This is a genomic window from Cyanobium sp. Copco_Reservoir_LC18 (genome assembly GCF_009834675.1).
In the GTDB taxonomy this organism is placed as follows: Bacteria; Cyanobacteriota; Cyanobacteriia; order PCC-6307; family Cyanobiaceae; genus Cyanobium; species Cyanobium minutissimum.
Genome location: NZ_ASAC01000010.1, coordinates 54,310 through 106,938, shown reverse-complemented (window position 1 = coordinate 106,938; position 52,629 = coordinate 54,310). Strand labels below are relative to the sequence as shown.

Here is a 52,629-nt window from a genome sequence, read left to right as displayed (position 1 = left end):
GCCCGATCGTGACCATGCTGATCACGGCGCCGATGCCGATGATCACGCCCAGCATCGTCAGGGCGGAGCGCATCCGGTTGGCCAGCAGCGACGACCAGGCAAGCGCGATCGTTTCGACCAGCTCGCCACCCCCCCGCTCACCGCGGCGACGCCCCGTCAACGTGGCATCCTCCCCGGTCCCCGCTGCTGCTGGAACGGCGAGGCGCCCGACACCGGCCGGGCGTTGGGCTGACGCCGGCCCGGCACGGACAGATAGACCCGATCGCCGGCTTTCAGGCCGCGCAGCACTTCGGTGCGGTTGCCGATCGTGACGCCCACCTGCACCAGCTGGAAGCTGGGCTCCCCGTTGTCACCGGGCCGCATCACTCCGGTGCCGTCCCGCTCGCTCACGATCGCCGGGGTGGGGATCAGCAGGGCATCGGAGCGCCGGCCCACCCGGACGTTGGCGGTGAGGTTCATGCCGGAGCGGAGCTGGCTGCGCGCGTCGGCTGCCAGGGCGATTCTCACCTGGAAGCTGGTCACGTTCTGCTCCACCACCGCTTCCGGCGCCACCAGCCGCACGGTTCCGCGGAACACCTGGCGAGGGAAGGCATCCACCTGCAGATCCACCGGCTGGCCGGGCCGGATGGCGCCCACGTCCACTTCCGCCACGTTGGCCACCGCTTCCAGTTCGCTGGCCAGGGCCAGGATCGATGAGGAGGTGGCGGAACTGGTGGCGCTGGCGGAGGTGGTGGGTGTGACGAACGCCCCGACGTCGGCATACTTCTGACTGATCACCCCGGCAAAGGGGGCCCGGATCACGGTGTCATTGACCTGGGCCTGGATGGTGGCGAGATCCCCCCTGGCCTGAAGCACCTGGGCGGCGGCCGTGGTGATGTCCTCCGCGCGGCTGCCGGCCCTGGCGAGATCCATCTGGGCCCTCAGGGACCTCACCCGGGCTTCGCTGGCCAGGAAGGCCGAACGACTGGCATCGAAGCTCACCCGAGCGATCGCGCCGGATCGGTACAGCTGCTGGTTGCTGAGGTAGGCGGAACGAACGGCGATCTGATCGGCCTCCGCCGCCTGCAGATTGCGCCGCGCCGCCTCGATCTCCTGGGGGCGGTTACCGGCCCGCAGCTTCTGCAGGTTGGCCTCCGCCGCCGCCAGGGTTCCCAGGGCTGATTGCAGCGTTCCCCTCAGGTTGCTGTCATCCATCCGCGCCAGCATCTGGCCGGCCTTGACCCGATCCCCCTGATCCACGAACAGGGCCGTGACGCGACCCGGTTGCTTGGGGCTGATGTTCACGGGCGTCGTGGGGCGGATCGAACCGGACGCCGTCACCTGAAGAACCACGTTGCTGCGCTCCACCACCGCCGTCTGGGCGAGCAGGGCGGCCTGGCGGGCACGGACCTGTCCCTGATGCCAGGACAGCCAACCGCCCCCCGCCAGACAGAGCGTCAGCGAACCGGCGGCGATCACCTTCCAGCGTGACCATGGCGTGCCCGCGGGAGACAGCGCTGAAGCGGCTCCTGGCCTGGCCGAGGCTGGAGGGGTGGGACTCTGGCGCAGGGGGGTCTGCAGCATGCGGGAGGCTTTGGGGCGGGCATGGGCGGCTGTACCCACACCATGGCTTCCGCCTGTGTCTGGGGCGCGACGTGGCGTCGCCCAGGTGTGAGCAGATGTGACCACGGCTCCACCCAGCCTGTCCCGTCAGACCTGCCCCGCCTGGTCTCTGCAGCTCAGGAGGCTGGCGGCAAGGTGATGGGAGGGGAGGACGTGCGCACCAAGGCAAGGCCATCCGGTGTTTCCAGCCTCAACCACCCCGGGCGGTGGCGAAGGAAGGAAGGTCGCTGCCCTCCCACATCCGGCGAAACTCGGCGCTGGTGGAGGCGGCTTCACGCTGGCGTCCCTGGCTGCGGAGGCTGCCGGCCAGCCCGTGCAGGGACCATCCGTTCGCCGGAAAGCGCTTCAGATCCTCACGGAAGACGCGCTCAGCGGCGGCGGGCTCACCCACCCGGAGGAGGAAGGCCCCGAAGTCCTGACGGACGGGAATCGACCATTCCGGTGGTTCTCCGTAGACCATCGCGTCCTCGAGCGACACCGCCGTCTGGAATTGGCTCCTGGCCGATTCGATATCCCCCCCAGCCGCCGCGAGATGGGCCGCCAGCACGTCTCTGGCGATCGCCAGCACCGTGCCCGACGTATTGAACTCAAGCCGTTGGGCCGAGAGCCCGGGGTCTGCAGCCAGGGCCCGCAGCTCTTCCAGGAGGCGGCGTGCTTCCACAAGGTTTCCCTGGGCGATGAGGGCACGACCGCGGGCGTAGGCCCAGATGCCGCGGGCATGGCCGAGGTCCGCCGGTGAAGCCGGTTCGGCCAGGATCGATTCCCAGAGAGCGAAGCGCACCTTCATCTGCAGATGCCGGGTGCGGTGATGCTGCAGGAAGGTCATCCCCGGTGCGCGCACCATCGCATCCGGGGACAGCGTGCGCAGCGTCTCGGTGGCGGCAAGAACCTGCTCTTGCCGGCCGATCATGCTGGCGGCGAAGCCTAAGAAGTCGTAATTGTGGGGGTAATAGCCGGCCAGGTAGACGCCGAAGGCAGGACGCCGTGTCCGAATGTAGGTTTCATCGGCGTGGATGGCATGTTCGTTGGCGGTGATGGCATCGCGGTAGCGTCCAACCCTCACATAGATGTGTCCAGGCATGTGCACGATGTGCCCGGCTCCGGGCATCAGAGCGGCCAGCCGCTCGGCGGCCTGCAGTGCACGCTCGGGCTGCACTTCCTCGATGGCGTGGATATAGAAGTGATTGGCACCCGGATGGTTGGGTGCGATCCGCAGAACGGTCTCCAGTTGACGCAGGATCTCGGCCGTGTGTTCACGGGGTGAGCCGTCCTTGTTCCAATACTGCCAAGGGGTCAGATCCATCAGCGCCTCCGCATGCAACGTGCGCAGATCCATGTCGTCCGGATACAGACGAACAAGCTTCCCCAGCGCGTCGGCCCAGGCCGCATCCAGGGGGCCCCTCTCCACCGGCGGATCGGCCGCGTAGCGACGGGTGAGTGCCTCGATCAGGTTCCGCTCCTTCGGAGAGGCTGTGGCCATGGTGGCCCGCGCCTTCTGCAGAGCGGCCCACGCCTGCAGCCCCGCCTCGCGGTCCATCGCCAGGTTGATGTTGGGTCCCAACGCCAGCGCTTCTCCCCAGTGGCAGAGGGCGCAGCGGGGATCGAGGCTGGCGGCGTGGCGGAAGGCCCGGATCGCCTCAGCGTGGTTGAACCCGTAGTAGAGACGGAGCCCCTGGTCGAAGTAGGCCTGAGCCAGGTGATTCCTGATCGACAGGGGGTAGTGGTGCGAGCCGAGGTTGTCATAGAGGGGAGGCCCCTGAACCTGGGCCAGGCTGACGGGAGCCTGCAGGACCAGTCCCACCATCAGGGGCAGCACCGCCCGGAGGGGATGGGGACGATGGGTCATGGGTCCAACCCTCCAGTTCCATGGAGATGGGCAAACCATGGGAAATCGAATGGAGATCAGATGGGCAGGTGCACCTGAGCGGCATCACGGCCCGGGACTGGGCGTTACTCAGATCACCACCTGCGTTGCGGTGCTGAATGCGGCGTGGGATGGATGGAAGTCGTCATGGGGGGCAACTCCTGGGGCTGAAGAAAACACGTCACGGATGACACGGGAAGAGAGCCTGGGAATCCCCCGACTCCCCTTCTTCGTCCATGCTCCGAGCTCACATCTGTACGTGGATCGATTGTGAGAGTCCCGAATCGGTCGACGACCATTGCGGAAAAGATTCTTCACGAGCGAAGCGTCTGCTCCAGGCGCGTTTGATGGATGGGGTACTGACTAGAACCCATCAGTCATTGTCTGGGTTTCCTCCTCCGATCGGCGCAGCATCTCCGCCGCGTCCATGCAGCTTCATGGAGGCACGTCGGCCGGCGGCAAGCCTCCATCCCGATGGAGGGGCCAAGCCCTCGCAGGCCATCCCCTCAGCGCCCTCCGTCAGGAACGTCGCGCCTCTCCATGACGAGCATCTCCAGCACCGGGGAGCTCCAGCGAATCGATCGATGCTGACGCGTGCGAGGCCGTCACGTGCGGCGTGCCATCAGGTTGTGGTGCCCATCAGCCACGGTCCTCGATTAGCAAGGTGCTGTGGCCAGCAGCAGAAGGTTCCCACAGGAAACCCTGTCGCACCCTCGGCACGACCGACGCCAGTGATCGCCACTCCCCAGAGCCCTCAGAGGCCCTGCTCCCGGAAGAAGCGCTGCATGGCATCCTCCGCCTGGCTCACCTGGGCCGGGGTGCAGGCGGAGGTTTTGCTGAAATACTTGCCGGCCTTGTTGAAGTTGACCCGGCAGGCGCCCTCGAACTTCACCTGGCGGATGCCCAGCAGCAGCTGGACGATTTCCGGTGGCTTCGCTGCGGGCGGGGTGGGCGTGGTGCTGCCGGCCTACTTGCCGTAGGGGGCGGGATCCCAGAAGACGAAGATCGACTGCTTCTCCAGCCGGTACACCTGGCCGCGGTTGGCGTCCAGGATCTCCCGCCTGGCCGGTTCCCCTTGCCCATCGACGTAGGCGTCGGGGGTGCTCTCGTTGGGCTTGAGCTCGATCCTCTGGCCGCCCTTGAGCTCGATGCTGACGAATCCCTGCCGCTGCGAGAAGCTGCACAGCCCGGAGGAGGTGGCCTTGTCCTCCCCGGCGGGGAAGACATCGCAGCGCGCCTGCACGGTGTCGGCCTGCGCCGGCACCGGCACCGCCACGGACGCCAGACCCAGCAGGGAAGCGGCAAGGATCGGGAGTCGTCGCATCGGCGGGGTGGCAACTGCTCTGAACGTACTCATCGCGGCGGTGGGCGTCCGTGTGCAGGACGGATCGGGGTGACAGGGCCCGTTGGTGTGGCTAGCAGAGCCCTGGGAGGTGACGCGCAGTGATGGAGACCACTGCTTCAGAGGGCGCCTCGGTGGCCAGCCGGGGCCCGCGCGTCCGTCCGACGATCCGTCTGGGGATCGCGCTCTGGCTCGCCTACAGCGTCCTGGCCGGAGTCCTGCAATTCCGCACCGGCATTTCCTACACGGACTGGTTCAGGACGGCCGGCAATGCTTTCGCCACGGCGGTTGTCCCCCTCACCCTCGGAGGCCTGGCGCTGCTGGCCTTCACCAACTGGTGCCGTTGGGACCACGTCTGGCGCGATCCCGTGCGGCTGCGCTGCACGGGCTTGATGCGGCTGTCGATGCTGGCCTGGATGGCCGTGATCGCCTTCCGTCTGGTGGGCATCCGGTGGAGCACGGTGCCGCCGGACCTGCTCCTGGCCATCCTCGCCGCCGGTGTCGGTGTGGGCTTCGCCGAGGAACTGCTGTTCCGCGGCCTCTTCCTGCGCTGCCTGCGCCAGGGGGGGCGCTCGGAAGCCACCGCTGCGATCACCACCGGCGTCTGCTTCGGGCTCTTCCATCTCCCCAACATGGTCATGGGCATGGGGTGGGTCGGGGCGATCCAGGTGGTCCTGGCGGCCCTGAGCGGCATCCTGCTGTACGTGTTTCGCCGCGCCACGGGCCTGCTCTGGCCGGCGATGGTGGCCCATGGCCTGTGGGACATCTCGACGTTCCTGGCCGGTGGCTATGCCCAGCCGTGGCTATCGGCGGCCTCCCTGGCCGCCCAGGGGGTGTTCGTGGTGCTGGGCCTGCTCGTCTACGTGGGCCTCTACCGCACCGACCGGGGCACGGTTGTGATCCCTGGCCCTTGATGTGGCTACAATGTGACCACGAGATGGGCTGAGGCGTGTGAAGGCCAGGCTGGTCAGGATCGGTAATTCACGCGGTCTTCGTCTGGCCAAGCCGCTGCTTGAGGAAGCTGGCCTCACCGATGAGGTGGAGATCCATGTCGCGCCTGGTGTGCTGACCATCACGCCTGTGGCAGCGCCGAGGGCCGGTTGGGCGGAGGCAGCAGACGCCGTTACGCCTGAGGGTCTCCTGGATGCAGCCACGCCCACCCGCTTCGACGACGGGGAATGGGAGTGGTGACGGACGTCGCCGTCTGCCGCGGTGACATCTTTCTGGTCGCGTTGAATCCCACCCGCGGCCAGGAGATCCGCAAGACCAGGCCCTGTGTGGTCGTTTCCCCTGATGAACTCAACGCCCACATGGGAACGTTCATCGTGGCGCCGCTGACGTCCGGTGGTCACCCCTACCCGTTCCGCGTCCCTTGTTCGTTTCAGGGCAAGGATGGCCACGTCGTGCCTGACCAGCTGCGCACGGTGGATCGCGAACGGCTGGTGAAGCGGCTGGGCACCTTGCCGCAGGCCACGCTGCTCCAGCTCCTGGCCATCCTGCAGGAGATGTTTGCGGCCTGATGCTCCCCTCTCAAACAATCGCCAGCGCCGTGAGTGAGCCGCTGTAGCCGGTGATCTCGACGATGGCATCACTGGCGGCCTGGAAGCCGGCCATCCCGTCGTTGAGGGCCAGGAAGGTGCGGCTGCCGCTGCCGCTGCCGCCCGCGGCGGCCAGGGTGAAGGTGGCCCCGCCGTTGGCGGCGAAGGCGCCGGGGGTGAGCACGGCGGCCAGGGCATTGGGGGTGAGGCTGGCCACGGCCCCCAGTTCGCGCAGGGCGGCGGCCGACACGGCCCGGGGGCCATCGATGCGGTCGCTGCCGATCACCAGATCGGTGATCTGGTCGGGGGCGGCCAGCAGCGAGTCGCCCAGGTTGGACAGCCGGAAGGTGTCGGCGCCCTCCAGGCCGGTGAGCACGTCGGCGCCGGGGCCGCCGGCGAGGGTGTTGGCAGCGGCGTTGCCCGTCAGGAAGCGGGGGTTGGCGGCACTGAAGGCCAGCCGGCCGGCGCCGCCGAACAGGGCCGCCGCCGTGAGGGCGCCGCTGTGGCCCAGGGCCCTGCCCTGGCTGGCATTGAAGCCCACGGTGACGCTGCGGCCGGGCTGGATCGCGCTGGCCCAGGCGTCGCCGCTGACGACGTGGCGGAACAGGCCACCCGCCAGCGCCGTGCTGCTGATCCGCACCCCCCAGGGCGTGCCGCTGGGACGGTGCGGGCTTTCGAAGCTGAAGCTCCAGCCGTTCAGCGCCGCCGTGCCGGCGTTGCTGACGGTGAGCTGCACCGTCATGCCGCCGGTCCAGATCGAGCCGCCCACCACCACCGCCAGATCCGGACTGGAGGTGAGCGGGATGCCGTTGAGGCTGGCCGGCAGCGGGGCGCCGGGGGTGGGAATGGGCGTGGGAATCGGTGGCGGCGGTGTGGGAGTGGGGGTTGGCGTCGGTGTGGGAGTCGGCGTGGGCGTGGGTGTCGGTGTGGGGGTCACCGGAGTGCCGCCGCCGCCCGGCCGCACCGTGATCCCGGGCAGGGCGTCGAGCTGGGCGTCGGTGAGCGGCACGCCGCCGCGGCGTTCGACACTGCGGGCGAAGGCGCCGGTGAGGGCGGCGTTGTAGTCGAGGGCCACCTCGTTGGCGATGAAGTCGTCGCGGCGGTCCTGGTAGGCGAAGTCGTTGGCGCTGGTGGGGCCGCCCACCAGGGCGCCGTAGAGGATGTGGGTGTTGGGTAGGCCGTTGCGGAACCCGTCCCAGCCCACGCCCGAGGCCGCCCGGTGGTGGGGCTGCCGGGGCGCGTTGACCCCGAAGCCCACCAGGTAGCTCGACTGGCGCGGATTGGCGCCGAGGATGTAGTCCACCGTTCCCTGCGAAAGACGGCCGTAGGCGCCGCCGGGGTCGCGCACGTTGTCGGCATAGACATCGGCCAGGAAGGCCGTGTTGGCGGCGTAGCGCAGCGAGCCCCACTGGCTGATGTGGCGCAGGCCGCCGGCGCTGATCGTCACCCCGTTGCCGCCGTTCACCCAGTTGTTCAGCCAGCCCTCCACGTCCTGCTGGATGCGGGCCGAGCCGGTGTCCTCCGCCAGGATCACGGCGGTGGCATAGGAGGCGTCGTCCCAGTTGCCCGTCCAGCCCCGCGAGAGGCCGCCGATGCTGCCGGTGTAGATGGACAGGGCCTTGTCGCGGTAGGCCGTGCCGTTGCCCCCCGCCGCGCTCACCGCCCGCGACAGCCAGGCTGCGCCGTAGGCCAGCTCGTCGTTGTAGCCGCTCCAGGAGTTGTAGAAGGAGCGCACTTCCGGGATCGCATCGGCATAACTGCCCCGGTAGCGATCGGCGAAGTCGTAGAGGGAGCGGGCCCGGTTGAGCAGCACGTCGGCGTAGGCGGCGTCGCCGTTCTGGCGAAACAGCACCGACGCCGAGGCCAGCGCCGCCGCCGAGCCCGCCGCCACATCGGAGCCGGGCTTGGTCGGCGTCACCGCCATCGCCGGCCGGGCGATGGTCTGGCTTTCGGGCGCGCTCCAGAGGGCGTGGTCGGCCCCCCCATCGCCCACCTGGGCCACGAAGTACAGGGTGGTGCCGGCCGCATCGACGCCGTGGGCCTTGAGCAGGTAGTCGGTGCCCCAGCGCACCGCATCCAGCAGCTCATCGGTCTGGCCTGTGACGGCATAGCCATCGGAGAACTCGATCCCACCCCAGGCGAGGGTGGCAAGGGTGGAGGCCAGCGGCAGCCCGAATTTCACGTGGTCGCCGGCATCGTGGTAGCCGCCGCTGAGATCCAGGCTCAGCCCGCTCTGAAGGTTGGCCGCCGAGCGGCCGCCGAAGTACACCCCGTCAGCCCCGTCCCGCAGGCCGGAATCGCCGCGCCAGTCGATCCGCTTGCGGGCCTCGTCGAGGTCGCCGGAGCGCTGGGCCTCATAGAAGAGGAAGCTTTTCTGCAGGGCCTCCGCATAGTTGAACCCCACCCCGGTCAGCGGATCGACGGACGCCATCGCTCAGAACAGATCACCCCCAACGGTTTACGGCGCCCCCACGGGCCGGGGCGACCCCCTTCGGAGGGTGGTTGGCGGCGCAGCGGAGGGTGATCGGCCGCAGGGGTGCGGGGGCGCGCGGCTCAGCGCAGCCGGATCAGGCCCTGCCGCAGCGCCATCACCAGCGCCTGCAGCCGGTTGCGGGCGCCCATGTTCTGCAGCAGCCGCTTGGTGTACGACTTGGCCGTGCTCGGGCTGATCATCAGCCGCTCGGCGATCTCCCGATCAGTGAGGCCGTCGGCCAGGCCCTCGAGGATTTCGTAGTCCCGCGGGCTGAGTTCGCTGATCGGCGCCGGCACCGGCAGGTCCCGCATCGAGGCGCTGCGGAAGTGGTGCCCGCCCAGCGCCGCCAGCACCGCCGCCTGCAGGGCGCCGCTGCGGAAGGTCATGTCGCGCTCCGCCACCAGCCCGTCCACCCAGCCCGCCCGCACCAGCGCCGGGTCCTGCACCGGGGCGGTGCCGATCACGATCACCTTCAGCTGGGGATGGCGTTCCTTCACCGTGGCGGTGAGGCTGAGCACGTCGCCCCCCTCGAGGCTGTCGGAGCACACCAGCAGCCCGTGGGGCTGCTCCGCCAGGCGCCGCAGGCAGCTCTCCGCATCGGTGACGGCGCAGCCGATCAGGCCGTAGCCGAACAGCCCCACCGTGTAGCGCAGCAGCAGCGGCTCGTTGCCCATCGCCAGCGCCACCCGCGGCGGCACATCCGTGGCGATCAGGGCCCGGCGCATCACCGCCCGCCGGATCTGGACGACGGGCAGATCGGCGGTGAAATCCACGGGGACCGGCGGGGGCTCCGGGGCAGGTTATGGGGATCGATGGATTCGGGACGACACGTCGGAGACGGTGGCGAGCTGGATGGGTTGTCGTCCTGATCCGCGGCTGTGAACCCCTCGCCGCCCTCCGGAGCCGGTCGCATCAGGCTCCGGGGTGGTGTTGGATGGCACCAGATCAGCGCAGGGAGCTGGGCCGATTGACCAGGCATCTCCGTCCCCTCCTGGCAGGCCTGCTCGGCGCCTACGTGCTGGGTTACGGCGTGGCCCGGCTCACCCTGTTCCACGCCGTGGAGCGCTACGGCGGCGCCGAAGGGAAGGGGGCCCCACGCCAGGACTTCATCACCCTGCGCGACCGTTCCCCTGGCGATGGCTGGGAGTACGCGCTGTTCCTGCCGGCCATCAGGCTGGAAGAAGCCGTCCTGGCTTCCATCCGCAACCGTTAGCCGGCGTCCCAGCAGGCCGGGGTCGATCGCACGGCGCCGCTGCGGCTGGCCCATAGGAGTGTATGTGGCCCGCAGGAGCGAACGTCCGCGGCTCCTAGGATCCTGAGCCCCTGGATCGGAGCGGGAGCATGGTTCCCAGAAACACGATCTGTCTCTGGTACGACGGCACCGCCCTGGAGGCGGCCACGTTCTATGCCGAAACCTTCCCGGACAGTGCGGTGGGAGAGATCTTCCGGGCGCCGGCCGATTACCCGTCGGGCCAGCAGGGTGATGTCCTGACGGTCCTGTTCACCGTGGCCGGCCTCCCCTGCCTGGGCCTCAATGGCGGCCCGGCGTTCCAGCACAGCGAGGCCTTTTCGTTCCAGATCGCCACCGACGACCAGGCCGAAACCGATCGGCTCTGGGACGCGATCGTGGCCAACGGCGGCCAGGAGAGCGCCTGCGGCTGGTGCAAGGACCGATGGGGTCTGTCGTGGCAGATCACCCCGCGCGCCCTCACCGCCGCCATCGCCGATCCCGACCGGGCCGCCGCCCGGCGTGCCTTCGAGGCGATGATGCAGATGACCAGGATCGACATCGCGGCGATCGAGGCGGCCCGCCGCGGGTAGGGTCCCACGGCTGCGCCGCCCGTCCGCGCCCATGACCCGCCAGCCGATCGTGATCCTCGGGGGTTTCCTGATCAGCCCCGAGGCCTATGCGCCGATGGTGGCGCGGCTGGAGCAGCTCAGCGGCCAGCCGGTGCGGCTGGTGCCCGTTGGCAAACCCGAGTGGCTGCTCACCGTCTTCGCCTTCGCCTGGGCCCGGATCCTCGACCGGGTGCAGGCCACGGTGGCCGAGCTGGCCCGCCGCTCCCCCACCGGCAAGGTGACGCTGATCGGCCACAGCTCCGGCGGCATCATGCTGCGGCTGTTCCTGGATGACGCCCCGTTCCAGGGGCGTCGCTACGACGGCAAGGCCCTGGCCGACACCCTGGTGATGCTGGGCAGCCCCCATACCGCCCTCAAGGCCACGGTGCTGCGCCAGATGGTGGCGGAGCGCCTGCCGGGCTGCCCCTTCGCCGATCGGGTGCGCTACGTCTCGGTGGCCGGGGATCTGGATCGGCAGGAGGCCTCCCCCATGGCGCGGCGCCTGGCCCCCACCGCCTACCGCAACAGCAGCGGCGATCCTCTCGATCGGGGCGACGGACTGGTGCCGGTGGCCTCGGCCCTGCTGGCGGGCTCCACGCCCCTGGTGCTGCCGGGGGTGGCCCACGGCGGCGCCTTCGGTCCCCGCTGGTACGGCAGCCCCGACGTGGTGGAGCGCTGGTGGGGCGCCGGGTTCAGCGCGCCTGGGGATTCCCCCGGGTCGTCGCCTGCTGGCGCAGCTCGCTGACCACACCGCTGCGCTTGAGGGCGCTGATCGCCTGGTCGATGCGGTTGGCGGTGGCCTCCGGCAGCGCCGGCGCGTAGGCGAAGGCCTGGGATTCGGGCCGGATTCCCTCCAGCGCCAGGCTGGGCAGGAAGCCCTTGGCCTCCTCCTGGAGCAGCAGGTAGCTGAGCTGCAGGTTGTCCCCCAGCAGCGCGTCGATCCGGCGTTCGGCCAGCAGAGCTCCCCCCTCGCCGATGCTGGCCAGCGGCACGATCGTCGCCTTCGGCCCGGTGCTGGTGGCGTTGAGTTCCTTCAGCAGCGACTCGCTGACGGTGCCGGCGCGCACGCCCACCCGCCGGCCGCGCAGATCCGCCGGCGAGCGGATGTCGCCGCTGGCCCTGTCCTGGATTTCCCCGGCCACGTTCACGGTGAGGTAGCCCACCAGCAGCGACGCCGAGACGATCCGCACCAGGTAGGCCAGGATCACGACCCCGTTGCCCCGGGTGGTGGTCACGATCGTGTTGCTCCCCGGACCGGTGGCCAGCACCTGGAACACCTTGCTGACGTGGCGCAGGGAGTTGCGCCGGCCGTCCGTCGCGGGATGGTGGCGGACCTCCAGGCGCAGGGTGATCCCGGTGAGCAAGGCGATCGCCAGCAGGTAGCTGCCCAGCAGCTGCAGCAGCGTCGGCGTCAGCAGGGCGCTCAGGAAGGAGCGCCCCAGATCCAGCCGGCTCTTGACCACCATCACCGCCAGGCCGTCCTCCTGGAAGGGGAGGCTGAAGCGGTAGCGCCGCACCCGGTCGGGGGAGACGTTGATGCAGCCCACCGCCACATCCAGCCGGCCCTCGCGGCTGGCCTCCAGCATCTGCCGCACCGAGGGCCACTGGGAGACGACGTAGGGGATCTCTTCGAGCGTGGCCACCCGGTTCCACAGGTCGATGGCCAGCCCCCGCCACACCCCCGCCTCCCGGTAGCTGCAGGGCGGCGAGCCGTCCACCAGGCCCACCCGCAGCACCGGTGCCGCGGTCGCCGCACCCGGCGCGCCCAGGCCCAGGGCGAGGGCGGCGGCGAGGGCCCAGGGGAGGCGTTTCACCACCGCCCTCAGGGCGCCAGCCGTGCCCTGTGCAGCCGGCTCTTCTCGTACCAGTCGGCGAATTCCGGCACCCACTGCTGCAGGTGGGGCCACATCAGGTCGCAGAGTTCGCGGATCTCCTGCTGGGCATCGAGCTTGGCCCGCAGGTCGAGGAAGTGCAGGAAGGCCCGCAGGGTGAAGCTGACCACGAAGTGCTGGCGGTAGTCGAAGGGCAGGATGCCGCGGGCGTGCTCCTCGGCGTAGCCGGCATCCAGGAGATCCCTGTAGCGCGCCGCCGCCGCCCGGCAGAGCTCCAGATCGATAGCCCGCTGGCCTTCGTCGTACAGATACTTCTTGCCCTGGCGGTCGCTGTAGGGCCCCACCGGCCGCAGGTAGAACACCTCCTCCAGCTCCAGTTCGCCGTTGGCGGCCCGGCGGATGCGGTCGCCCGTGTAGCGCATCGACTGCACGTCGAAACTCACCCCCACCCGATGGGTGCGGGCCTGCTGCATCACCGAATGGGGGAACCAGCCCACGTTGAGCACGATCTGGGCGTGCTCCAGCGGGCCGTAGTGGCCGCGCTCGCCGGCCAGCAGCCGCTTGACGCAGATCTTGCCGGCCTTGCGCTCATCGGGCCAATCGGCGCGGTCGGCGGCCACGAACCCCTCGCTGTAGTCCTGGTGCATCCCGGCGTAGACGCACTGCTGCGGGTTCGGCGTGGCGGCGATCAGCTCGACCCGGAAGCGGGGATCCATGGGCGGGGGTGCGGAGGAGAGGAGCGTGGTGGCGGCCGATCAGCCGTGGCTGCGGGGGCCGGCCTGGGTGGGCAGGGCGGCCGCAGGAGCGGCGCCCTCGGCCCCGGCCGTTTCCGGCAGGCTGCTCACGGCCCCCACCCCCGCCAGCCGGGGCAGGGGCGTGCCGTCCACCAGGGCGGCGGTGAGGGCCTCCAGCTCGGCGCCGCTGCGGGCGCCGATCGAGCGGCCCACGGAGCCGCCGGCGGCGTCGAAGAACTCCAGCTGGGGGATGCCGTTGACGTCGTAGCGCTCCAGCTCCGGCTGCCAGCGGGGGTTGTCGACGTTGAGCAGCACCACATCCATCCGGCCCCGCTGCTGGCGCTCGATCCGCTCCATCGCCGGCGCCATCGAACGGCAGGCCTCGCACCAGTCGGCGTAAAACTCCACCAGGGTGGGCCGCCCATCGGCCAGGGCCACGCTGAACTCGGGCGACTGGCGGGCGAGGCGCTCCAGGGGCGCTTCCGGATGCAGGCCGCCCCGCAGCCACACCATCAGCACCACCAGCACGGCCGCCACGGCGGCCAGCACCATGCGCTCGGTGCGGCCGAGGGTGGAGGGGGGTGAACTGCCCGAGGGGGCCATGGGCGACGGCGATACGGAACGGCGCCCACTCTGGCAGCGCCGACCCTCCCGGCGGGCACCGCCCATCCCGCGGGCCCGGGGGCTGGCTCCCGACATCGTTGCTAGCGTCAGTTTTCCCGGCCCGGAGCGGTGAAACGGCGCCTCACTCTCCATTTCCCCTCCGAGGCGGTGCACCAGCCGATCACCTACCGCCTCGCGGTCGACTTCGACATCGCCGCCAAGATCCTGCGGGCCCAGATCGCGCCCAACCAGAGCGGCACGATGGTGGTGGAGCTCTCCGGCGACATCGACGAGCTCGATGCCGCCGAAGACTGGCTGGAGAGCCAGGGGCTGGGCCTCAACCGCGCCCCGGGTGAGATCCGCATCGATCCGGAGCGCTGCGTCGACTGCGGCATCTGCTCCAGCGTCTGCCCCAGCGGCGCCCTTCACTACACCCCGGCCAGCCAGCGGCTCCACTTCGAGGCCTCCCGCTGCCTGGTGTGCGAGCAGTGCATCCCCAGCTGCCCGCTGGAGGCCATCACCCTGGTGCTGGAGCCATGAAGGAGGTCGTCCGGCTGATGCTGCTGCCGATCCAGGCGCCGATGCTGCTGGTGCTGATGGGGGTGAGCACCTACCAGGGGATGCACTGGAGCCATGCCCTCGAGACCGGCGGCACCCGGATGCAGGAGCTCACCACCCTGGTCTGGTCGGCCGAGTGCCTGCAGGCGATGTTGATCGTGTTCGTCTGCACCATGCCCGACCTGGTGATCCGGCAGCTGTCGATCGTGATGGCCGCCAGCCGGGTGGTGAGCCTGGTGGTCACCCTGCTGCTGGTCACGGTCGGGGGTCTCTATCTGCTGCACCTCAACGTGCTGGCCAACGTGCTGATCATGGGCTCGGCGGTGCTGCTGGCCCGCCTCGACCTGCTGCGGGTCCGGGTGGTGCCGCCGCCGCTGGTGCTGGCCGGGGTGCTCACCCTGCTGGTGCTCGGCGGGGCCAACTTCGGGCGCATGCTGGTGCGCTGAAACGGACCCGGCAGGCCCCCAGCAGCCCGGCTCGCTGCCCTGCTGGTAGCTCCAGACGTTGCCCAGCACCTTCTTCACGTACAGGCGGGTTTCGGGATAGGGGATCGCCTCCACCCACAGCTCCGGGTCGCTGCGCAGCTGGGGGTTCACCCAGCCGGCCACGGCGCCGGGCCCGGCGTTGTAGCTGGCCACCGCCAGCAGGGGGTCGCCGCCCCACTGGCGCAGCATCTTCGCCAGGTAGCGGCTGCCGAGGCTGGCGTTGCCGGCCGGGTCCTCCAGCACCGACTCCGGCACCGGCCCGCCGGCCAGCTCGGCGGCGGTGTCCGGCATCAGCTGCATCAGGCCCGTGGCCCCCACCGGCGAGCGCACCGCCGGGGTGAAGCGCGACTCCTGCTTGGCCACCCCCAGCAGCAGTTCCATCGGCAGCCCGCCCTGGCTGGCGGCCGCCCGGAAGGCCGCCTCAAACCGCAGCGGATGCAGGCTGCGCTCCAGTTCCCGCTCCAGGGCGCACTGGTTGCCGTCCAGCTTCAGGCTGGCCTGCTCCAGCAGGCCGAAGCCGGTCCAGTCGTCGCCGACCCCCTGGCGCAGCCGCCCCTCCAGCAGCAGCTCCCGGCTGCCCTCCGGCGCCCGGCGGCCGCGGCGGTGGCGCCAGGTCTCCCAGGCCTCGGTGCGCTGGTCCAGCCGCCAGAGCCGATCGAGGGTCGGATCGCCGCTGGCCAGGGGCCGCCAGCCACTGCGGCCGCCGCCGTCGGCAGCGGCCGGCAGGTGGGGCCCGGCGTCCAGCTGCAGATCCCCCTGGCCCAGGCGCACGGCGGCGCGCCAGCCGTAGTAGCCGCCGGGATGGCGCCGCAGCAGCCCCTCCCAGGTGGACCGGGCGGCGGTACCTTCCCCGAGCTGTTGCTGAATGAAGCCGATCCAGAAGCCCTGGCGGGCGGCCAGGGGCGGCGGCAGCTCCTCAGTCGGGATCGCCTCCAGCAGGGCCGGGGCGGCCCGCCAGCGGCCGGCCAGCAGCCGCTCCCGCACGAGATCCCACTGCAGGGTGCGGCTGGCGGGGTCGAGGGGCCAGCGGCGCAGCAGCTTCAGGGCAGCGGCGTCGGTGGCGGGATGGGGGCCGCCCCCGGTGGGTTCGGCCTCCTGGATCCGCCGGGCCAGCACCGGGGCACTGTCCCGCCAGCGGGGCGGCAGCCGGGCCAGGGACGCGGCGGCGGCGGGGCTGCCCTGCTGGGCCAGCAGGCGCACGGCCGCCTCGGCCTCGGGCGTGGTGGGGGCGCTGCGGACCAGATCCAGCAGCAGCCGTTCCGCCTGGCCCTGCTGCTGTTCGTTGCCCGCCAGCAGGGCCCGGCCCAGGCTCAGCCGGCCGCTGGCCCCCAGGCCGTTGAGGCTGGAGCCCAGGCAGCGCAGGGCCCCTTCGCCATCCCCCAGTTCGGCCAGGCCCTCCGCCAGCTGCCCCCGCTGCCGGGCGTTCAGGTCCGGGCGGTCCTCCTGGCAGACCTGCCGCAGGCGGGCCTCGGCGCCGGGCCAGCGGGCTCCCCAGCGGGCCAGGTGCAGGGCGCCGCGGCGCCGTTCGGCCGCCTCCGGGCCGGCGGCCAGGGCGGCGGCCAGGGCGGCGGGGTGGGCGGGGAAGCGCTGCAGCAGCTGCCGTCGCTTGTCTGGATCGTCGCCGCCGAGGGCGTAGAGGGCATCGGCGCTGGCCGGATCACCCGGGAAGCGCCGCTGCAGCTGGCGCCACAGGGCCTGGGCGGTTTCGGGGCGGTCGAGGGCCGAGGCGGCGAGGGCGTCCTGCTTCAGCACCAGGGCGGCCAGGGGGTCGGGACCCCAGCCCTGACCCCGCAGCCACTGGCGCTGCGCCTGGGGATCCTTGCTGCGGGCCGCCAGCAGCAGGCTGGCCTCCCGGCGCCGCCAGGGATCGGCATCCCAGTGCTGCAGCCACTCCAGCCGGTCGGTGGCGGTGGCGGGGGTGAGCGCCGGCTGACGCGCCAGCAGGGCCCGGCCCCCCACCAGTGCCAGGCCGGTGCCCAGACAGGAGAGGGACAGCAGCAGCGGGAGTCGGGCCAATGGCCGGGGGACGGCGTCCGGGGCATTCTGGGCATCCGACTGCGCCGCCCCCGGTGCGACTGCCCTCCCTCCCCGCCCTGCCGCCGCTGTTCGACCGCCTGCCCGGGGCCGGCCAGCGCCGCCGCGCCGTGGTGGTGAGCGCAGTGGCCCTGCTGACCCTGCTGCTGCGGCCGCTCTGGCCCCTGCGGCTGCTGCCGGGCTGGTGCGTGGGCCTGCTGCTGCTCTGGGCCACCCTGGAGCTGCTGCGCTGGCGCTGGTGGCCGCCCCGCTGGCGCTGAGCCCCGCCGGCTGCGGCGGCCGCGGCGTCTCCGGGCACGGCGCGTAGCCTGCTTCCCAGTGATGGCAGCGGCATGGGTGAAGCGGCTTCGCATGCGGCGGGGTTCCCCCTCGGGGCCCCCCTGACCGACGGCGTGGCCCGCTTCGGCACCGACGGGATCCGCGGCCGCGTCGGCACCAGCGTCACCCCGGCCCTGGCCCTGCAGGTGGGCTACTGGACCGGGGTGGTGCTCCAGGCCGACGGGCCGGTGGTGATCGGCACCGACTCGCGCCGCAGCGGGCCGATGCTGGTGGCGGCCCTCAGCGCCGGCCTGATGGCCGCCGGCCGCGAGGTGTGGCAGCTGGGGCTGTGCCCCACCCCGGCGGTGCCGGGCACGATCCGGCGTGAGGGGGCCGCCGGGGGGCTGATGGTGTCGGCCAGCCACAACCCCCCCCACGACAACGGCATCAAGGTGTTCGGCGCCCGCGGCGCCAAGCTGGTGGCGGCCCGCCAGCAGGCGATCGAGGCGGGCCTCCAGGGCCGCACCGCCCCGCCGCCGCTGGCGGGCAGCGGCCGGGAGGTGGCGCGGCCCGACCTGCTGGCGGCCTATGTGGACGCGCTGCGGGCCAGCGCCGGCGGGCAGCGCCTCGATGGCTGCCGGATCGTGCTCGACCTCTGCTGGGGTTCGGCCACCGCCTGCGGTGAGGAGCTGTTCCGTTCCCTGGGGGCCGAGGTGCTGGTGCTGCACGGCGAACCGGACGGCAATCGCATCAACCAGGGCTGCGGCAGCACCCACCTGGAGCCCCTGAGGCGAGCGGTGCTGGAGAGCGGCGCCGACATGGGCTTCGCCTTCGACGGCGACGCCGACCGGATGCTGGCGGTGGACGGCCGCGGCCGGGTGGTGGACGGCGACCACACCCTCTACCTGTGGGGCTCCGCCCTGCGCCGCGAGGGCCAGCTGCCCGACGACCGACTGGTGGCCACGGTGATGTCGAACCTGGGCTTCGAGCGGGCCTGGCAGGCCAGTGGCGGGGTGCTGGAGCGCACCGATGTGGGCGACCAGCACGTGCATGCCGCCATGGAGGCCCTGGGGGCCGGCCTGGGGGGCGAGCAGTCGGGCCATATCCTCTCGGCCCGCCACGGCATGAGCGGCGACGGCCTGCTCACCGCCCTGCAGGTGGCCACCCTGATCCAGGGCGGCGGCCTGAAGCTGGCCGAATGGATGGACGGCAGCTTCCAGCCCTACCCCCAGCGGCTGGTGAACGTGACCGTTCCCGACCGGCAGCGGCGCCAGCAGTGGCAGCAGTGCGAACCCCTGCGGCTGGCGGTGGCCGAGGCGGAGGCGGCCATGGCCGGCCACGGCCGGGTGCTGGTGCGGGCCAGCGGCACCGAACCCCTGCTGCGGGTGATGGTGGAGGCGGCCGAGCAGAGCCAGGTCGACCACTGGAGCGAGTCCCTGGCGGCCGCCGCCGAGGAGCACCTCAACCGGGCCTGAGCGTCCGGCCCGCCGCCCTCATGCCACGCCATTGGCGCGGAACCAGGCCTGCAGCTGTTTCCAGCCGGCGGCGGCGGCGGCCTGGCGGTAGGTGGGGCGGTAGTCGGCGTGGAAGCCGTGGGGCAGGCCCGGAAACACCTCGATGCGGCTGGGGCTGCCGGCCGCCTTCAGGGCCGCCTGCATCCGCTCCACCGACGCCATCGGAATGCCGTCGTCCTCGCCGGCATAGAGGCCCAGCACCGGCGCCTTGAGCCGGGGAATCACGTCGATCGGATAAAGGGGCTGCAGCTCGGTGGCCTGGCCCACCAGGCGGCCGTACCAGGCCACCCCGGCCTTCAGCTTCGGGTTGTGGGCGGCGTAGAGCCAGGTGATCCGCCCGCCCCAGCAGAAGCCAGTGATGCCGAGCCGGGAGAGATCGCCGCCGCCGCTGGCGGCCGCCCAGGCGGCGGTGGCATCCAGGTCGGCCATCACCTGGGCATCGGGCACCGTTGCCACCAGCGGCAGGATCGAAGGGATGTCGGGGAGCACGGTGACATCGCCCTGGCGATCGAACAGGCTCGGGGCGATGGCCAGATAGCCCAGCCGGGCCAGGCGGCGGCAGACGTCCTGGATGTAGGCGTGGATGCCGAAGATCTCCTGCACCACCAGCACCACCGGCAGGTTCGTGCCCTGGGCGGGGCGGGCCCGGTAGGCCTTCACGGCCCCATCGGCCGCCGGCACCGACACCCAGCCGGCATCGAGCCCTTCGGCGGAGGTGGTGACGGTGGAGGCGGCCACGGGCCGCACCGCCAGGGCGAAGCCGGCGCTGGCGGCGCCCAGCAGCAGCTCCCGGCGGCCGAGGCGAAGCCCGGGGCCGGGAGGGACAGCGAAGGGATCCATCGGCCGCGGAGCCCGTGCGGGCATGGGAAGGGCCACCAGCTTAGAAAGCGGATTCCTGGGGCTCGCCCGGCTGCTGGGGCCAGCCCTGCAGCCGCTCCACCAGCCGCCCCAGCAGGGCCCGCCGGGCCTCCCCCTGCCGGCCTGCCTGGGTGATCAGCAGGGCCTTCACCTGCAGGTCGTCCGCCGTCATCGCCTCGAGGCCCAGCAGGCGGGGGGGCTCCAGCAGGCTGGCGGCCCAGTGGGGATCGTTGCCGAAGGCGGCCAGTTCCTCGGCGATCACGGCCATGGCGCCCCCCAGATCGGTGAGGCTGCGTGACAGCAGCAGGGTCACTTCCGCTCCCGAGCGCAGCTTGGTGTGGTTCACCACCTGCTCGCAGTGGCTGTTGGGCACCACCACCACCCGCTGGTCGGCGGCGCGCAGTTCGGTGCTCAGCACGCCCACGTCCACCACCTCCCCTGTGCGCCCGGTGATCTCCACCCAGTCGCCGATGGCATAACGGTCGTCGAGCAGCAGCACCAGCCCGGCGACGAAGTCCCGCAGCAACCCCTGGAACACCAGCGCCAGGGCGCCCAGCACGGCGCCGCTGGCCAGCACGGCATTGGTGGACAGATCCCGCAGGACAGGGATGCCGCGGACGGTCCAGAGGGCGAACAGCAGCAGGCAGGCCAGGTTCACCAGCCGCCGCAGCACCCGCAGCAGGCTGAGGTAGCGCTGCCGGCGGCGGGCGCGGTGATCGCTGCGCACCGCCGGGTGGCTGGCCCACTGGGTCAGCAGCAGCCCCACCAGGCCCCGCAGCACCGCGGCCAGGGCCAGCAGCAGCAGCGCCTTCATCAGCACCACCAGCGGCTGCATCAGCACATCGATGGCGGCCGGGATCTGGCCGGGCCAGGCCAGCAGCAGCACCGCCCCCATGGCGACCCCCAGCAGCAGCACCAGTGCCGCCAGCAGCCGGCTGAAGGCCTGGGTGGCCTGGAGCGCCAGGGGATCGAGGCGTCCGGCACCCTCCGCACAGCGACGCTGCAGGCGCGGCAGGAGCCGGTGGCTCCGCTGCCAGAGCACCACCACCACGGCCATGAGCAGGGCCAGGACGGTCAGGCAGACCAGGCTGATCCGCAGCCGATCGTTGATCTGCTCCTCTCCGAACACCCGTCGGGCGCTGCGCAGGCGACGTTCCAGCAGGCCGCGCCAGCGCTTGGCCAGCGCCTCGGCCGTCAGGCCGTTGAACTGGGCGTCCTGCTCGGTGACCGTGAGCAGGGGGAAGGGGCTGGCGCGGCCGGGCACGACGGCCGCCAGCCGCCGATCTCCACCCGGCTCCTGAAGGACCACCACCCTCAGGGCCTCCGGCCGCCCCTGCAGCCCCAGATGGTTGGGGTCGCAGGCGGCTGTCGTCCCCTCAAGGCTGAGGTGATCCAGCAGCGCCTCACCGAGCCGTTCCCCGGGCGTGCAGGGATTGCGGGGCTCGTACAGCTGGCTGAGATTGCCCTCGATCACCCGGGCCCGCTCGGCGGCCTCCGGCCCGGTGCCGCTGCCGGCATCCACCGCCGGTGAGGCCACGGTGATCACGGGCACCCCCAGGATCCGCACCGTGCCGAGGCGGAAGCTGCCGGCATTGCCGGTGTCGACCGAGGCGTTGCCGCCGCCGCCGCGGGCCGGCGCCTCGGCCGCGGCGGTGGCCGCCAGGGCCCCTGCGGGCCGGTTGGCGCCGATGCCCAGGGCCGCGACCAGCACCAGGACCAGCGCCAGGGCCAGGGCACGCCGCCAGAGGAAGGCGCGTCGCTGGGCTGGGGTCATCGGCGGCGCCGCGGCACTCTGGGCCGACTCTGGCAAGCGATCCCCGGCATGACCGCCGCAGATCCGGAGCCTGGACGGCTATCCGACCGGCCGGCTGGGGGGAGGGCCGTCACGGTCCCCCGGGCGGAGCGGCCACATTGGGAAGACCCGATCCCTTGCGACCCATGGCGGTACAGGTCCGACGCGTCAGACAGTGGCTGGCCCGGAGACTGCGCGCCGTGGCGGCGGTCCTGTGGCAGGAGCCGCCGGCGCCGCCACCGGCCCTGGCCCCGGCCCTGGCCAAGGCGCCCGCGGCCGATCCCGGTGCGGCGCTGCTCCCCGGCATGCGGGAGCCCCTCTCGGTGGAGGCGGTGGTGCTCAGCCGCGACATGACCGTGCTCAAGCGGGAAGCGGCCGATTCCCTGGCGGCCCTGGGTGCGGCCCATGCCCTGGTGAGCTCGGCGCGCCTGGCCCAGGTGCAGGAGCTGCGGCCGCGGGTCATGGCAGGCCAGGCCTCCGGTGAGGCCCTGATGGCCCTTGCCGCCGAATACCAGGGCTGGCAGGGCGACCAGGTGCGCATCTTCGATGCCCTGGCGCTCGTTCTGCGCATGCAGGTTCCCCAGGGCCTGGTGTTCGACCAGCTGGATCCCGCCCTGCAGGAGCAGGCCCGTTCCCACCTGGAGGCCCTGTCGCTGGAGTACCAGCGCCGCCTGCTGGCGGAGCAGTTCCAGGCCTCCGCCTGAGGCCCGGCCTGGCCCGTCGGCCTCCGGCAGCAACGGCTACCATCCCGCTCCGTGTCCCGGCCGTCCTCCGGGAAGGAAGGTCCAATGGATCCGTTCCGCCTGCTTGAGCTCCTGATCCTGGTGGCCGTGCTGGTGGGGTTCGTCGGGCTGCTGCTGCGCCGCAACCTGTTCCTCAAGGTGCTGGCCATGGACGTGATGGGGTCCGCCGTGGTCGCCCTGTTCGTGCTCGTGGCGGCGCGCGCTGGCCTGCGGAGCCCGATCCTGGCGGCCCCCCTCGCCCCCGGGGCCGTCGCGGCCCCGCTGCCCATGGCCGACCCGATCCCCCAGGCCGTGATCCTCACGGCCATCGTGATCGGCCTCTCGATCCAGGCCCTGCTGCTGGTGGTGATCACCCGCCTGGCCCGCGTCGACCCCAGCCTTGATCTGGCCAGCTTCGATGCGGGTCGCCTCGACGCCGGGGGGCGGCGCTGATGGCGCCACCCTCCGGCGAGGCCCTGCTGATCGGCTGGCTGCTGCTGCCCTACACGGCGGCATTTCTGGCCGCCCTGCTGCCCCCCCTCGCCCGCGGGCTGGCCCTGCTCTGCTGCCTGGCCACCGGCGCGGTGGCCGCTGCGATCCAGGCCGGCGCCCTGCCGGCCGGCCTCAGCCTGCTCGGCCCCTACGGAGTGTCGCTGCAGCCCGATGGCCTGGCGGCGCCCTTCCTGCTCCTCAATGCCCTGGTGTGCGGCGCGGTGGTGCTGGACGGCTGGCGCCGGACCCTGCCCGGGCCCTTCCTGCTGTTGCTGATGGTGCTGCACGGCGGCCTGTCCTCCGCCTTCGTGGCGGTGGACCTGGTGAGCCTCTACGTGACGCTCGAGGTGGTGGGGATCAGCGCCTTCCTGCTGATCCTGGGCAGCCGCTCGGAGCGCTCCCTCTGGCTGGCGCTGCGCTATCTGCTGATCGGCAACACGGTCATGACCCTCTACCTGGTCGGTGCCGCGGTCGTCTATCTGACCCAGGGGAGCTTCCGGATCGAGGCCGTCGCCGGAGCGGGTGCGGCCGCCCTGGCCCTGTTGCTGGTGGGGCTGCTCACCAAGTCCGGGCTGTTCCTCTCGGGCCTGTGGCTGCCCCGCACCCACGCCGAGGCACCGGCGGAGGTCTCCGCCCTGCTCTCCGGCGTGGTGGTCGCCGCCGGGGTCGTTCCCCTGCTGCGGCTGGGCGGCGTCGTGCCGGCCCTGGCCGCGGTGCTGCCGGTGATCGGTGTGGCCAGCGCCGGCCTGGGCCTGGTGTTCGCCCTTGTGGAGGCGGATGCCAAGCGGCTGCTGGCCTGGAGCACCCTCTCCCAGATGGGACTGGTGGTGCTGGTGCCGGCCGCCGGAGGGCTCTATGCCCTCGGCCACGGGCTGGCGAAGGCCGCCCTGTTCCTGGTGGCCCGCCGCTTCCCCGGCCGCGACCTGGCGGGCTGGGCCCGTCGGCCCCTGGCCGCCGGGGTGTGGGTCCCGCTGTGGATCGGTTCCCTCTCGATCGTGGGGGTGCCGCCGCTGCTGGGCTTCTTCGCCAAATCGGGCCTGGAGCGCGCCCTGCCGGGGCCCGCGGGGCTGCTGCTCAGCCTGCTCACCGTGGGCACCGCGGCGGTCTATGCGCGTCTCTGGGGCGCTCCCCTGCAGGAGGCAGCCGCGCCGGCCCCAGCGGAGCCCGCCTGGTCGCCCGGGGTGCTGCTGCTGCTGGCGGCGCTGGTGCTGCTTGGTGCCGCCGAGGCCGGCCGCAGCTGGAGTCCGGAGCTGCTGCCCGCGGCTGCCAAGGCGACCCTGGTGCTGGCGGCCGGGGTGGGGCTGCACCGGCTGCTGCAGCCCCTGCGCCGCCGCCCCTGGTTCCGCCTGCCGGATCTGGAGGCCTTCCCCGATCTGGTGGGCGGCATGGGGGTGGTGGGGGCCGGCCTGCTGGTGTGGATCCGATGAGACGCCTGCTGCCCCTGCTGCTCACCACCGGCTTCCGGCTGGCGGTCTGGTGCCTGCTGACCGCCGACCTGAGCCGCCTCAATCTGCTGATCGGGCTGGTGGTGGCCCTGCTGCTGCCCCGCGCCCACTCCCGGCCCCTGCCCCTGCGGGCCCTGCTGCGGGCCCTGGGCCGCAGCCTGCTGGCCGTGCCCCAGGCCTACCTCGAGGCCCTGCGGCTCATCGTCGGCCACGAGCCGAAGGAGGAGGAGATCAGCGAGGCCACCACCGACAGCACCATCCCCCTGCTCGTCTTCCTGGACGTGTTCCGCATCACCCTCACCCCCTTCACGATCGTGCTCGGCCTGGAGGACGGCGGCCGCCGCTACCGCATCCACGCCCTCACACCCCGCCGCAGCCCGGCCGCCGGCCCCGCCACCGGAGGGCCGACCCCATGACGGTGCTGCTCTGGGGCATGGTGCTGGCCCTGCTGATCCCGATCGCGGTGGCCTGCCGGCCCAGCGACGTCTGGCACCGCCTGGCGGCCTTCTCCAGCGTGGCCAGCAAGGTGGCCCTGATCATCCTGGTGGTGTCGGCGGTGCGGGGTGATCGCATGGTGGGCCTGGCCGGCGTGATCGTCCTGTGCGCCGGCAACGCCGGCCTGCTGCTGCTGGCCAACCTGCTGCGGGGGACGGAGCGATGACCCTCGCGTCCTTCGCCGATCACGCCAGCCTGCTGCTGCTGGGGGCCGGGCTGCTGCTCTGGTTCTGGGGCACCTGGCCCCTGCTGGAGAGCCGCAGCTACCTGAGCAAGCTGCACGCCCTCTCGGTGGCCGACACCCTCGGCTCGGCGCTGATGCTGCTGGGCCTGCTGCTGCGCATCCCCGGCCAGTGGCCCCTGCTGGTGCTGGCGCTGCTGGCCCTGATCCTGTGGAACACGATCTTCGGCTATGTGCTGGCCAACTGCTCGCTGGCCTCCCGCCGGGAGTCGGAGCCATGAGCGGCAGCGTGTCCCTGGTGGGGGAGCTGGATCTGCTCCTGCCGATCACCGCCCTGCTGCCCCTCACCGCCGTGCTGCTGGTGAGCCAGTCGAACCCGTACCAGACCCTGGTGCTGCGGGGCATCCTCGGGTCGGTGTCCACCCTGATCTATGCCCTGCTGGGGGCCCCGGACGTGGCGATCACCGAGGCCCTGGTGGGCACCCTGCTCTCCACCACCCTCTATGCGGTGGCGCTGCGCTCCTCGATGGCGCTGCGGCTGACCTACCCGGCCGACGATCCCCCCAGCGAGTCCACCCAGGGGCTGCTGCGCGACTGGCTGGGGCCCCTGTCGCTGCGGCTGCGGCTGCTGCCGCCGGAGCCGGCGGAGCCCGGGGAGGCCGACGCGAGTCACGGCCAGCTGGGCCCGGGCCTGCGGCTGGTGCTGGCCAACCCCCGGCTGGCGGAGCGGCTGCGGGCCCTGGAGGGCTTTCGCCGCTGGCAGAGCAGCGGTGGTGAGCTGCTGCCGGGGGAGGGGCCATGACCTGGCTCTACCTGCTGGCCGCCACCGCCCTGTGCCTGGCCCCGCTGGCCGCGGCCCTGCCGCCGCCGCCCCCCATCGGGCCGATGATCGCTTCTCTGGCCGCCACCACCGACGTACCCAATCTGGTGTCGGGGGTGATCCTGCACACCCGCCTCTACGACACGATCGCCGAAGTGGTGGTGTTCACCCTGGCCTCGATCGGGGTGCGCTTCCTGCTGGCAGGGGAGCCCACCAAGACGAGCATCCGGGCCATCGAGGATGCCCCCTCGGTGGTGCTCTGCCAGCTCGGCGCCACCATGGCCACCCTGATCGGGGTGGAGCTGGCCCTGCGCGGCCACCTGTCCCCGGGCGGCGGGTTCGCGGCGGGGGTGGCCGGCGGCACCGCCATCGGCCTGGTGCTGATCAGCGGCTCGGCCCGCCTCTCCGACCGCCTCTACCGCCGCTGGCGGGCCGACCTCTGGGAGAAGGCCGCCGTGATCGCCTTCGTGGTTCTCTCCGCCTTCGCCCTCGGGGGCGTCCCCCTGCCCGCCGGCACTTTCGGCACCCTGGCCTCGGGGGGCTGGATCCCCTTGCTCAACGGGCTGGTGGCCGTCAAGGTGACCCTGGGCTCCTGGGCGATGGTGCAGCTGTTCGTGCGTCACCGGGGGTTGCTCTAGGGCGCACCCCAGGCCGTGCTGTTCACCCGCAGCGTCGAGCCCCGATCGCCGGCGATCACCTCGATGCCGCCGCGGATGCGCTCCCGCAGGGCGCCGACATGGCTGATCAGGCCGATCATGCGGCCCCCTTCCCGCAGCCGGTCGAGTTCGTCCATGGCCAGCTGCAGGTTGTCGGGATCGAGGCTGCCGAAGCCCTCGTCGATGAACAGGGCCTCCAGGGGCACGCCGCCGGCGTGGGCCTGCACCGTGTCGGCCACCCCCAGGGCCAGGGCCAGGGAGGCCTGGAAGGTCTCCCCGCCCGAGAGGCTGCTCACCTCCCGCTCCTCGCCGGTGTAGGCGTCCAGCACCCGCAGGCCCAGCCCCGCCTTGCGGCCGCCGTGGCCCCCCTCGTCGGTGAGCCGCAGCTGGTAGCGGCCGGAAGTCATCAGGGTGAGCCGCTGGTTGGCGTAGCCGCAGATGTCGGCGAGGTAGGCCGAGAGCACCCAGCGCTGCAGGGAGATGTGGGGCGCCGCCCTGCCCTGGCAGCGGTTGGCCACCGCGCTCAGCAGTTCGGCCCGCTGCTGCTTCGCCGCCAGGTCGGCCACGCCCCGGCGGTGTTGGTCGGCCAGTCGGCCGATCTCGCGCTGGGCGCCCTGGGCCTCGCTGTGGCGCTCCACGGCCCGCGTGCGGGCGCCGTCGGCCACCGCCACGGTCTGGGCAGCCCCGGCGGTGTCGGGCCGCTGTTCCGGCAGGTCGGCCAGGTCGGGGGCGGCCAGGATCCCCCGCTGCTGGACCACATCCGTTTCGTAGGCCTCGATCCGCCGGGCGACCTTCTGCCGCCACGACTCCTCCCTCAGCTCCGCGGTCGCGGCTTCGGCGCTGGGGAACGGGGAGGCGGCCAACTCCTGGGCCAGGCGGCGCTCCGTCTGCTCCAGCTGGCTGCTGGCCCGGGTGTGGGACGCCCCAGCGGCCACCAGGGCCTTGAGGGCGGCTTCCAAGGGGCCGAAACCCTGCAGCACCTGGCCTGGATCAAGACCTTCCCCCAGCTCCCCGGCCACCTGGGCGGCCAGGGCCTGGGCACGCGCGCCGGCCTCGGCCGCGCTCCGGGTCTCCAGCGCGATGGCCGTGGTGGCCTGCTGGATGACCTGCTCCAGGCGCTGGAGGCGTTGTTCACGCTCGCTGGTCCGCTGCTCCAGGGGCTCGACGCTCTCGGCCAGGGACCGAGCCGCCGCCAACGACGCCACGGCCGCCTCGGCGACCTGGCTGGCCCCGGCCGCATCGAAGCTGTCGCCGGCTTTCTCCAGTACGGCCCGAAGGTCAGCCTCGGCCCTGGCCAGTGCCACGGCCGCGTCCTTCGCCGCCGTGGTCGCCGCGGTCAGGGTCTGCTCGACGGCGGCGAGGGCCCCATCGTCGACCGCATCCGCCGAGGGCTGGGCGGGGGCCGGGTGATCACTGGAGCCGCACACTGGGCATGGGGCACCGGCGACCAGGCTCCCGGCCAGCCGGGCGGCCATGCCCTCGACCTGGCGCCGCCGCAGTCCGTTGAGAGCGGCGGCCTCTTCGTAGACCCGGCGATCAGCCCCTTGCCTGGCCGCCTCGGCCCCGGCCAGTCGCTGCCGGGCGGGGGCGATGGCAGCGGCGGCTTCGGCGCGCCCGGCGGCGTCCCGGGCGGACCGCTCCAGACCCTCCAGCTGGTCGCGTGCGCTGCGGGCCCGGCCGAGGGCGGCGAGGTCCCGCTCCTGTTCCGTTTCGAGTTGCTGCCGCTGGGCGGCCGCCTGGGCTGCCCGGGTTTCCTCCTCTGCGGATCGCTGTCTCGCTTCGGCGGCTTGCCGGCTGGCCTGGGCCGCCTCCGCCGCCTTCATTGCCAGCTCTCGCACCTCGGCGCCGCGGGCTGCCAGATCGGCGCTGGCGGTTCCCAGTGCTTCGGCGGATGGCAAGGCCATCAGTTCAAGCAGCATCACCGACACCGGCAGTGCCCGGGCCCCATCACGCGCCCGCACGGCCGCCCGCAGCTGCCCCTTGAGCCCCTGATCCACCCGCTCCAGCTCGGCGCCGGCGGCCTTCACGGCCTCCAGGCTCGGGCGCAGGGCTTCAGCCTGCTGTGCCCGGACCAGTTGCTGGCGGTGGTCGTCAACCAGCTCCTTTTTCCCCTCCAGCTCCCTGAGGAGGGCCGCGGCTGCGGCGCGGCGCTCCCAGCGCACCGCGAGCGCGTCGCTCTCGGCCAGGGTGCGCTGCGCCGCCTGCAGGGCGGCGGTGGCTTCCTGCAGGGCCGCCTCGCTGCCCTGCGCCACGGCGGCGATCCGCAACACCAGATCGTCGAGGGCCGCCTGGTCGGCCGGTGGGGATGGTGGTGCCAGGGCTGGATCGGCGCCCTCCGGCGATGCCGGGGCGTGGGGGGCCCAGACGTGGGCGGCCTGGGCGCGCAGCACCTCCTGCGCATCCATCCGCTTGTCCCTGGCGACGCGCGCCTCCTTGGCCTCGTCATCCAGCCACCGGCCGGCCCGCTCGTAGATCTCCGTGTCGAAGAGGGTCTTGAGCAGGGCTTCACGCTCCTCGGCCTTCGCCCGCAGCACCTCGGCGAAGCGCCCCTGGGGCAGCAGGATCACCTGGCGGAACTGGGCGGCGCTGAGCCCCACCAGGTGTTCCACCTCCTTGTCCACCTCCGTGATCCTGGCTGCCAAGGGCTGCTCGCCCCCACCGGCGGCCAGCCGGAACAGGAACGCCTTGGACGGTTTGTCGGTGAAGCCCTCGCCCCGGGTCTTCGGCGCCGTGTGGGCCGGCACCCGCTCCACCCGGTAACGGGCGACGCCGCAGGAGAACTCCAGGCTCACCCGGGGCACGGCGCCGGGGGCGGCGTGGTCGGAGCGCAGCCCCTTGACGCTGCGGTCGCCCGACACCTCCCCGTAGAGGGCGAAGCAGAGGGCATCGAGCAGGAAGGTCTTGCCGGCGCCGGTGGTGCCGTGGATGAGGAACAGCCCCTCGGTGGCCAGGGCGTCGAAATCGACCGCCACCGGATCGGCGTAGGGCCCGAAGGCCTCGATCGTGAGCCGGTGGGGCTTCACCGTTCCCCTCCCCGTTCCGCCGCCTGCAGGGCGGCCTCCAGCAGCCCGGCTTCCGCCGCCGTGGCCGCCCGGCCCTGCTGGTCGGCGAAGAAGGCGTTGGCCAGCTCCAGGGGCGACCGGGCCTGGCGCACCTGGCGGTGGCGCTCGGCATCCCCGGCGCGGGCGACCTCGGGGGGCTCGTGGCGCAGCTCGGCGATGTGGGGAAAGCGGGCCCGCAGCCGGGCCATGGCCTGCAGGGGCAGGGTGTCGTCGGTGAGGATCGCCCGCACCCGCGCCTCGCTGGCGGCGGCGTGGGCGGGGTCTGAGCAGAGCGCGTCGATGGGCCCCCGCAGGGTGCACAGGCGCCGGCCCACCCCCAGGGGCACCACCTGCACCGTGGGGGTGCCGTCGGCGGCCAGCTCCACGATCCGCACTGACTTGACGTGGTGCTCCTCGGAGAAGGAGTAGGGCAGGGGGGTGCCCGAATAGGCGACCCGGGGGCCGTCCAGCTGCTGGGAGGCGTGCAGATGGCCCAGGGCCACGTAATCGAAGCCCGAGAAGGTGTCCACGCTCACCCGGTCGACATTGCCGATGGTGAGCTCCCGTTCCGACTCCGAGGTTTCCCCGCCGGCCACGAAGGTGTGGGCCACCAGCACCGAGCGCTGCCGGGGCCGCCCCTCCAGGTCGGCGCGGATCCGGGCCAGGGCCAGCCGGGTCACCTCCTCGTGGCGCAGGCGCACCGGTTCGCCGGCCAGGGCCGGCCCGACCACCGCCGGCTCCAGGTAGGGCAGGGGATAGATGGCCACCGGCGTGCCGCCGGAGCGGGGTGTCACCAGCACCGGCTCCCGGGCCCGGCCCACATCGCCCCGCACCGTGACCCCGAAGGCGGAGAGCAGCGGGTCGTACACCGACACCCGCACATGGGAATCGTGGTTGCCGGCGATGGCCACCACGGCGGTGCCATCGCGGCTCAGCTGGGCCAGGGCCTTGTTGAACAGCTCCACCGCCTCGGCCGGCGGGATGGCCCGGTCGTAGAGGTCGCCGGCGATCAGCACCGCATCGACGGCATGCTCCCGGGCCAGTTCGGCGATCCGTGCGATCGCTGCCGCCTGCTCCTCCAGCAGCGAGGCCCCGTGGAAACTGCGGCCCAGGTGCCAGTCGGAGGTGTGCAGCAGGCGCATGGGGCCAGGCTAAGGAGGCACCTGGCTCAGGGGGCCATGCTGAAGCCATGAACCGCTCCGAACCGGCCAGCCCCGCGGCGGCCAGCCACTGGGACCAGCGCTACCGCCAGGGCACCGACGCCTGGGAACTGGGCCGGCCGGCTCCGCCGCTGGAGGCATTTCTGCGCCGCCACCCGCTGGCCCCCCGGCCCCCGGGGACGGTGCTGGTGCCGGGCTGCGGCCGGGGCCATGAGGCCGCCCTGCTCGAGCAGCTCGGTTTCGCCGCCCTCGGCCTGGATTTCAGCGGTGAGGCGGTGGCGGAAGCGCGGGTGCGGCACGGCGACGACCGGCCCGGCCTGCGCTGGCTGCAGGCCGACCTGTTCGATCAGCCGGCCCTGGAGGCGGCGGGCCTCACGCCCGGAAGTCTCACGGGGATCGTGGAGCACACCTGCTTCTGCGCCATCGATCCGGCCCGGCGCGCCGATTACATCGCCACCGTGTGCCGCTTGCTGGCTCCGGGCGGCTGGCTGCTGGGACTGTTCTGGTGCCACTCCAGGCCAGGGGGGCCGCCCTGGGGCAGTGACCCGCAGGCGGTGGCCGCCCAGCTGGGCGAGGCGGGGCTGGTGGCCGAGGTGTGGGAGCCGGCCACCGGTTCGGTGGACCAGCGCCCGGACGAATGGCTGGGCCTGTGGCGCCGGGCGCTACACCCGGTTCCAGGGCATCACGGCCAGCAGGCGGGCCATGCCGCAGAAGCCTGAGAGGCCCGCGAAGGTGAGCCCGGCCCCCACGAAGCCGCTCAGCCAGATCCAGCCGGGGGCCACGGCCTGGGAGAGGATCACCCCCAGCAGCACCAGGCTGCCGGCGACGATCTGCACCTGGCGCATCAGCGGCAGCGGCGCCCCCTTGAGCCTGCGCACCGGGAAGCCGGCCTGCTGCCAGGCGGGCACGCCGCCGAGCAGATCAGTGACCGGGTGGGGGTGGCCCAGCTGCAGCAGCTGGGTGAGGCCCTTGCCGCTGCGGTTGCCGCTCTGGCAGACCAGTACCAGCGGCCCGCGGGGCAGATCGGCCTGGGCCAGGCGCGAGAGGGGGACGTTGAGGCTGCCGGCGATGTGGCCGGTGACGAACTCCATCGGCTCGCGCACATCGATCACGGTGACCGCACCGGCCGCCAGCTGGTCGGCGAGGTCGTGGGCGCTGATGCGGCTGGGGGTGGTTGTGGTGGTGGTCATGGTCGTGGGGGTGATGGCCGTGGGGGTCATGGAGGGAGGAAGGAAAGGGATGGACTTCACTTGGCGGAGCTTCAGGCCTGGAGGACGCCCTCCAACGGGAAGCCCTCGGCGGCCCAGCGGCTCAGGCCGCCATGGAGGTTGGCCACCTGCGGTCGGCCGGCCTTGAGCAGCTGCTGGGTGGCCAGGGCCGAGCGGCTGCCCGAATGGCAGACCACCACCAGGGGGCGATCGGTGGGGATCTCGCCGGCGCGGTGCTCCAGCTCCGGCAGGGGGATCAGCAGGCTGCCGCCCACGTGCCCGTCCGGTCCGTCGTATTCCTCGGCGGAGCGCACATCGAGCACGGTGACATCGCCGCGATGGGCGGCCACCCAGGCGGGGCTGAGTTCGGGCAGCCCGGCGTAGCTGCGGGCCATGGGCGCCCAGACCGGCGCGGCGCTGGCCTCGCGGGGCTTGCCGGAGCGCATGTTGCCGGGCAGGGCCTGGGCGATCCGGTGGGGGTGGGGCAGCCGCATGTTCTCCATGTGGCCGACGAAGTCCCGCTCGGTGGCGTGGCCGCCGAGGCGGGCGTTGAAGGCCTTCTCCTCGGTGACGGAGGTGACGCTGCGGCCGGTGTAGTCGTGGCCGGGGTAGAGCAGGCAGTGGTCGGGGAGGGTGAGGATCTGCCCGGTGATCGAGGCCCAGAGGGTGTGGGCGTTGCCCTGCTGGAAGTCGCAGCGGCCGCAGCCCCGCACCAGCAGGGCGTCGCCGGTGAAGGCCATCGTGTGGTCGTCGAGAACGAAGGTGAGGCAGCCGTCGGTGTGGCCGGGGGTGGCGCGCACTTCCACGTGGCGGCCACCGAAGAGGACGCGATCGCCGTGCTTAAGGGGCCGGGTGACGTTCTCGGCGCCGACGCCGGCGGCCAGGCCGATGGCGCAGCCGGTGGCCTCGTGCATCAGCCAGCTGCCCGTGACGTGGTCGGCATGGGCGTGGGTGTCGATCGAGGCCACCAGCTCGACGCCCAGCTCCCGGATCAGGGAGAGGTCGCGGTCGTGCTGCTCGAAGACGGAATCGATCAGCAGGGCCTGGCGGCTGGCCACATCCGCCAGCAGATAGGTGAAGGTGCCGGTGTCGGCGTCGAACAGCTGGCGGAACAGCAGCGGGCCGCCCCCGGCGGCGGCGGCGAGGGACAGGGAAGGCGCGGGCGCGACAGCCATGGGCGATCAACCATCAACTGCTATGAGCATAGCCGCATAGCAGCGAAGACGAGCGATTCTGCGGCGCCTCAGCCGATCGCCGGCGGCCGTGGTCGGCCCCTCAGGGCGCCAGCCGCTCGATGGCCCAGGCGGCGCCGCCGCCCCCCTCTCCGGCCGCCTCGGCGGGCCGGTAGCGGAAGCGATCGTGCAGGCGGTTGCTGCGGCCCTGCCAGAACTCGAATTCGAACGGCACCACCCGCAGGCCACCCCAGGACGGCGGCAGCGGCACCTCCCCATCGGCGAAGCGGCGCTTCATGGCGTCCCACTGCATCTCCAGGATCGAGCGGGAGCCGATCACGGCGCTCTGCTGCGACACCCAGGCCCCCAGCCGGCTGCCGACGGGGCGCGAGAGGAAGTAGGCCAGCGATTCGCCGGCGCTGATGCGCTCGGCCCGCCCCAGGATGGCCACCTGCCGCTCCAGCCCGTACCAGGGAAACAGCAGGCTCACTTCGGGGTGGGCGGCGATCTCGGTGGCCTTGCGGCTTTCGTAGTGGGTGAAGAAGACGAAGCCCCGCGCGTCGAAGGCCTTGAGCAGCACGGTGCGGGCGCTGGGGCGCACCCCATCGCTGGTGCCGAGCACCATGGCGTTCGGCTCGATCAGCTCGGCCGCCACCGCCTGATCGAACCAGCGCCGGAACTGCGCCACCGGATCGGCCGCCAGATCCCCCCGCCGCAGGGCCTGGCGCCGGTAGTCGCGGCGCAGCTGGGCGGGGTCGGTGGGCGGATCGGTGCCCATCGGACGGCTGCCTGGATGGCTTCAAACTAGGTAAGGGAATGGCTGCAGGCAGACGCGGCCCGAGCGAAGCTATGGCCATGGCCACCCTCCAGCACCTCCGCGCCGAACGCCGCCGCGAGCGGCTGCAGGCCCTGCAGCACGGGGCCGACGCGCTGGTGGCGGGGCGGCCGGGTTGGGAGGTGTGGCTGTTCGGTTCCTGGGCCCGGGGCGACTGGGACAGCCGCTCCGACGTGGATCTGATCGCCGTGGCGCCGACCCGCGAGGAAGCCGACACGTGCGCCGATGCTCTCCTGTCCGCCTGCCTGGGGGATGACGTGATCGCCCTGGACGCCGCCCAGTGGCAGGAGCGCCGCCACTCCCAGGATCCCCATTGGCGCGGCATCGCCCGTGATGCGATCCGGCTGACGCCGCAGGAAGGGCGATGACACCCCGGGTGGAGGCCTGCTACCACGCCAGTCAGGCGGCAGAAAAAGCCCTGAAAGCCATCCTGATCAGCCTCGACCGCGAGCCACGCCAGACTCACGCGCTGGAGGCATTGGTTGCTGCGCTGTCCGCCGCCGGAGTGGCCCCAGAACCCCTGGCGGCCCTGCGGCTCAATGCCCTGAGCCGGATGAACAGCGCCACCCGGTACCCGGATGGGGACCAGGCCCCCAGCGAGCTGTTCGACCGGGTGGACGCGGACGCCGCCATCACCACCGCAAAAGCGGTTTTGGCCTTCGTGCGCTCGCTGCTGAGGCCGGCGGCGTAAAGGTCGAGCACGCACGCGGATGCGCAGGCCCCGGATGCATGGCTCGCCACCGCACTGGCGGGGTTTTGGGTGATCCGGGCGTACGGCTACCCCCCCGACCGCCAGGACGACGGGGTGAAAACGGTGTCCGCCCAGGCGGAGTTGCTTTGCGCCCAGTGGGTGTGATCAAGGGCTGCAGCAGCAGCTGAGACACCGGTGGCACTTCCGAGTGCAGCCGCCCCAGCCCCTTGGCCACCCGCGCCGTCTATTCCTTCTCCGGCTTTCCCGGCGTCCCGGAGCGTCACCTCTACCTCCACCACGACGGCTATCCCACCGGTGCCGCCTGGCGTTTCGCCACGGCCCTGCGCCAGCGGCCGGAGCCGGGGGCGTTTGCTGCCGCGTTCCTGGCCAGCCAGCCCGGAGCCGAACCCCTGGCCGCCCCCGAGCAGGCCGCCGATGCCGAGTACCGCTACCGGGTGCAGCTGCTGGCCGGCGGTGGCGCGCTGCAGGTGCAGGCCTGGCGGCGGCTGCCGGGTGGCACCACCTGGCAGCCCCGCTGCGGGCCGATGGCCCTGGAGCTGTTCATCCGGCGCTTTCTGCCCGGGGATCCCCTTTGATCCGTTCGCAGGGCACGGAGCAGCTGGTGGGAAGGCTCCAGCCGGCGGGCCTCCGTGCGTCGCGCCCGGCGGGCCTCCCCCGCTCAGAGGCGGTACAACGCGCTTGCCCTGCGCCCCCTCGATGGCCCCTGCACGTCCCCGGCGGGCTTCGGTGCCGCTGCTGCTGCTTCTGCTGCTCCCCGGCGCCGCCGGTGCGGCGGGGATCGACCCCCCAGGGCCCCCCGGCGAGCCACCGATCCCCGATTCGGCCACCGGGGCGGGGTCGGAAGCGTCGCCCTGGCCGGCCGTGCTGCTGCCGCCCGTGCCTCCGCCCGCCCGGGCCACCCCCACCCCGGCGCCGGCGGCCACCAGGCCCGAGCGGCCGGTGCTGGTGCCCCGGGAGGTGCCGGTGGGCGACCTTGCCCTGCAGGCCGGGGCGTCCGGGGGCGGTGAGCCCGCGGCGGGGCCGCCGGCGCCGCTGCACTATCCCCTCGCCCTGGCGGCCACGGAGCAGGACCCCTGGGGCTGGCGGTTTTCGGAGGCCCGCGGCGCCTGGCGCATGCACACCGGGCTCGACCTGATCGTGCCCGAGGGCACGGCCGTGCTGGCGCTGCACGCCGGCCGGGTGCAACGGGTGGACGAGATCAGCGGCTACGGCCTCACGGTGCTGATCGATCATGGCGGCGGCTGGTCGAGCCTCTATGCCCACCTGCGCAGGGCCTCCGTGGCCGAGGGCGCCACCGTGGGCGCCGGGCAGCCCATCGGCGAGGTGGGCCAGAGCGGCAACGCCAGCACGCCCCACCTGCACCTGGAAGTGCGCCAGCGGCAGCCCCGGGGGCTGGTGGCGGTGGACCCCACCCCCCTGCTGCCGGTGCCGCCGGCGGGCGGCCCCATCGCGGGAGATTTCCGTCCTTGAGCCCGGCTCCGGCCCTGAGCCAGACCTTCGATCGAGGCTGGGGCCCGCGAACGGCGATAGCTTGAACCCCACCGCGGCCGGGCTCCCATGGACGGTTCCGATCCCCGCCAGAGCCTCAGTCGGCGGCGGGTGCTGCGGCTGGCGAGCCTGGCCGCCGGCAGCGCCGCCCTCTCGGCAGCTTGCGGGTCGCAGGTGTCTCCCGGGTCCCGGGCGGCCGCCGATGCCGCCCCGGCGGCCGCTGCCAGCTCCGGCGCCTCCTCCGCCGGCGTCAGCCGGGTGGCGCTGATCCGCAGCGACGACCGGGTGGCCGGCACCCGCGCGGCGATCGACCTGCTGCAACCCACCGGCCTGAAGGAGCGCTCGGTCTTCCTCAAGCCCAACTACAACACCGCCGATCCGGCCCCGGCCGCCACCGACACGCCGCTGCTGGAGGCGCTGGTGGCCGAACTGCGCAACGCCGGCGCCGGCGCCATCACCGTGGGCGATCGCTCCGGCATGGCCGACACCCGCCGGGCGATGGAGTCCAAGGGGGTGTTCGCCCTGGCCGATCGCCTCGGCCTGCAGGCCCTGGTGCTCGACGAACTCGACCGCGACGGCTGGCAGCGCGTGGCCGCCGAGGGCACCCACTGGCCGAAGGGGTTCGCCTTCGCCAGGCCGGCCCTGGAGGCCGGCGCGGTGGTCAACACCTGCTGCCTCAAGACCCATCGCTTCGGGGGGGACTTCACCCTCTCGCTGAAGAATTCGGTGGGGCTGGTGGCCAAGGTCGTGCCCGGCGACCCCCACAACTACATGGGCGATCTGCACAGCTCACCCCACCAGCGGCTGATGATCGCCGAGATCAATCAGGCCTACAGCCCCGCCCTGGTGCTGCTCGACGGGGTGGAGGCCTTCGTCGACGGTGGGCCGGAAGCGGGCCGCAAGGTCCGGCCGGGGGTGATCCTGGCCAGCAGCGACCGGGTGGCGGTGGATGTGGTGGCCGTGGCCCTGCTGCGGTCGCTCGGCACCACCGACGCGGTGGCCCGGGGGCCGCTGTGGCAGCTGGAGCAGATCCGCCGGGCGGTCGAGCTGGGCCTCGGGGCCGCCGACGCCGATCAGATCGAGATCGTCACCGCCGACGCGGCCGGCCGCGCCATGGCCGACGACCTGCGCCGCCGCATCGCCGCCTGATCACCGCCCTCGTTGGAGAAACCGCCGCACCTGGCCGGGCCAGTCCCCCGGTAAGTCGCCTTGGCGCAGGCTCGTGCTGGCCATCGAAGCGAGCAAGGGTGTGCCCCCCAGCCGCAGGCTCTCGCCCACGTGCAGCACCACGGCCAGGCCGATCAGCAGCCAGGCCACCAGATGCAGGCTGTAGGCCAGGTGGTGCAGCTGGCCGTCCCGCAGCCAGTCCTCCTGCATCAGCTTGCCGGTGGCCACCGCCAGCACCAGGGCCCCCAGGGCCATGGCGTTGGTGAGGCGCTTCAGGCGCGCCCGCCCCAGGGTGAGGGCGTAGGCGGCGAAGACCAGGCCCAGGGGCAGCAGCAGGAAGCCCGCCTGGCCGTGCAGGTCGATCCAGCTGCCGGGCGGGGTGAAGGGCAGCCGCCCCCAGCGGCCGTCGTAGCGGCTGTAGACCAAGAGTCCGCTCAGCCAGGCGGCCGCCACCAGCAGCGCCGTGAGGCCATGGGTGAGCCGCAGCAGGGAGGGTTGGTAGGGGGGGCGCGCCATCGCGTCAGCCGGAGGTTTCGCCCAGCGTGACATGGCAAAAAAGGCCCGGATGTGTCCGGGCCCGGCAGGGGCTCAGGGCCTCGATGGCTGGGCGGGGTTCAAAGCCCCGCTAACCGATCGACGGTGCCGTGAGGGCCACGGGGGTGCTGGCGGTGGCGGCCAGATCGAGAGGGAAGTTGTGCACATTGCGCTCGTGCATCGCCTCGATGCCCAGGCCGCCGCGGTTGAGGATGTCGGCCCAGGTGTCGACCACACGGCCCTGGTGGTCCAGGATCGAGTGGTTGAAGTTCAGCCCGTTGAGGTTGAACGAGAAGCTCACCACCGCCAGGGCGGCGAACCAGATGCCGATCACCGGCCAGGCCGCCAGGAAGAAGTGGAGGCTGCGGCTGTTGTTGAAGGAGGCGTACTGGAAGATGAGGCGGCCGAAGTAGCCGTGGGCGGCCACGATGTTGTAGGTCTCCTCCTCCTGGCCAAACTTGTAGCCCCGGTTCTGGGATTCGGTCTCGGTGGTCTCCCGCACCAGGGAGCTGGTGACCAGCGAGCCGTGCATGGCCGAGAACAGGGAACCGCCGAACACGCCGGCCACGCCGAGCATGTGGAAGGGATGCATGAGCACGTTGTGCTCCGCCTGCAGCACCAGCATGAAGTTGAAGGTGCCGGAGATCCCCAGGGGCAGGGCGTCGGAGAAGGAGCCCTGGCCGATGGCGTAGATCAGCAGCACGGCGGTGGCGGCGGCCACCGGGGCGCTGTAGGCCACGGCGATCCAGGGGCGCATGCCCAGGCGATAGCTCAGCTCCCACTCCCGGCCCATCCAGCAGAAGATGCCGATCAGGAAGTGGAAGATGATCAGCTGGTAGGGGCCGCCGTTGTACAGCCACTCGTCGAGGCTGGCGGCTTCCCAGATGGGGTAGAAGTGCAGGCCGATGGCGTTGGAGCTGGGCACCACGGCGGCGGTGATGATGTTGTTGCCGTAGAGCAGGCCGCCGGAGACGGGCTCACGGATGCCGTCGATGTCGACGGGCGGGGCGCCGACGAAGGCGATCACGAAACAGACGGTGGCCGTGAGCAGGGTGGGGATCATCAGCACGCCGAACCAGCCCACGTAGAGGCGGTTCTCGGTGCTGGTGACCCAGTTCTTGAAGCGATCCCAGGGATGGACCCCGGAACGCGACAGGGTGGAGAGAGTCATGACAGGACATCCGAAGATGGACAGACCGGGCGCGAAGGGTGGCTGCATCGTCTTGCGACCATGCCGCTTGCTCCTGCCGGACGATAAAACGATAACGTTGAATGACCCCGGATCGGGGAGTCCTCCCATGCGTGTTTCTGCTCAACCTGTTTCGGGCGCACCTGTCAGCCGCGCCAGGCCCGGGGCGGCGGCGCTGGCGGCCCTGCTGCTGGTGCTGCTGCTGACCCTGGCGCCCGGTCTGGTCCGGGCCGACGAGGGCCAGCGCTGGAGCCTGCGCGACCGGGACGACAACCGCTGGTCGCTGCGGGTCTTCGCCCAGCCCGATCCCGCCTACCCCAGCGGTGAGCGCCTGCGCCTCAGCGCCCTCACCCCGGGCATCGCCGTCGACCACAGCCGGCCCCTGCTGCTCAGCGACGGGGTCGGCGGTTCCTGGACCCTGGCCAACCGCAGCGAGGAGCTGGTGGCGGTCGGGGCCGGGCCCCTGCCGGAGAGCTCGGCCCAGTTCGACATGGCCGACCTGCTGCCCCGCCCCAGTGACGCCCTGCCCCTCGTCCTCAGCCTGCCCCTGGCGGGCGAGGCATCGGCGGAGCTGGTGCTGGGGCCGGAGGAAGCCCAGGCCCTGCATGGTTGGCCCAGCCCCGTGGCCGGTGGCTGAGGCCCCCACGGGCGTGAACCCGCTGACGGCGGCCGGCCGTCAGCGGCCCAGGCGGATGCTGCGCAACGAATCCATCAGGCCAAGGATGTTGAGCAGCCACACCACGACGGCGACCACCACGACGATGTTGAGGATGCGTTTGATCTTCCCGTCCATGGGGATGTAGTTGTTGACGAGCCATAGCAGGACCCCGACGACGATCAGGGTGATGATGAGCGAAATCAGCGACATGAGGCGTTCTCCTGTTGGTTGAATCTGGACCAATCACAGTTGGCCGTGTCACCCTGCCTTCTGTTCTCGATGCTGCCCAGATCAATAGGCTGCATCGGATACAGAAATTAGGTCGTTCTATGGTGGTTTCCTGAGCCGCGATGCAGCAGATCCGCCGCAGAAAGGAGCATCCCCCGTGGCGCAGATTTCGCCATTCCTAGGCTCGCTGATGTCCCTCTTTTCTGGTTGCCATGTCAGATTGTTTTGGGGACTATCTGCGCAGCATCGGTCGTATCCCTTTGCTGACGCCTTCCGAGGAATTGCACCTCGGCGCCCTGGTGCAGGACTGGCGCTCCCAGCCGGCCCCTGCCCCCAGCGAGGAACGGCGAGGGCGCCGCGCCTTTGCCCGCATGGTGACGGGCAATCTGCGTCTGGTGGTGTCGCTCTGCAAGCAGCAGCACAACCGCATCCGGCAGATGCATCTGGATCCGATGGATGTGGTGCAGGCCGGCAACCTCGGCCTGATCCATGCGGTGGAGCGTTTCCTGCCCGAGCGCGGCTACCGGTTTTCCACCTATGGCTCCTGGTGGATCCGCCAGGCGGTGCACCGCCATCTCCAGGAAACGGCCGGTCTGATCCGGGTGCCGCCCCAGATGGCGGCCCTGGCCCGCAAGGTGCAGGCCCTGCGCCATGCCTCCCCCGAGCCCCTGACGCTGGCCGCCATCGGCCTCCAGCTGGGGGAGAGCCCGCGACGGCTGGAAACCGTGCTTCAGGCCTCCCATGACCTGCAGACCCTCTCTCTCGATCAGGCCCTGGGGAACACGGACGGGGAGGTGAGTCTGAAGGATCTGATCGGCGATCCCTCCGAGCCCGGCCTCCGGGACGATTACCTCTGGCTGCACCGTGCCCTCGTCCAGCTGTCCCCCTTGGAGCGCCGGGTGCTGCGCCTTCGCTACGGCGGCCCCGAGTCCCCGTCGCTGGCGAAGATCGGCGAGGGCATCGGCCTGTCCAAGCACAAGGTGCAGCATCTGGAGCGCAAGGCCCTGCTGACGCTGCGCCGTTGCCTGGCGGAGGAGGGCTGATCCGCCCGCCGCTGGCACGTCACACGGTCCGACCACTGATCAGTCGGGCCGCGATCACGATCAGGGCGATCACCAGAAGCAGATGGATCAGGCCGCCCAGGGAGGTGGACGTCACCAGTCCGAGCAGCCAGAGAACCACCAGAACGACGGCAATGGATTCCAGCATGGGGTCCTGCTTGTGATGGTGAGGCGTCGGTGACGCGTGGGTGGATGGTCCAGTGATCTGACGGTTCAGTGATCAGATGGGCCGTTTACTTGATCTTGTTCGCCAAATTGTCGGTGGCCTCACTGGCCTTGCGGGCCACGGCCTTGGTGCCGTCCTTGACGGCTTCTTTGGCGTTCATGGCGGAGGCCTGCACCTGCTTGGCTTTGCCCTTCACCTGGTGACCCGTGTCGCCGGTGATTTCGCCGTAGGCCGATTCCATCTTGCCTTCGGCTTCCTTGGCTTTGGCGCCCATCTTGTCGGTCATGCTGGCGAAGGCGACCGGGGAGATGGAGTGTGCCTGGCTGGCCATCGCCATGGCAGGCCATTGGATCATCAGGGAGATCACCAGCGCCGCCATGGAGGCGAGGCTGAACAGGCGTCTTCGGATGCGATGGGTCATCGGATCGTGCTTTGCGGTGGTCCACCCCTTCTCTACTGAGCACGGTGCGCCGTGAAGAGTCCGGTCGGCGCCATCGGGGACCCCAGGAGGCGGCGTCCGGCCGCGGCTCAGTGGTGCCAGCTGGTCTGGGCTTTGTAGCGATTCATCTCTTTTCTGCTGCAGTCTGCGTCCATACCATAAGCAGCGAGATCCATGGTCAGGCCCCATGAAAACCACCCGTCTGGAGGCCTTCAGCGACGGTGTCCTGGCCATCGTCATCACGATCATGGTGCTGGAGATCAAGGTGCCCCACGACACCGAACCGGCGGCCCTGGTGCCCCTGATCCCTGTGTTTCTGAGCTATCTGCTGAGCTTCATCTATATCGGCATCTACTGGAACAATCACCACCACATGCTGCACACCCTGCAGCGGGTCAGTGGCCCGGTGCTGCTGGCCAACCTCCATCTGCTGTTCTGGTTGTCGCTGGTGCCCTTCGCCACCGGCTGGATGGGCCAGAACCCCAGGGCGATCGCCCCTTCGGTCCTTTATGGCGCCGTGATGATGATGGCGGCCTTGGCCTATTTCATCCTCCAGGGCCGAATCATCGCCAGCCAGGGCCCCGACTCCCTGCTGCGCCGGGCCGTGGGCCGCGACTGGAAGGGGCACACTTCCCTGACGCTCTATCTGGTGGCGATGCTGGTGAGCCTGCGTTCCCCGGCCGTTGGCCAGGCGGTCTATGGGCTGGTGGCCCTGATGTGGCTGATCCCCGATCGCCGCATCGAGCGGGTGCTGCCCGGCTAAGCGTTCTGAACGCGCACCAGCTCCTCGGCCGCGAAGGCTGCCGCCTGCTCCAGCAGGCGCCGTTCCTCCTCATCGGCCCGGGTGCAGGCGAAGCCGTAGCGGGCCCGCACCCGCTCGGAGGCCTGCCGCAGCGCCAGGGTGCCCCTGGTCCGCAGCTCCGCCACCGTCACGGTCTGGCCCGGGGCGAGGTGCTCGAGGATCACGGTGGAGGGGGAATAGAGGCGGCTCCTGCCCCCGTCCGGCCATTCCAGTGTCAGCTCCACTTCCGGCATGGCGCCCCCCACCACCCAGCGAAGCCATTGTGTGCCGGGCCCCTTCCGGTTGCGGTGGCGATCACGACAGGTTGATCACGACCGCACGATCAGGGCAGGGCCCCGAAGCCGGTGAGCGGCGCCTCTCCGCGCCAGATCTCCTGCTGCTGCCCCCCCGCCGCCAGCACCAGCCGCCGCTCCGCCGTGAACGTGCCGATCCGCGCCAGCAGCAGGCCGCCGCAGGCGGCGACCCGCTCCGCCAGCCGGCCCCCCTGATCGGGCCGGGCGGCCAGCAGGAAGCCGAAGCTGGGGAAGCAGGTGAGCCAGGGCTCCAGCGCCACCCCCGCGGGGGGCTGGATCGCCCCCAGTTCCAGGGTCAGGCCGCAGCCGGTCGCCTCGCAGACCATGGCGGCGGTGCCCACCAGGCCGCCCATGCTGATGTCCTTGGCGGCATGGACGCTCCCATCGGCCGCCAGATCCGCCATCAGGGCCAGCTGGCGCCGCAGCCGGGCGGGGTCGGCTTCCGTGGCCGCATCCCAGCAGAGGGAGTCGCCGCGGAAACCGCCGTTCGGGTCGATCAGCAGGTGGCAGTGGTCGCCGGGGCGGGCGGCGCGGGCCGAGAGCACCGGGCCGGTGGCCGTGCCCAGCACCGCCACCGCCAGGGCGTCGTAGGGGCTGTGCAGGTTGGTGTGGCCCCCCACCACCGGCACCCCGAACACCTCGGAGGCCCGGCGCAGGCCCGCCAGGATCGGCTCCGCCCGGCTGGCGTCGCGGCACCAGAGGCTGTCCACCACCGCGATCGGGGTGCCGCCCATGGCGGCGATGTCGCTGAGGTTCACCAGCACCCCGCACCAGCCGGCGAACCAGGGGTCGGCGGCCACCAGGGCCGGGTCCAGTCCCTCACTGGCCAGCAGCAGCGGCGTGGCCACCGCCGGCAGCAGGGCGGCGTCGTCGCCGAGGGCCGCGGCGGGACCCAGCGCGGGAAAGGGCTGGTGGGGGAAGGTGGCCGCCGGGGACTGGATGTCGGTCTTGCCGGTGAGGCCGCTGAGCTGGCGCAGCCGGGCGGCGAGGGCCGCCAGATCCGGATCCTGCGGCCCGCGACTCACGCCGCCGTCACCGCCACCGCCGCCGTTTCGCCCACCGCCAGGGGGCGCCGTTCGTGGCCGGGCTGGTAGTAGGCGAGATCGGCCTCCATCAGGTGGTGGGGCAGGCCGCGGATCTCCAGCGTGTCGATCGAGGTCCAGTGCAGGCGCTGGAAGAAGCGCACGTTCTGGAGCTGCACCGTGGCCAGGAAGCGGTCGCAGCCCCAGCCGTTGGCCGTCGTCACCGCCTTCCAGATCAGGCCCTTGCCGATCTGGTTGTGGCGGCGGTGGTCGCCGTGCACCCCGAGCCGGCCGCCGTACCAGAGGCGGGGCCGTTCCTCCAGGATCCGCACCACCCCCACCACGCCGCTGCCGCTGCCGGCGCTGTGGTCGAGGGCGGCGATGGGATAGGCGTGGCCATCCTTCTCGTCCCGGTCGGTGGCCTCGAACAGGTGCTGCTCCTGGCAGAAGATGGCGCTGCGCAGCTGCCAGTAGCCCTCCTCCAGGGGCGTGCCGCGTCGCAGCAGGTGGAAGGAGAAGCGCTGGGAGCTGGCCGTGGGCGAGAGGCGGAAGTCCTCGGCCTCGATCGCCACCCCCCGCCGCACCGAGGGGGTGAAGGCGGCCGGTGCCGAGCTGGCGCTGCGGCCGATGTCGTGGCTGGAGGGGTCGATGAAGAACATGGCCGCGCTCAGGGGATGGCCGGCTCCGGGCCGGCTTCGAACAGGGACAGGGCCGAGCAGGCGCCGCACTTGGCGCAGCCGGCCGCCATGGCCTCGGACCGCAGGTCGGAGGCCCGCAGCCGGTCGCCCACCGCCGTGTAGACGGCCACCATGAAGTCGGTGGAGGGGGCGGGATGGGCCTCCAGGGGGGTGCCGGCGATCGGCACGAAGGGCACCACGAAGGGGTAGACCCCCAGGGTGATCAGCCGCTCGCTCACGGCCACCAGCGCATCGGCGCTGTCCCCCAGCCCGGCCAGCAGGTAGGTGGACACCTGGCCGCGGCCGAACACCGCCACGGCTTCGGCGAAGGCCTCCATGTAGCGCTCCAGCCCCAGCTCCGATTTGCCGGGGAGGATCCGCCGCCGCACCTCCTCTTCCACCACCTCCAGGTGCATGCCGAGGCTGTCGACGCCGGCGTCCTTCATGCGGCCGTACCAGGCCGGGTCCTCGGGGGGCTCGCACTGGGCCTGGATCGGCAGGTTCACCCGGGCCTTGACGGCGGCGGCGGTCTCGGCCATCAGCCGGGCGCCCCGGTCGTCGCTGTTGGGGGTGCCGGTGGTGAGCACCAGCTGGCGCACGCCATCGAGACGCACCGCCGCCTCGGCCACCTCCGCCACCTGGGCCGGCGTCTTTCGCACGAGGGTGCGGTCATCCTCCAGCGACTGCTCGATGGCGCAGAACTGGCACGACTGGGTGCGGTCGCGGAAGCGGATGCAGGTCTGCAGGAGGGTGGTGGCCAGCACGTCCCGGCCGTGCAGCAGGGCGATCGCGCGGTAGGGGATGCCGTCGGCGGTGGTCAGGCCGTAGAAGTTCGGCTCGGGCGGGGTCTCCACGGCCAGGGCCCCGGTGACGCCGCCTGCCGCCGCACCCGTGCCGCTCACCTCCAGGCCGCCGCCGGCGGCGGTGTCCAGCCGGTAGGGCGAGCTGCCGGCCAGGGCGTTGTAGACGGGCACCATCACGGTGGTGCCGTCGATGCTGAGGGCGCGGTGATCGGAGGGGCCCGCCCCGCCGCGGCGGCCGGGGTTGCCGGGCACCGCCGGGTCGACCACTCCGTGCACCTGCAGCTCGGTGAGCCGGCGCCCCAGAGCGCGGCGATCGTGCTCAGCCATGGTGCAGCTCCTCCAGCAGCGTCAGCACCGGGGCCGCTTCGCCTGGAGTGCCGGCCGCGGCGAATCCGGTCAGTCCGGCCTCGGCAGGCCGCTCATGCAGCTGGCGGGCGGGGCTGCGGTCGATCCGCAGCCCCAGCAGGTCCGGGCGGCTGTAGTGGCCGACGCTGTCCATCATGCGTTTGCGTTTGGTGATCAGGCTCAGGTCGAGTTCGGCGATGGCCAGGCCCTCGCCATCGGGCAGGGGCCCGGTCAGGTAGCGGCCCTCCGGGCTGATCACCGCCGTGTGGCAGCCCCCCTGGCAGGCCTTCTGCAGCACCGGATCGGGCGTGATCGTCTCGATGTCCTCCGGCTCCAGCCAGGCGGTGGAGGAGATCACGAAGCAGCCGGCCTCGAGGGCGTGGTGGCGCAGGGTGACGGCGGTCTGCTCGGCGAAGATCGGCCCTACCAGGGAGCCGGGGAACTGGGCGCAGTGGATCTCCTCCCCCTGGGCCATGAGGCTGAAGCGGGCCAGGGGGTTGTAGTGCTCCCAGCAGGCCAGGGCACCGATGCGCCCGAGGGCCGTGGGCACCACCTGCAGGCCGGCCCCGTCCCCCTGGCCCCACACCATCCGCTCGTGATAGGTGGGGGTGAGCTTGCGCCGCTTCAGCACCAGCTCACCGGCCGCATCGATCAGCAGCTGGGCGTTGTAGAGGCTGCCCCCGTCGCGCTCGTTGATGCCCAGCAGCACGTGCAGGCCGAGCTGGCGGGCGGCGGCGGCGATGCGGCCCAGGGCCGGGCCGGGCACCGTCACCGCCTGCTCGTAGAGCTTCAGGTGCGACTTGCCCATCAGCACCGGCGGCTCCACGAAGGAGAAGTAGGGGTAGTAGGGCAGGAACGTCTCGGGGAAGACGATCAGCTGCACCCCGGCCGCGGCGGCCTCCTTCATGGCCGCCACCACCCGCGCCACAGAGCCGTCCAGGCTGTAGAGCACCGGACGGATCTGGGCGGCGGCGACGGTGACCGTGGACGGCATTCAGAGGGTCCAGGTGTCGAGGATGAAGGCGCCTTCCTTGCGGTGCAGCAGCACGATGTCGAGCACATCGAGGGGGTTGACCGGGATGATTCCGGGGATCAGGGCGCCTTCGCCGTGGCCGTAGAGGGCCTGGAGGGCGAAGCGGCAGGCGTAGACCTTGCCGCCCTGGTCCATGAACTTCTGGATGCGGGCGCCGAAGTTGAGGTGGCCGTCGAAGGCGGCGTCGCCCAGCTTGGGGAAGCCCCGCTGCAGCCCCAGGGTCACGCCCGGGCCGTAGAGCAGGATCGAGGTCTCGAAGCCCTTGTTGATCAGGCGGCTGGCCTGCAGCAGGTTCACCAGGCCGATGGAGCCTTCGAAGGCCACGGTGTGGAAGGTGACCAGGGCCTTCTCACCGGGTTCGGCCTTGACGTCGGGAAAGACCTTCTCCTCGTAGTCGACGAGGAACTCACCCGTCTGGTTGGCGGGACGGCTGACCTGGGGCATGGGGAGGTGCGGTCGGTGGAATCGGCATGGGGGACCGTGCCACGGATGAACTTTTGTTCTGTGTCGCCGATGCCACCGAATGCCGCCTCTCGCCCATCGCCGTCGGCGGGGGGATCCGTGGCGGTCGTTACAGGGCGTATCGGCTGCGGCAGCCAGCATCGGATCTCGTTCAGGAGCCGGAGCAGAGCGTGGCCAGGGGTTCGGAGTCGGCGCAGCGGCATGCGGTGGTGGTGGTGGGCGGCGGCCAGGCGGGCCTGTCGGTCGCCCACTGCCTCCAGAAGCGGGGGGTGCGTCCCCTGGTGCTGGAGCGCCACCGCATCGGCCATGCCTGGGCCCGCCAGCGCTGGGAGTCCTTTTGCCTGGTGACGCCCAACTGGCAGTGCCGCCTGCCCGATTTCCCCTACGACGGCGACGATCCCGAGGGCTTCATGGGCCGTGAGGAGATCGTCCGCTACGTGCAGCGCTTCGCCGACCACATCCAGGTGCCGGTGCGCGAGGGCGTGGCCGTGAACCGCCTGCAGGCCAGCGGCCACGGCTTCCTGCTCTCCACCGACGAGGGCGCCATCGAGGCGGAGCAGGTGGTGATCGCCACCGGCGGCTACCACCGCCCGAAGCGCCACCCCCTCGCCGCCCGGCTTCCCGAGCGGATCCTGCAGATCGATGCCCGCGACTACGACAGCCCCGCCACGCTCCCCCCCGGACCGGTGCTGGTGGTGGGCAGCGGCCAGTCGGGCTGCCAGATCGCCGAAGACCTGCACCTGGCCGGCCGCCGGGTGCACCTGAGCGTCGGCAGTGCCCCCCGCTCCCCCCGCCGCTACCGCGGCCGCGACGTGGTCGACTGGCTCGATCGCATGGGCTACTACGCCATGCCGATCGACCAGCACGCCGATCCCAGGGCGGTGCGGAGCAAGACCAACCACTACCTCACCGGCCGCGACGGCGGCCGGGAGATCGACCTGCGGCGCCGGGCCCTTGAGGGGATGGTGCTGCACGGGCGCCTGGCCGACCTCGGCCACGACCGCATCCGGTTCGCCGGCGACCTGGCCGCCAACCTCGACGGGGCCGATGCCGTGTACAGCCGCATCTGCCGCAGCATCGACGACCACATCGCCGCCCAGGGGCTCAGCGCCCCCGAGGAGCCCCCCTATGTCCCCTGCTGGACCCCGCCCCCCGGTCCGCCGGAGCCCCTCGACCTGGCGGCCGAGCCGCTGGCGGCCGTGATCTGGTGCACTGGCTACCGGCCGGATTTCTCCTGGGTGGAGGTGCCCGTGTTCGACGGCGCCGGCCATCCGGTCCACGAACGGGGCCTCACCCGGGTGCCGGGTCTCTACGTGCTGGGCCTGCCCTGGCTGCACACCTGGGGCTCGGCCCGGTTCTGCGGCGTCGCCGAGGACGCCGAGTATCTGGCGGAGGCGATCCGCCTGCGGGCCTCGCGCCAGGCCGCCAGCCAGGAGCGGCTGGAGTGCACCGCCCTGCTGGGCACCTGAGCCCCCAGGCTCAGGCCACCAGGGCCGACCAGGTGAAGGCCAGGCCGATGCCCATCAGCAGACCGGCGGTGATGTTGACCGCACCGCTGGAGGCCGTGCGGCGCCAGCGACGCACGGCCGTGAGGGCCACCAGCAGCAGCAGGCTCTGGCTCACCAGCAGACCCACCAGATAGAAGCCGATCGGGGTGGGCTCCCAGCCGAGCACGGCGCCGCTGAGGGCGTAGCCGTGCAGCAGGAAGGCGGGCACCAGCACCGCCGGGGGCAGGCGCCGGGCCAGCACCAGGCCGGTGAGGGCCACCGACAGGGCCACCAGCGGCTCGATCCAGGGGAAGCCGGGCAGGGCCAGCCCCAGGGCGTTGCCCACCAGCCCGCAGCCCAGCAGGGCCAGCACCCAGCGGAAGGGCTGGACAATGCCCACCAGGCCGATGGCCAGCAGGAACAGCAGGTGGTCGGGGCCCAGGATCGGGTGGGCCAGGCCACTCAGCAGGCCGGAGACCACGCCGGGCTTCATGCCGGTGAGATCCATCAGGTGGTGCGCCGAAGCGGGCGCCGCCAGCAGCAGGGGCAGGGCGCAGACGGCAACCAGGGCGATGGGTGCGGCGATGGGCAGGACGCCGCGCCGCTTGGCCAGGGAAGGCAGGTTCATGAATGTTCTCCGGTCCTCGCCGGCAGGAAAGGTGTCAAGGGGAGGTGAGCGTTCTGACTGAGGACGCCGGGGCGGGGGGGCACGGTGTCCATCACAGCTGCGGGACAGCGGCGGACTTGGGTCACCCCGCACCGCCTTTCCTCCTTGCGTCCTCCCCGTGAAGGGGAGGAACCTCCTGCGCGCCATCCTCCCCCCTCCCTGGTCAGAAGCTGCGGTCATCGGGCGGCAACGTCACGGGCTGCGGGCACAATGGGTGGACGGTTCCCGGGGTCCACCTCCGGGAGGAAACGAGGAAAGTCCGGTGCACGGCAGGGTTTTCCCTTCCACCATTCCGGCGCTGTCCCGCAGCTGTGATGGGGTCACCCTCAGCCAGAACGCTCGCCGTGAACCGTTCCTTCCATCCCCGGCGCGGACCGGGACCCTCGATGACCCACTTTTCCGGCCTGCGCTCCTGGACCCTTCTGGGCAGCGCCGCCGCCCTCGGTTTCGTGCTCGTCGGCCAGCCGGCCCAGGCCCATGGCCTGGCCCACGGCGGCCTCGGCTACGGCTTTCTCCACCCGATCACCGGCGTCGACCACCTGCTGCTGCTGATCGGGGTGGGCGCCGCCGCCTCCTACGTGTCGGCCCAGCTGCTGCTCTGGGGCCTGGCGGGTGCGGTGCTGGGGGGCCTGGCCGGGGCCATGGGCTTCACCATGCCGTTCGCTGAAGTGCTCGCCGCCCTGGCCATCTCGGCGGTGGCGCTGCTGGTCCTGCTGTCCCACCGCGCGGGCCGCAGCCCCGGCCTGGCCTTCGGTGGCGGCCTGGTGGCCGCTGCGGTGGCCCTGCACGGCGCCCTGCACGGCGGCGAGGCCCCTGCCGATGCCTCCGCCCTCGGCTGGTGGGCCGGCGCCCTGGCCGCCTCGGTGCTGGTCAGCGGTGGGTCCTTCCTGCTGATGCGTCGCCTGCCCCTGGTCTGGACGGCACGGCTGGCCCTGCTGCTGGCGGTGCTCGGCGGCGCCCTGGCCCTCGCCCCGATGGGCGTGCTGGTTCGCTGAGGCCCTAAGCCTCTGCAGGCTCCTGCAGCAGGGCCGCCGCCACCGCCAGGGCCCCCTGGCAGGCATCGCCGGCGGGCCCCACCAGGCGGCTGCCGGGCAGGTCCTGATCCAGGCTCCGGGAGAAGGGGCCCCGCAACTGCTCCAGGTGGCGCAGCGCCCCCCCCATCGGGCACACGGCCGGAGCCGCTAGATCCAGGCTGCGGGCCACCCCCGCCGCCATCGCCGAGAGTGCTTCGGCGTTGCGTTCCATCACGGCGACGGCCCGGGGGTCCCCCGCGGCGGCGAGCCGATCGAGCACCGGGGCCAGCCGGGCAAAGCCGGCGGGGCCGAACCCGTCGGCCACCACCAGTGCCTTGAGCCGCTGGGGAGCCCCAGGATCGTCCGGCTCCAGATCCAGGGCCTGCCACAGGGCCCGCCGCAGGGGGGTCTCGGGGAGTCGGCCATCGGCCATCTGCAGGCTCAGGGCCAGGCCGTCCCGGCCGATGTCCATGGCGGAGCCGGCCCCATCCAGCAGCCAGCCCCAGCCGGCGCAGCGGTGCTCGCGGCCGGCGCCGTTTCGGCCGACGGCGATCGTGCCGGTGCCGCTGATCACCACGATGCCCGGGCCGCCGGCGAAGGCTCCCCGCAGGGCGGTGCGCTCGTCACCGGTCACCACCACCCGCTCCGGCTCCAGCCCCAGGACGGCCGCCGCCAGGGCCTGTCCCTGGGCCTGCACCGCCGTGCCCTGCTCGATGCCGCTGGCCCCCACGGCGGCGGCCACCACCACCACGGCCCCGCCGGCGGGCTCGCTGGTGGCCAGGGGCGCCAGGGCCCGCCGCAGGCTCTCACGCAGGGCGGCCGCGAAGCGCTCGGGACCCTCCGGGGCGGCCAGGTGGCAGACACCGGGACCCTCCCCTTCGCCCACCACCTCGCCCGGCCCGGCCGCCCTGGCATCGCCGGCCAGGGCGAGGCGGCAGGTGGTGTGGGTCTGACCGGCGTCGAAGCCGGCGATCAGTCGCATGGCACGGGATCCGCCGCCGGTGCCGCGGAGGCCGCCAGGGTGGCGAGGCTGAACAGGGCGGTCAGCTGCACCTCGGGCCGGAAGAAGATCGTGTCGGTGAGCCCCTGCACCCCCAGCCCGGCGAAGACGGCCACCGCCGCCAGGCAGGGCAGGGCCTGGGGAGCCGTGCTGCGCCACTGGCCCAGGCCCACCTTCACGGCGCTCAGCAGCAGGCCCAGCCCCGCCAGCAGGCCCGGGATGCCGGCCTCCACCAGCAGCTCCAGGGGGATCGAGTAGGCGCTGAGGGCGTTGAACTTGGGCTGCTGATACAGCGGATAGATGAGGTTGAAGGCGCTGTTGCCGGGGCCGATGCCGATCCAGGGGCGGTCCTGGATCATCGCCAGGGCCGAGGTCCAGACGTTCATGCGGAAGTTGTTGGAGCTGTCCTCCCGGCCCGCCAGCAGGCTCATCACCCGCACCCGCAGGGGCTCCACCTGGGTGACCAGCAGCACCAGCACCACGGTGGCCCCGGCCAGCAGCAGCAGGGGGAACAGGCGCCGCCACAGGGGCGGCCAGTCGCGGGTCTGGCGCAGCACCAGCAGCAGGGCCAGCAGGCCCAGGGAGGCCACCATGCCCATCCAGGCGCCGCGGCTGTAGGTGAGCACCAGGGCCACCAGGCCCAGCACCAGGCTGGCCAGGGCGAACAGGCGCCGGCCCCGGCCCCGCCAGCGCAGCAGGGCCACCACGGCCAGGGGCAGGATCGGCAGCAGGTAGCCGCCCAGCAGGTTGGGGTTCTCCAGGGTGCTGTAGATGCGCACCGTGCCTTCGGCCACGGAGTTGCTGTCCGACCAGCGGGCCAGGGCGCCGGGGGCCTCGTAGAGCTGGCGGATGCCGATCACGCTGGTGACCAGTTCTCCGGCCAGCAGGGCCCCCACCAGCCGGTCCCACCACAGGGGGGCGGCCGCCAGCAGCTGGCGCATCAGGGCGTAGACGCTCAGGTAGCTGAGCAGCTTGGCCAGCCCCACCAGGGCGGCCTTCGGCACCGGCGAGAAGCCGGTGGCCACCACCGCCACCGCGATCACCAGCAGCAGCCAGGTGTTGATGGCCCCCAGGCGCCCCGGCGGGGTGCGCAGGGCCCAGACCACCCAGAGCAGGGCGGAGGCGGCGATCAGCAGGCTGAGGCCGGAGCGGGTCACCAGGGGCAGGCCGGCCAGCAGGGCGCAGAGGATCCAACCGGCCACCACGGGCAGGTGGGCGCCGAGGCGGCCGGCGGGCAGGCCGGCCAGCAGCCCCTGCCAGCGCAGCAGCAGGGGCACGGGAGCTGGGGCAGGCACCATCAATCCGCGGCGGCGTCGTGGCGATTATCGGTGCCGTCGCCCGTGGCTTCCAGGCGGGTGTCCAGATGGCGTTCCAGCTCGGACAGTGGCGGCAGGGGGGCGGCGCGGCGGCGGTAGAGGCTGCGGTGCACCGGCTTGCCCTCGGCCAGCACCTGGGCTTCGCGCTCGGTGGCCACCGGCAGGGGATTCCGCTCGGGTCCGCCTTCCTCGGGCCCGGCGAGCTCGAAGGCGCCGCTGGCCTCCACCAGCTGGCGCATCGGCGTGATCAGGCCCTCCACATCGCTCTGCAGGAACAGGCGGCGGCCGGGGGCGAGGGCCGCGGCGATCGCCAGCAGCAGGGCGGGCTGCAGCACCCGGCGCTTGCGGTGGCGCAGCTTGAACCAGGGGTCGGGGAACTGGAGCGTCACCAGCTCCAGCTGCCCGGGGCCCAGCAGCGCCAGCCACTCCGGCAGGTTGACGTTGGCGTTGCCGTAGAGGAAGCGCAGGTTGGTCAGCCCGTCCCGGCGGCGGTCGGCCTCGGCGGCCTCCACCA

The 52,629-nt window shown here is 72.1% G+C and carries 60 protein-coding genes and 2 riboswitches (2 of these 62 cut by a window edge); of the genes, 27 read left to right on the top strand and 33 right to left on the bottom strand.

The features are described from left to right. From L107_RS04570 to L107_RS04550, 5 genes are all read right to left on the bottom strand, one after another. Nucleotides 1-160 carry the start of an ABC transporter permease gene (locus tag L107_RS04570; RefSeq protein ID WP_159816650.1) on the bottom strand. Its footprint begins 1,109 nt before the window's first position, so 160 of the gene's 1,269 nt are visible here — the first part of the coding sequence; the start codon lies at nucleotides 158-160; the stop codon falls past the left edge of the window. Then, nucleotides 157-1,563 carry an HlyD family secretion protein gene (locus tag L107_RS04565; protein ID WP_159816649.1) on the bottom strand — a complete coding sequence of 469 codons (1,407 nt, stop codon included), beginning with the start codon at nucleotides 1,561-1,563 and terminating at the stop codon, nucleotides 157-159. Before L107_RS04565 ends, L107_RS04570 begins: the two co-directional genes overlap by 4 nt. Before the next feature lie 229 nt (nucleotides 1,564-1,792). Next, nucleotides 1,793-3,418, bottom strand: a complete 1,626-nt coding sequence (locus tag L107_RS04560) for a hypothetical protein (RefSeq protein ID WP_236550507.1) — start codon at nucleotides 3,416-3,418, stop codon at nucleotides 1,793-1,795. Between the two features lie 802 nt (nucleotides 3,419-4,220). Further along, entirely contained in the window at nucleotides 4,221-4,358 is a 138-nt protein-coding gene (locus tag L107_RS04555) for a hypothetical protein (RefSeq protein ID WP_159816647.1), read from the bottom strand. Nucleotides 4,359-4,433: 75 nt separating this feature from the next. Beyond that, nucleotides 4,434-4,790 (bottom strand): hypothetical protein, encoded by a 357-nt coding sequence (locus L107_RS04550; RefSeq protein WP_159816646.1) that lies wholly within the window; start codon nucleotides 4,788-4,790, stop codon nucleotides 4,434-4,436. 122 nt (nucleotides 4,791-4,912) lie between these two features. On the opposite strand from L107_RS04550, the gene L107_RS04545 reads away from it, so the two are divergent. Further along, nucleotides 4,913-5,722, top strand: a complete 810-nt coding sequence (locus tag L107_RS04545) for a CPBP family intramembrane glutamic endopeptidase (protein ID WP_159816645.1) — start codon at nucleotides 4,913-4,915, stop codon at nucleotides 5,720-5,722. A gap of 264 nt (nucleotides 5,723-5,986) precedes the next feature. Next, the gene (locus L107_RS04540) at nucleotides 5,987-6,328 is read left to right on the top strand and encodes a type II toxin-antitoxin system PemK/MazF family toxin (protein WP_159816644.1); all 342 of its coding nucleotides are present in this window, start codon (nucleotides 5,987-5,989) and stop codon (nucleotides 6,326-6,328) included. A gap of 10 nt (nucleotides 6,329-6,338) precedes the next feature. Here the strand turns inward: L107_RS04540 and L107_RS16905 are convergent, their stop codons facing one another. Continuing rightward, nucleotides 6,339-8,777: a glycoside hydrolase family 9 protein gene (locus L107_RS16905; protein ID WP_201295803.1), complete on the bottom strand. Its 2,439-nt coding sequence runs from the start codon at nucleotides 8,775-8,777 to the stop codon at nucleotides 6,339-6,341. Nucleotides 8,778-8,899: 122 nt separating this feature from the next. Then, on the bottom strand, nucleotides 8,900-9,592 hold the full coding sequence (locus L107_RS04520; protein WP_159816643.1) for a response regulator transcription factor: 693 nt from the start codon (nucleotides 9,590-9,592) through the stop codon (nucleotides 8,900-8,902). Between the two features lie 194 nt (nucleotides 9,593-9,786). Here L107_RS04520 and L107_RS04515 point away from each other — a divergent pair, with 194 nt between their 5' ends. From L107_RS04515 to L107_RS04505, 3 genes are all read left to right on the top strand, one after another. Then, nucleotides 9,787-10,032 carry a hypothetical protein gene (locus L107_RS04515; protein WP_236550506.1) on the top strand — a complete coding sequence of 82 codons (246 nt, stop codon included), beginning with the start codon at nucleotides 9,787-9,789 and terminating at the stop codon, nucleotides 10,030-10,032. Nucleotides 10,033-10,160: 128 nt separating this feature from the next. Continuing rightward, complete coding sequence (locus L107_RS04510; protein WP_159816642.1) at nucleotides 10,161-10,640, top strand: VOC family protein; 480 nt, start codon at nucleotides 10,161-10,163, stop codon at nucleotides 10,638-10,640. A gap of 31 nt (nucleotides 10,641-10,671) precedes the next feature. Continuing rightward, nucleotides 10,672-11,403: a triacylglycerol lipase gene (locus L107_RS04505; protein WP_159816641.1), complete on the top strand. Its 732-nt coding sequence runs from the start codon at nucleotides 10,672-10,674 to the stop codon at nucleotides 11,401-11,403. Here the strand turns inward: L107_RS04505 and L107_RS04500 are convergent. Genes L107_RS04500 through L107_RS04490 form a run of 3 tightly spaced genes read right to left on the bottom strand, consistent with a single transcriptional unit; the run spans nucleotide 11,351 to nucleotide 13,827 of the window. After that, nucleotides 11,351-12,475: a transporter substrate-binding domain-containing protein gene (locus L107_RS04500; RefSeq protein ID WP_236550505.1), complete on the bottom strand. Its 1,125-nt coding sequence runs from the start codon at nucleotides 12,473-12,475 to the stop codon at nucleotides 11,351-11,353. The two genes, L107_RS04505 and L107_RS04500, sit on opposite strands and share 53 nt — an antisense overlap. A gap of 5 nt (nucleotides 12,476-12,480) precedes the next feature. Beyond that, nucleotides 12,481-13,206: an FAD-dependent thymidylate synthase gene (gene thyX, locus L107_RS04495; protein WP_159816639.1), complete on the bottom strand. Its 726-nt coding sequence runs from the start codon at nucleotides 13,204-13,206 to the stop codon at nucleotides 12,481-12,483. Nucleotides 13,207-13,245: 39 nt separating this feature from the next. Then, nucleotides 13,246-13,827, bottom strand: coding sequence for a thioredoxin domain-containing protein (locus L107_RS04490; protein WP_159816638.1), 582 nt, complete (start codon nucleotides 13,825-13,827; stop codon nucleotides 13,246-13,248). 129 nt (nucleotides 13,828-13,956) lie between these two features. Here L107_RS04490 and L107_RS04485 point away from each other — a divergent pair, with 129 nt between their 5' ends. Then, complete coding sequence (locus tag L107_RS04485; protein WP_106220860.1) at nucleotides 13,957-14,367, top strand: NIL domain-containing protein; 411 nt, start codon at nucleotides 13,957-13,959, stop codon at nucleotides 14,365-14,367. On the opposite strand, the gene L107_RS04480 is transcribed toward L107_RS04485, so the two are convergent. Then, nucleotides 14,256-16,886, bottom strand: a complete 2,631-nt coding sequence (locus L107_RS04480) for a lytic transglycosylase domain-containing protein (RefSeq protein ID WP_236550504.1) — start codon at nucleotides 16,884-16,886, stop codon at nucleotides 14,256-14,258. The genes L107_RS04485 and L107_RS04480 overlap by 112 nt on opposite strands. A gap of 53 nt (nucleotides 16,887-16,939) precedes the next feature. On the opposite strand from L107_RS04480, the gene L107_RS04475 reads away from it, so the two are divergent. Further along, nucleotides 16,940-17,164 (top strand): hypothetical protein, encoded by a 225-nt coding sequence (locus L107_RS04475; RefSeq protein ID WP_106220857.1) that lies wholly within the window; start codon nucleotides 16,940-16,942, stop codon nucleotides 17,162-17,164. A 72-nt stretch (nucleotides 17,165-17,236) separates the two neighbouring features. Beyond that, nucleotides 17,237-18,637: a phosphoglucosamine mutase gene (gene glmM, locus L107_RS04470; RefSeq protein WP_159816637.1), complete on the top strand. Its 1,401-nt coding sequence runs from the start codon at nucleotides 17,237-17,239 to the stop codon at nucleotides 18,635-18,637. An 18-nt stretch (nucleotides 18,638-18,655) separates the two neighbouring features. Here glmM and L107_RS04465 read toward each other — a convergent pair whose 3' ends face one another. After that, complete coding sequence (locus L107_RS04465; protein WP_159816636.1) at nucleotides 18,656-19,516, bottom strand: dienelactone hydrolase family protein; 861 nt, start codon at nucleotides 19,514-19,516, stop codon at nucleotides 18,656-18,658. Between the two features lie 40 nt (nucleotides 19,517-19,556). Then, complete coding sequence (locus tag L107_RS04460) at nucleotides 19,557-21,308, bottom strand: mechanosensitive ion channel family protein (protein ID WP_159816635.1); 1,752 nt, start codon at nucleotides 21,306-21,308, stop codon at nucleotides 19,557-19,559. 218 nt (nucleotides 21,309-21,526) lie between these two features. Here L107_RS04460 and L107_RS04455 point away from each other — a divergent pair, with 218 nt between their 5' ends. The 8 genes from L107_RS04455 to L107_RS04420 all read left to right on the top strand — a co-directional run bounded on the left by L107_RS04455 (nucleotide 21,527) and on the right by L107_RS04420 (nucleotide 26,119). Further along, nucleotides 21,527-22,030 (top strand): hypothetical protein, encoded by a 504-nt coding sequence (locus tag L107_RS04455; RefSeq protein WP_159816634.1) that lies wholly within the window; start codon nucleotides 21,527-21,529, stop codon nucleotides 22,028-22,030. 84 nt (nucleotides 22,031-22,114) lie between these two features. After that, nucleotides 22,115-22,501 (top strand): cation:proton antiporter subunit C, encoded by a 387-nt coding sequence (locus L107_RS04450; RefSeq protein ID WP_015109574.1) that lies wholly within the window; start codon nucleotides 22,115-22,117, stop codon nucleotides 22,499-22,501. Then, on the top strand, nucleotides 22,501-23,967 hold the full coding sequence (locus L107_RS04445) for a proton-conducting transporter membrane subunit (protein ID WP_159816633.1): 1,467 nt from the start codon (nucleotides 22,501-22,503) through the stop codon (nucleotides 23,965-23,967). Before L107_RS04450 ends, L107_RS04445 begins: the two co-directional genes overlap by 1 nt. Next, a complete protein-coding gene (locus L107_RS04440; protein ID WP_236550503.1) occupies nucleotides 23,964-24,401 on the top strand; it encodes a Na+/H+ antiporter subunit E in 438 nt (145 codons plus the stop codon). The genes L107_RS04445 and L107_RS04440 overlap by 4 nt, the downstream gene beginning before the upstream one ends. Next, the gene (locus L107_RS04435) at nucleotides 24,398-24,646 is read left to right on the top strand and encodes a hypothetical protein (RefSeq protein ID WP_159816632.1); all 249 of its coding nucleotides are present in this window, start codon (nucleotides 24,398-24,400) and stop codon (nucleotides 24,644-24,646) included. The genes L107_RS04440 and L107_RS04435 overlap by 4 nt, the downstream gene beginning before the upstream one ends. Beyond that, a complete protein-coding gene (locus L107_RS04430; RefSeq protein WP_159816631.1) occupies nucleotides 24,643-24,942 on the top strand; it encodes a monovalent cation/H(+) antiporter subunit G in 300 nt (99 codons plus the stop codon). Before L107_RS04435 ends, L107_RS04430 begins: the two co-directional genes overlap by 4 nt. Further along, complete coding sequence (locus L107_RS04425; protein WP_159816630.1) at nucleotides 24,939-25,463, top strand: hydrogenase subunit MbhD domain-containing protein; 525 nt, start codon at nucleotides 24,939-24,941, stop codon at nucleotides 25,461-25,463. The genes L107_RS04430 and L107_RS04425 overlap by 4 nt, the downstream gene beginning before the upstream one ends. Next, nucleotides 25,460-26,119: a Na(+)/H(+) antiporter subunit B gene (locus L107_RS04420; RefSeq protein ID WP_106220849.1), complete on the top strand. Its 660-nt coding sequence runs from the start codon at nucleotides 25,460-25,462 to the stop codon at nucleotides 26,117-26,119. The genes L107_RS04425 and L107_RS04420 overlap by 4 nt, the downstream gene beginning before the upstream one ends. On the opposite strand, the gene L107_RS16900 is transcribed toward L107_RS04420, so the two are convergent. Both L107_RS16900 and L107_RS04410 read right to left on the bottom strand, forming a co-directional pair. Continuing rightward, nucleotides 26,116-29,160: an AAA family ATPase gene (locus L107_RS16900; RefSeq protein WP_159816629.1), complete on the bottom strand. Its 3,045-nt coding sequence runs from the start codon at nucleotides 29,158-29,160 to the stop codon at nucleotides 26,116-26,118. The two genes, L107_RS04420 and L107_RS16900, sit on opposite strands and share 4 nt — an antisense overlap. Then, the gene (locus tag L107_RS04410; protein ID WP_159816628.1) at nucleotides 29,157-30,320 is read right to left on the bottom strand and encodes an exonuclease SbcCD subunit D; all 1,164 of its coding nucleotides are present in this window, start codon (nucleotides 30,318-30,320) and stop codon (nucleotides 29,157-29,159) included. Before L107_RS04410 ends, L107_RS16900 begins: the two co-directional genes overlap by 4 nt. 47 nt (nucleotides 30,321-30,367) lie before the next feature. On the opposite strand from L107_RS04410, the gene L107_RS04405 reads away from it, so the two are divergent. Beyond that, nucleotides 30,368-31,057, top strand: a complete 690-nt coding sequence (locus L107_RS04405) for a methyltransferase domain-containing protein (RefSeq protein WP_159816627.1) — start codon at nucleotides 30,368-30,370, stop codon at nucleotides 31,055-31,057. Here the strand turns inward: L107_RS04405 and L107_RS04400 are convergent. From L107_RS04400 to pdxH, 3 genes are all read right to left on the bottom strand, one after another. Further along, on the bottom strand, nucleotides 31,001-31,528 hold the full coding sequence (locus L107_RS04400; RefSeq protein ID WP_159816778.1) for a rhodanese-like domain-containing protein: 528 nt from the start codon (nucleotides 31,526-31,528) through the stop codon (nucleotides 31,001-31,003). The two genes, L107_RS04405 and L107_RS04400, sit on opposite strands and share 57 nt — an antisense overlap. 71 nt (nucleotides 31,529-31,599) lie before the next feature. Then, nucleotides 31,600-32,721 (bottom strand): rhodanese-like domain-containing protein, encoded by a 1,122-nt coding sequence (locus L107_RS04395; RefSeq protein ID WP_159816626.1) that lies wholly within the window; start codon nucleotides 32,719-32,721, stop codon nucleotides 31,600-31,602. A gap of 100 nt (nucleotides 32,722-32,821) precedes the next feature. Beyond that, the gene (gene pdxH / locus L107_RS04390) at nucleotides 32,822-33,496 is read right to left on the bottom strand and encodes a pyridoxamine 5'-phosphate oxidase (RefSeq protein WP_159816625.1); all 675 of its coding nucleotides are present in this window, start codon (nucleotides 33,494-33,496) and stop codon (nucleotides 32,822-32,824) included. Nucleotides 33,497-33,573: 77 nt separating this feature from the next. On the opposite strand from pdxH, the gene L107_RS04385 reads away from it, so the two are divergent. The 5 genes from L107_RS04385 (at nucleotide 33,574) to L107_RS04365 (ending at nucleotide 36,902) form a co-directional block, all read left to right on the top strand. Next, nucleotides 33,574-33,921 carry a nucleotidyltransferase domain-containing protein gene (locus L107_RS04385; protein ID WP_236550501.1) on the top strand — a complete coding sequence of 116 codons (348 nt, stop codon included), beginning with the start codon at nucleotides 33,574-33,576 and terminating at the stop codon, nucleotides 33,919-33,921. Then, on the top strand, nucleotides 33,918-34,244 hold the full coding sequence (locus tag L107_RS04380) for a HEPN domain-containing protein (RefSeq protein WP_159816623.1): 327 nt from the start codon (nucleotides 33,918-33,920) through the stop codon (nucleotides 34,242-34,244). The genes L107_RS04385 and L107_RS04380 overlap by 4 nt, the downstream gene beginning before the upstream one ends. 227 nt (nucleotides 34,245-34,471) lie before the next feature. Beyond that, nucleotides 34,472-34,840: a hypothetical protein gene (locus L107_RS04375; protein ID WP_159816622.1), complete on the top strand. Its 369-nt coding sequence runs from the start codon at nucleotides 34,472-34,474 to the stop codon at nucleotides 34,838-34,840. A gap of 121 nt (nucleotides 34,841-34,961) precedes the next feature. Then, the gene (locus L107_RS04370) at nucleotides 34,962-35,735 is read left to right on the top strand and encodes a M23 family metallopeptidase (RefSeq protein WP_159816621.1); all 774 of its coding nucleotides are present in this window, start codon (nucleotides 34,962-34,964) and stop codon (nucleotides 35,733-35,735) included. A gap of 87 nt (nucleotides 35,736-35,822) precedes the next feature. Next, nucleotides 35,823-36,902, top strand: coding sequence for a DUF362 domain-containing protein (locus L107_RS04365; protein WP_159816620.1), 1,080 nt, complete (start codon nucleotides 35,823-35,825; stop codon nucleotides 36,900-36,902). Here L107_RS04365 and L107_RS04360 read toward each other — a convergent pair whose 3' ends face one another. Together L107_RS04360 and psbA are read right to left on the bottom strand one after the other, a co-directional pair. Beyond that, nucleotides 36,903-37,436 (bottom strand): cytochrome b/b6 domain-containing protein, encoded by a 534-nt coding sequence (locus tag L107_RS04360; RefSeq protein WP_159816619.1) that lies wholly within the window; start codon nucleotides 37,434-37,436, stop codon nucleotides 36,903-36,905. It lies immediately after the preceding gene. 109 nt (nucleotides 37,437-37,545) lie between these two features. Then, nucleotides 37,546-38,625 (bottom strand): photosystem II q(b) protein, encoded by a 1,080-nt coding sequence (psbA, locus tag L107_RS04355; RefSeq protein WP_159816618.1) that lies wholly within the window; start codon nucleotides 38,623-38,625, stop codon nucleotides 37,546-37,548. A gap of 127 nt (nucleotides 38,626-38,752) precedes the next feature. On the opposite strand from psbA, the gene L107_RS04350 reads away from it, so the two are divergent. After that, nucleotides 38,753-39,280, top strand: coding sequence for a DUF3122 domain-containing protein (locus L107_RS04350; protein WP_159816617.1), 528 nt, complete (start codon nucleotides 38,753-38,755; stop codon nucleotides 39,278-39,280). A 39-nt stretch (nucleotides 39,281-39,319) separates the two neighbouring features. On the opposite strand, the gene L107_RS04345 is transcribed toward L107_RS04350, so the two are convergent. Continuing rightward, nucleotides 39,320-39,511 carry a Thivi_2564 family membrane protein gene (locus L107_RS04345; RefSeq protein WP_106220818.1) on the bottom strand — a complete coding sequence of 64 codons (192 nt, stop codon included), beginning with the start codon at nucleotides 39,509-39,511 and terminating at the stop codon, nucleotides 39,320-39,322. A gap of 230 nt (nucleotides 39,512-39,741) precedes the next feature. Between L107_RS04345 and L107_RS04340 the strand changes: the two genes are divergently transcribed. After that, the gene (locus L107_RS04340; RefSeq protein ID WP_255451602.1) at nucleotides 39,742-40,572 is read left to right on the top strand and encodes an RNA polymerase sigma factor RpoD/SigA; all 831 of its coding nucleotides are present in this window, start codon (nucleotides 39,742-39,744) and stop codon (nucleotides 40,570-40,572) included. A 19-nt stretch (nucleotides 40,573-40,591) separates the two neighbouring features. Here the strand turns inward: L107_RS04340 and L107_RS04335 are convergent, their stop codons facing one another. After that, entirely contained in the window at nucleotides 40,592-40,738 is a 147-nt protein-coding gene (locus L107_RS04335; protein WP_106220816.1) for a lmo0937 family membrane protein, read from the bottom strand. Between the two features lie 85 nt (nucleotides 40,739-40,823). Continuing rightward, nucleotides 40,824-41,177: a CsbD family protein gene (locus tag L107_RS16595; RefSeq protein ID WP_236550500.1), complete on the bottom strand. Its 354-nt coding sequence runs from the start codon at nucleotides 41,175-41,177 to the stop codon at nucleotides 40,824-40,826. A 205-nt stretch (nucleotides 41,178-41,382) separates the two neighbouring features. Here L107_RS16595 and L107_RS04325 point away from each other — a divergent pair, with 205 nt between their 5' ends. Then, a complete protein-coding gene (locus L107_RS04325; RefSeq protein WP_159816615.1) occupies nucleotides 41,383-41,958 on the top strand; it encodes a TMEM175 family protein in 576 nt (191 codons plus the stop codon). Here L107_RS04325 and L107_RS04320 read toward each other — a convergent pair. The 6 genes from L107_RS04320 to L107_RS04295 form a co-directional block, all read right to left on the bottom strand. Then, on the bottom strand, nucleotides 41,955-42,230 hold the full coding sequence (locus L107_RS04320) for an MSMEG_0570 family nitrogen starvation response protein (RefSeq protein ID WP_159816614.1): 276 nt from the start codon (nucleotides 42,228-42,230) through the stop codon (nucleotides 41,955-41,957). The genes L107_RS04325 and L107_RS04320 overlap by 4 nt on opposite strands. Nucleotides 42,231-42,319: 89 nt before the next feature. Further along, nucleotides 42,320-43,315 (bottom strand): sll0787 family AIR synthase-like protein, encoded by a 996-nt coding sequence (locus L107_RS04315; protein WP_159816613.1) that lies wholly within the window; start codon nucleotides 43,313-43,315, stop codon nucleotides 42,320-42,322. After that, nucleotides 43,312-43,971 (bottom strand): MSMEG_0567/Sll0786 family nitrogen starvation N-acetyltransferase, encoded by a 660-nt coding sequence (locus L107_RS04310; protein ID WP_201295802.1) that lies wholly within the window; start codon nucleotides 43,969-43,971, stop codon nucleotides 43,312-43,314. The genes L107_RS04315 and L107_RS04310 overlap by 4 nt, the downstream gene beginning before the upstream one ends. Before the next feature lie 8 nt (nucleotides 43,972-43,979). Next, nucleotides 43,980-45,119: an MSMEG_0568 family radical SAM protein gene (locus L107_RS04305; RefSeq protein ID WP_159816612.1), complete on the bottom strand. Its 1,140-nt coding sequence runs from the start codon at nucleotides 45,117-45,119 to the stop codon at nucleotides 43,980-43,982. Then, nucleotides 45,112-46,131: a Nit6803 family nitrilase gene (locus L107_RS04300; protein WP_159816611.1), complete on the bottom strand. Its 1,020-nt coding sequence runs from the start codon at nucleotides 46,129-46,131 to the stop codon at nucleotides 45,112-45,114. The genes L107_RS04305 and L107_RS04300 overlap by 8 nt, the downstream gene beginning before the upstream one ends. Further along, nucleotides 46,132-46,614, bottom strand: a complete 483-nt coding sequence (locus L107_RS04295; protein ID WP_035833359.1) for an MSMEG_0572/Sll0783 family nitrogen starvation response protein — start codon at nucleotides 46,612-46,614, stop codon at nucleotides 46,132-46,134. 188 nt (nucleotides 46,615-46,802) lie between these two features. Here L107_RS04295 and L107_RS04290 point away from each other — a divergent pair, with 188 nt between their 5' ends. Beyond that, nucleotides 46,803-48,101, top strand: a complete 1,299-nt coding sequence (locus L107_RS04290; RefSeq protein ID WP_159816772.1) for an MSMEG_0569 family flavin-dependent oxidoreductase — start codon at nucleotides 46,803-46,805, stop codon at nucleotides 48,099-48,101. 10 nt (nucleotides 48,102-48,111) lie between these two features. Here the strand turns inward: L107_RS04290 and L107_RS04285 are convergent, their stop codons facing one another. Further along, nucleotides 48,112-48,747, bottom strand: a complete 636-nt coding sequence (locus L107_RS04285) for a HupE/UreJ family protein (RefSeq protein ID WP_159816610.1) — start codon at nucleotides 48,745-48,747, stop codon at nucleotides 48,112-48,114. 25 nt (nucleotides 48,748-48,772) lie between these two features. Beyond that, nucleotides 48,773-48,938: riboswitch (cobalamin riboswitch) on the bottom strand. 50 nt (nucleotides 48,939-48,988) lie between these two features. Further along, nucleotides 48,989-49,148: riboswitch (cobalamin riboswitch) on the top strand. A 24-nt stretch (nucleotides 49,149-49,172) separates the two neighbouring features. Between L107_RS04285 and L107_RS04280 the strand changes: the two genes are divergently transcribed. Then, the gene (locus L107_RS04280; protein ID WP_159816609.1) at nucleotides 49,173-49,781 is read left to right on the top strand and encodes a HupE/UreJ family protein; all 609 of its coding nucleotides are present in this window, start codon (nucleotides 49,173-49,175) and stop codon (nucleotides 49,779-49,781) included. A 4-nt stretch (nucleotides 49,782-49,785) separates the two neighbouring features. Here L107_RS04280 and L107_RS04275 read toward each other — a convergent pair whose 3' ends face one another. The 3 genes in view from L107_RS04275 to trmB are tightly spaced (each overlapping or abutting the next) and all read right to left on the bottom strand, a layout consistent with a single transcriptional unit that may run on beyond the window. Further along, on the bottom strand, nucleotides 49,786-50,781 hold the full coding sequence (locus L107_RS04275; protein ID WP_159816608.1) for a BadF/BadG/BcrA/BcrD ATPase family protein: 996 nt from the start codon (nucleotides 50,779-50,781) through the stop codon (nucleotides 49,786-49,788). Next, nucleotides 50,772-52,097, bottom strand: coding sequence for an IctB family putative bicarbonate transporter (locus L107_RS04270; protein ID WP_159816607.1), 1,326 nt, complete (start codon nucleotides 52,095-52,097; stop codon nucleotides 50,772-50,774). Before L107_RS04270 ends, L107_RS04275 begins: the two co-directional genes overlap by 10 nt. Further along, on the bottom strand, nucleotides 52,097-52,629 hold the 3' portion of the coding sequence (gene trmB / locus L107_RS04265) for a tRNA (guanosine(46)-N7)-methyltransferase TrmB (RefSeq protein ID WP_159816770.1). The gene runs 193 nt beyond the window's last position; only the last 533 of its 726 coding nucleotides appear in the window; its start codon lies beyond the right edge, outside the window; its stop codon occupies nucleotides 52,097-52,099. Before trmB ends, L107_RS04270 begins: the two co-directional genes overlap by 1 nt.

Excerpts from the sequence above, each read along its gene's own strand:
- L107_RS04325 (WP_159816615.1), top strand. The coding sequence starts at position 41,383 with ATGAAAACCACCCGTCTGGAGGCCTTCAGCGACGGTGTCCTGGCCATC.
- L107_RS04380 (WP_159816623.1), top strand. The coding sequence starts at position 33,918 with ATGACACCCCGGGTGGAGGCCTGCTACCACGCCAGTCAGGCGGCAGAA.
- L107_RS04405 (WP_159816627.1), top strand. The coding sequence starts at position 30,368 with ATGAACCGCTCCGAACCGGCCAGCCCCGCGGCGGCCAGCCACTGGGAC.
- L107_RS04365 (WP_159816620.1), top strand. The coding sequence starts at position 35,823 with ATGGACGGTTCCGATCCCCGCCAGAGCCTCAGTCGGCGGCGGGTGCTG.
- L107_RS04420 (WP_106220849.1), top strand. The coding sequence starts at position 25,460 with ATGACCTGGCTCTACCTGCTGGCCGCCACCGCCCTGTGCCTGGCCCCG.
- L107_RS04350 (WP_159816617.1), top strand. The coding sequence starts at position 38,753 with ATGCGTGTTTCTGCTCAACCTGTTTCGGGCGCACCTGTCAGCCGCGCC.
- L107_RS04370 (WP_159816621.1), top strand. The coding sequence starts at position 34,962 with ATGGCCCCTGCACGTCCCCGGCGGGCTTCGGTGCCGCTGCTGCTGCTT.
- L107_RS04445 (WP_159816633.1), top strand. The coding sequence starts at position 22,501 with ATGGCGCCACCCTCCGGCGAGGCCCTGCTGATCGGCTGGCTGCTGCTG.
- L107_RS04270 (WP_159816607.1), bottom strand. The coding sequence starts at position 52,097 with ATGGTGCCTGCCCCAGCTCCCGTGCCCCTGCTGCTGCGCTGGCAGGGG.
- L107_RS04410 (WP_159816628.1), bottom strand. The coding sequence starts at position 30,320 with ATGCGCCTGCTGCACACCTCCGACTGGCACCTGGGCCGCAGTTTCCAC.
- L107_RS04385 (WP_236550501.1), top strand. The coding sequence starts at position 33,574 with ATGGCCACCCTCCAGCACCTCCGCGCCGAACGCCGCCGCGAGCGGCTG.
- L107_RS04400 (WP_159816778.1), bottom strand. The coding sequence starts at position 31,528 with ATGACCACCACCACAACCACCCCCAGCCGCATCAGCGCCCACGACCTC.
- L107_RS04360 (WP_159816619.1), bottom strand. The coding sequence starts at position 37,436 with ATGGCGCGCCCCCCCTACCAACCCTCCCTGCTGCGGCTCACCCATGGC.
- L107_RS04425 (WP_159816630.1), top strand. The coding sequence starts at position 24,939 with ATGAGCGGCAGCGTGTCCCTGGTGGGGGAGCTGGATCTGCTCCTGCCG.
- L107_RS04465 (WP_159816636.1), bottom strand. The coding sequence starts at position 19,516 with ATGGATCCCTTCGCTGTCCCTCCCGGCCCCGGGCTTCGCCTCGGCCGC.
- L107_RS04505 (WP_159816641.1), top strand. The coding sequence starts at position 10,672 with ATGACCCGCCAGCCGATCGTGATCCTCGGGGGTTTCCTGATCAGCCCC.
- L107_RS04550 (WP_159816646.1), bottom strand. The coding sequence starts at position 4,790 with ATGCGACGACTCCCGATCCTTGCCGCTTCCCTGCTGGGTCTGGCGTCC.
- L107_RS04395 (WP_159816626.1), bottom strand. The coding sequence starts at position 32,721 with ATGGCTGTCGCGCCCGCGCCTTCCCTGTCCCTCGCCGCCGCCGCCGGG.
- L107_RS04295 (WP_035833359.1), bottom strand. The coding sequence starts at position 46,614 with ATGCCCCAGGTCAGCCGTCCCGCCAACCAGACGGGTGAGTTCCTCGTC.
- L107_RS04335 (WP_106220816.1), bottom strand. The coding sequence starts at position 40,738 with ATGCTGGAATCCATTGCCGTCGTTCTGGTGGTTCTCTGGCTGCTCGGA.
- L107_RS16595 (WP_236550500.1), bottom strand. The coding sequence starts at position 41,177 with ATGACCCATCGCATCCGAAGACGCCTGTTCAGCCTCGCCTCCATGGCG.
- psbA (WP_159816618.1), bottom strand. The coding sequence starts at position 38,625 with ATGACTCTCTCCACCCTGTCGCGTTCCGGGGTCCATCCCTGGGATCGC.
- L107_RS04285 (WP_159816610.1), bottom strand. The coding sequence starts at position 48,747 with ATGAACCTGCCTTCCCTGGCCAAGCGGCGCGGCGTCCTGCCCATCGCC.
- pdxH (WP_159816625.1), bottom strand. The coding sequence starts at position 33,496 with ATGGGCACCGATCCGCCCACCGACCCCGCCCAGCTGCGCCGCGACTAC.
- L107_RS04440 (WP_236550503.1), top strand. The coding sequence starts at position 23,964 with ATGAGACGCCTGCTGCCCCTGCTGCTCACCACCGGCTTCCGGCTGGCG.
- L107_RS04565 (WP_159816649.1), bottom strand. The coding sequence starts at position 1,563 with ATGCTGCAGACCCCCCTGCGCCAGAGTCCCACCCCTCCAGCCTCGGCC.
- L107_RS04430 (WP_159816631.1), top strand. The coding sequence starts at position 24,643 with ATGACCCTCGCGTCCTTCGCCGATCACGCCAGCCTGCTGCTGCTGGGG.
- L107_RS04305 (WP_159816612.1), bottom strand. The coding sequence starts at position 45,119 with ATGGCTGAGCACGATCGCCGCGCTCTGGGGCGCCGGCTCACCGAGCTG.
- L107_RS04450 (WP_015109574.1), top strand. The coding sequence starts at position 22,115 with ATGGATCCGTTCCGCCTGCTTGAGCTCCTGATCCTGGTGGCCGTGCTG.
- L107_RS04300 (WP_159816611.1), bottom strand. The coding sequence starts at position 46,131 with ATGCCGTCCACGGTCACCGTCGCCGCCGCCCAGATCCGTCCGGTGCTC.
- L107_RS04490 (WP_159816638.1), bottom strand. The coding sequence starts at position 13,827 with ATGGCCCCCTCGGGCAGTTCACCCCCCTCCACCCTCGGCCGCACCGAG.
- glmM (WP_159816637.1), top strand. The coding sequence starts at position 17,237 with ATGGGTGAAGCGGCTTCGCATGCGGCGGGGTTCCCCCTCGGGGCCCCC.
- L107_RS04345 (WP_106220818.1), bottom strand. The coding sequence starts at position 39,511 with ATGTCGCTGATTTCGCTCATCATCACCCTGATCGTCGTCGGGGTCCTG.
- L107_RS04435 (WP_159816632.1), top strand. The coding sequence starts at position 24,398 with ATGACGGTGCTGCTCTGGGGCATGGTGCTGGCCCTGCTGATCCCGATC.
- thyX (WP_159816639.1), bottom strand. The coding sequence starts at position 13,206 with ATGGATCCCCGCTTCCGGGTCGAGCTGATCGCCGCCACGCCGAACCCG.
- L107_RS04310 (WP_201295802.1), bottom strand. The coding sequence starts at position 43,971 with ATGTTCTTCATCGACCCCTCCAGCCACGACATCGGCCGCAGCGCCAGC.
- L107_RS04320 (WP_159816614.1), bottom strand. The coding sequence starts at position 42,230 with ATGCCGGAAGTGGAGCTGACACTGGAATGGCCGGACGGGGGCAGGAGC.
- L107_RS04545 (WP_159816645.1), top strand. The coding sequence starts at position 4,913 with ATGGAGACCACTGCTTCAGAGGGCGCCTCGGTGGCCAGCCGGGGCCCG.
- L107_RS04510 (WP_159816642.1), top strand. The coding sequence starts at position 10,161 with ATGGTTCCCAGAAACACGATCTGTCTCTGGTACGACGGCACCGCCCTG.
- L107_RS04540 (WP_159816644.1), top strand. The coding sequence starts at position 5,987 with ATGGGAGTGGTGACGGACGTCGCCGTCTGCCGCGGTGACATCTTTCTG.
- L107_RS04275 (WP_159816608.1), bottom strand. The coding sequence starts at position 50,781 with ATGCGACTGATCGCCGGCTTCGACGCCGGTCAGACCCACACCACCTGC.
- L107_RS04280 (WP_159816609.1), top strand. The coding sequence starts at position 49,173 with ATGACCCACTTTTCCGGCCTGCGCTCCTGGACCCTTCTGGGCAGCGCC.
- L107_RS04460 (WP_159816635.1), bottom strand. The coding sequence starts at position 21,308 with ATGACCCCAGCCCAGCGACGCGCCTTCCTCTGGCGGCGTGCCCTGGCC.
- L107_RS04340 (WP_255451602.1), top strand. The coding sequence starts at position 39,742 with ATGTCAGATTGTTTTGGGGACTATCTGCGCAGCATCGGTCGTATCCCT.
- L107_RS16905 (WP_201295803.1), bottom strand. The coding sequence starts at position 8,777 with ATGGCGTCCGTCGATCCGCTGACCGGGGTGGGGTTCAACTATGCGGAG.